Raw genomic sequence first — 57671 nt, 5'->3', positions numbered from 1 at the left:
CGCTTTGAAGGCGGAGTTCCGTTACCTAAGAAAAAATCTTTGAACTGAGCCATACCCGAGTTATTGAACATCAAGGTTGGGTCATTTTTGGCTACTAATGGAGCTGAAGGAACAATTAAGTGACCTTTCGATGCAAAAAAGTCCAAGAACTGTTTTCTAATTTCTCTGGAAGTCATTGGTAATTATATGGTTATGTTTAGGGCAAAAATGACTGACAAATGTCATTCAAAACACTAAATATTTTTTTGTACTAAATAGATTCCTGATTTTTCGATAAAAATTTTATCTTTGCTTAAAATCATTTTTTTGCAAAATTAGTTGTTTTCAGGCTCAAGAACGATAATGTTGAAAAATCATTTTAGCTGATTATTGCATTTTAGTACCCAATGCCATTATTAAAAGCTAATTATCAAACACTTAGCTATCAACTAAAAACTAACACCCTCATAGTTTTGTGATAAAATTTTTACTTTGGATTGGGAGAACACATACTATTTAGAGTATAATGTCCTAGGTTTCTCTCGATTTTTGAATATTATGCAGCAGAATCTTACTAAACGTTACTATTCCATATCGGAAGTTGCAGGCATGTTTAACGTAAATATTTCAAAATTACGTTATTGGCAAGATCACTTTCCTACAATAAATCCCAAGCGAGATCGAGCTGGGGATAGAAAATACACACCAGATGATATAAAGCAAATTCGAGAAATTTTTGTCTTAATCGAAGAAGAAGGCCATACAATTGAAGGAGCAAAAAATGCTCTAGAAAAAAAACGGGCACGCAAAAATGCCAACCAAGAAGTAGTAGATACTTTGGTAGGCTTACGTGATTTTCTTAAAAAAGTAAGAGATTCTCTTGATCAAGGAGATGATAGTTCGTTATAGTTTTATTGAAGTACCACAAACACATCTTAAAATCTACACTTGAAAACTCGGTTCGAGTTATTTAATCTTTTTCTATACCATCATTATGCAATTTACCTCAGAAAAGGTATATCAAGTAGGTTTATCACTTATTCCAAAAATTGGAGACATTTTAATCAAACAGCTGGTGAGTTATTGTGGCTCTGCTGAAAATGTATTCAAAGCCCCCAAAGCCAAACTTCTCAAAATTCCAAACATCGGAGAAATACTTGCTCAAAATATTGTCCAGCAAAAAGTACTCAAACAAGCAGAAACTATTGTGAATCAAGCAGATAAAGAAAAAGTACATATACTTTTCTATTTAGATGCTAATTACCCACAAAGATTAAAATCCTTGTATGATGCTCCCTGTATTTTGTATTATAAAGGTAATTCAGAGGTATTAAACCATCAAAGAAGCATCGCTATCGTGGGTACTCGACAAATGACCGACTATGGGCGTATTGTGACAGAGCAGATTGTTGCACAACTCAAAACTTTCAACTGCGTGTGTATAAGTGGATTGGCGTATGGTGTTGATATCTGCGCACACAAGGCTAGTGTACAACATCAAATCCCAACCATTGGTGTTATGGCCAATGGTATTGATAAGGTGTACCCTCTTCAACACAGACAAACCGCATTACAGATGCAACAGTTAGGCGGTGTTATGTCCGAACACCCTTTTGGAGTTATTCCCGAAGCACCATATTTCCCTCGAAGAAATCGAATCATTGCAGGTATGTCCGATGCTACGATTGTGGTAGAAGCTGCCATCAAAGGTGGAGCACTCATTACTGCGGAGTTTGCTAATAATTATCACCGTGATGTATTTGCTGTGCCAGGACAGCTCGGCAAGAGCCATTCGGAAGGTTGTAATTTGCTTATCAGAAAAAATAAAGCCCAGATTTATACGCAGGTAGAAGACATTGTAGAGTCCTTGAATTGGGATTTGGTGCAAACGAATGCGTCCTTGGCAAAGGCAATTGATTTTTCTGGATTAAGTACCGAGGAAAGTCAAATTTTGGCGTTACTTCACCAAAAAGGGCCATTACAAATTGATGAGATTAGTTGGCAATCTCAAATTGTAATGGCCCGTTTGGCTTCTCTTCTTTTATATTTAGAGTTTCAAGGATTGGTAAAAGCATTACCAGGGAAAAAGTTTTGTTTGGCCTAAGCTGCCTCTTGATTTGGGACAATGGCAAGTTCAAAAACAGCACCGCCATCATTTTCAACTTTGTATTGTCCCGACACTTGCTTGCTCAATGACACAATGAGTTGCTTTCCAAAAGAACGACGACCTTTACTATTCCATTTGTCCATATCGATACCAGCACCATTGTCTTTTACTTTTAAATAGATACCACCTTCTGTTTTAAATTTGATTTCTAAAGTAGGATTGGGAACTTGCTGGTAAGCATACTTGAATGAATTTGTAACTAATTCATTCAAAATCAACCCGATAGGAATAGCCAAATCGACATCAATTTCAGTTTGTTCTATATCTAATAACAGATTGAAATTCTGGCGAGAATATCCATAACTTTCCATAATATTTTCAACCAAATCGATAATGTACTCCTTGATATTCAACGCTGTAGTATGGCTTGTCTGATATAATTTTTGGTGAATCAAAGACATAGCCTCTACTCTTTTTTGACCTGTTTGTACTGCTTTTATAGCATCTTGGTCGGTAAGCCCGTACGTTTGAAGGTTGAGTAGACTTGCCACGATTGACAAATTATTTTTAACACGGTGATGAAGCTCTTTCATCATTAATACTAGTTTGTCTGACTGCTCTTGAATTTTCGCATTTTGGCTTGTCAACAAATCGTTATTTTGATAAATAATTCTATTTTTTCGAATAAGTAAAAAACCTGCAATGACCAATACGGCAATTAAGACAAGCCCGAAAAAAATGATATTCTGTTTATTTTTATTTTGGTAGTTTAGCTCCTTTATCTGTGTTTCTTTTTCGATCGTTTTATTGCGTTCTTCTAGTTCAACCACTTTCGACTTGATTTCTAGATTGGTGATACTATCATTGAGAGCGACATGGTTTTTGTAGGCTAAATAGGCTTTATCCCATTTTTTTTCACCTTCATAAAGTTTTGCCAAAACGTCATAGGCATCTGCTTGAAAGTATTTTCGTTCAGGAATGTTATTGGCATATTCAATCCCCTTCAACGCTGAACTAATACCTTCTTTGTAGGCTTTTTTGCCATTGTAAGCCCATGCAAGATTTATGTAAACGGCAGCTAAACTAAAAACATCTTTTTGAGTTATTTCAAGACTTAAAGCTTCTTCATACATCTGAATTGCTTTATCAAATTGCCCTAAGTTTTTGTAGTGTATGCCAATATTAACTAATCCAGAAAGATAATCATCCGACATCTTGGCAGACTTAATATATTTTAAACCTATGAGACTCAAATCCAAGGCTTTTTGAGATTGACCTCTTTTGTCGTAAATAATACTTAAACTATTGTATGAATAAGCAATGAGTTTGTCATTATGTAAATCCTTTCCAATTTTTTGAGTCAATACATACATTCGTTCTGCCTCATCTAATCTATTTTGACGTTCAAAAACATTACCTAATTGAATATAGGTCGTTGCCACCCAATAGAGATCCTTTTGGACTTGGAATCTATGAAGTGCTGTATTGAAATTCTCTAACGACTTTACATAATCCTCCAGCCCATAATTGATTTGCCCTAGCTTATAGTACAAATGACCCACTAAGGTATCGGCAGAGTTTTCTGGAATGAGATTTATTGCCTCTTGTAATAAGTCACGCTTTACTTGATCTTCGAGATTGCCTTCCTTAGTAAATTGATATATGGCTGAGGCTCTTTTTTCATTTGCAGGTAACTTGTTCCATTTTTCGCGAGCACTTTCTAAATTTTGTGCTATAGCATTGTTCAAAAGGAATGATAGTGATAAGCAAGCAAATAATAATTTTATACGATTCATGGTGAAATGTGTGTCAGCTTTATGATGTTTTTAAATTTTACTCCATGCTAATGCTAACTATGGCATCAACACTGTTTAGGTTCATACGAGACTTATTTGCATAATAGTATTCTTTGGAATGTGGAAACACAATCCGATAATAGATTTCTGATTTTTTGAAACCTATTTATTTTTTCAACGGTGCTTGATGAAGATATATAAATTTAAACTACAGTATTTTTATCTGTAGTGAATTATGGAAGCAATAAAGGTACACAAACTCTTCAATGGCGCAGAAGGTCTATAATACTATAGATAAAATTTGTAAAAGATGGGGAGTGATTGCACTATCAATAATACAATAAAAAGGCCGATTTGTTTACACAACTTATCAGCCTTTTTATTTAAACTGGCTAAAAACTGAACTTAGCTGAATTATATGCTCCAGCTAGCAGGATCATGACGCCACTCTTGAAGCGTAATCATCTGGCTTTCTGTAACATAATTTTTCTTTTTAGCTTCCTCTAACAAGGTTTCGTAGTCGCTTAATGTATAGAATTTCAAACCTTTTTCTGCAAAGTTTTGGCTTGCTATATTAAAACCATAGGTAAAAATAGCAACCATACCCAATACATTGGCACCTGCTTCGCGCAAAGCTTCAGCAGCTTTTAACGAGCTACCACCAGTAGACACTAAATCCTCTACTAGTACTACTTTCTGTCCAGCTTTGATTTCGCCTTCAATTTGATTGCCCATTCCATGTTTTTTAGGTTCAGGACGCACATAACAGAAAGGTAAGTCTAAGAAATCAGCTACCAAAGCACCTTGAGCAATACCTGCTGTAGCTACACCTGCAATAATATCAACATCGGGCCAATATGCTTTTACAGCAGCAGCCAAGCCGTCACGAATCGCAGTACGTACCTTTGCATGAGAAAGGGTAATACGGTTATCACAATAAATGGGAGAATTCCAACCTGAAGCCCATTTGAAAGGCTTATCTGGGCTTAATCTTACGGCTTTTACGTCCAGTAGCATCGAGGCTACAGTTTGTGCAAGTGTTGCTTGTGTCATTGGATTACTGAATTTGTATAGGGCGATGAGATTTCTTTGTCTGTTTTGAGATTGTATTCAAGCAAAGAAGGCAAATTTGGTTGCCGAATTTCAACTTTTATGCAAAAATAGGAAGAGTCGGGCATGTTTTACTAACAAAAATGTAATTTTGCTTTTACAATGCAACAATATAGGTGGCTCAACTTGTGCTACGCAGAACCAAATACTTAAAGATATCTATTCACTAAGATGATCATTTTCATTGACGACAGACCTATCAAAGTGATAAGTCAAAAAAAAGCTAAGTCTCTGACAACCACAGATTTTGAACACTTGATAGACGCAAAACTAGAAAGTATTCGTCCTGAGAAATTGCATGGCCATGTCTTGATATTGAACGTAATTTTACCAACAATCAATAAACTTTTTACGATTTTAAAAGAACACGATTTACCACACTTTCTATCTATCACATTGGTAACAGCCGATAGAGATTTGACAGAAGAGCAAATTAAAGCACAATATAAAGTGATTAAAGCAGCAGGTGGTGTAGTGCGAAATGAAAAAGGAAATTTATTATTGATGTATCGTCTCAAAAAATGGGATTTGCCTAAAGGTAAACTCGACAAAGGCGAAAAATCCAAAAATGGTGCGGTGCGTGAAGTGGAAGAAGAATGTAATGTAAAAGTGCGCTTGGAAGAAAAAATCTGTACAACCTTTCACACTTATACTTACAAAAACGAACACATCCTCAAACAAACAAAATGGTATTCGATGGAGATTGTAGATGCTTCTAAAATGAAACCACAAATTGAAGAAGACATTGAAAAACTAGAATGGATGGACCGTAAGCAAGTTCATACAGCACTCATTAATTCTTATTCATCTATCCGTTATGTCGTAAAAAGATATTTTTACGAAGGCGAAGACAAATGGGAGATATAAAGTGATGAGTTGTGAGTGCTGAGCGATGAATTTAGAGAACAAAACACTTTTTCAAATTCACAACTCAGCACTTATCATTCACAACTCACAACTTAGACAGCCTTCAAAGCTTGCTCAATATCTGCCTTAATATCGTCAATATGTTCAATTCCTACAGACAAACGTAGTGAAGTTGGTTCTACGCCAGCAGTTAATTGTTCAGCCTCTGACAATTGCGAGTGGGTAGTCGAAGCTGGGTGAATAATCAGGGTTTTTGAATCCCCAACATTCGCCAAATGGCTAATCAACTGAAGGCTATTCACAAACTTTTCTGCACGAGCTTTATCACCTTTCAGTTTAAACGACAGCACACCACCAAAGCTACGATTCAAGTATTTTTTCGCTAGCTCGTGATAAGGGCTGCTTTCAAGTCCTAAATAATTCACACCTTCCACCTCTGGATGCGCCAACAACCATTCAGCTAGCTTTTGAGCATTTTCACCAATTCTTTCTACACGCAATGACAAAGTTTCTAAGCCTTGTATTAATAAGAATGAGTTGAATGGACTTTGTGAAGGACCCCAATCGCGCAAGCCTTCTACCCTAGCACGAATGATATATTGAATATTGCCGAATGGTCCACCAATACCGAAAACATCATTGAGCACCAAACCATGATATGAAGGCGAAGGCTCTGTAAATTGAGGAAATTTACCATTACCCCAGTTAAATGTACCGCCATCGACAATTACTCCGCCCATCGACGTTCCGTGTCCACCAATCCACTTTGTTGCTGATTCTACCACCACGTGAGCACCATGTTTGAGCGGTTGGGCAATAGCTCCACCTGCACCAAAAGTATTATCCACGATTAATGGAATTTCGTATTTGTTTGCCAAAGCAGCGAATGCTTCAAAATCAGGTACACTAAAACTTGGATTTCCGATAGTTTCCAAATAAATCAATTTGGTACGATCATCAATCAATTTTTCAAAGCTCGATACATCATCGCCATTAGCAAAACGAGCTTCTACTCCAATATTTTTGAAGGAATTTTTGAACTGATTATACGTCCCACCATACAGGAACGAGGTTGTAACAAAGTTATCTCCTGCCGTTGTGATGTTATTAATCGCTAAGAACTGCGCCGCATGCCCCGAACTAACAGCCAAGGCTGCTACACCACCTTCCAACGCTGCAATTCTTTTTTCGAATACATCGTTGGTTGGGTTCATAATACGTGTGTAAATATTACCAAACTCCTTCAAAGCAAAAAGATTGGCGCCATGTTCGGCACTATTAAAAGAATAAGAAGTAGTTTGATAAATAGGTACTGCTCTTGAGTTAGTTGTTGGGTCTACTTGCTGACCTGCGTGCAGTTGAAGGGTTTCGAATTTCATGTTAAAGAGTTTTTTAAGGGCAAAGCCAATAGGTTTCTGTTTTAGAAGTAATTGGAATCACAATACATCTATTGCGTTGCCAAGGTTTTGTTTCTTTAGTTTAATACGTTTGTTAAAAAAGAATAAACTTAAACAAATATACCTATATATATCTAAAACTACAAAACCTATAGACTAAAATATATTCTACTAAAAATATAACCAATCATTGACATGAATGAGCCAATCAGTAATTATTACCATTAAAACTATATTTCGCACCATATATATTTCTTTTTTAACATCTACCTTTGACATCATCAAACGAAGCCAATATAAAGTATGTCAGATAAAAAAATAAATTTTCCCATTTTAGATATTTGCACGCTATCCGAAACGAGAGATGAAGATTTTTTGGTTAGTAAATTTGGCGCTTATTTGGAACGACACAAAAACCTCCATCATGCGCACCGACATAGTTTTTATCATTTGGTTTTCTTTACGCAAGGAGCTGGCTTTCATACGATAGATTTTAGCAATTTTGATGTAAAACCTTATCAGATTTATTTTATGATACCTGGGCAGGTGCATAGTTGGAGTTTTGAAGGACCAATAGATGGATATGTGGTCAATTTTTCGGAAGAGTTTTTCCAGTCTTTTTTATTGAAAGCAGAGTATTTAGCCAATTTTTCATTTTTCAATAATATTGCGCAAGACAGCGTCATCAATTTGAGTTTTCCGCTCAATCAAAAAGTAAAAGGCTTTTTTGAAGAAATCCTTGAACAGGCACAACAAAAACCACCTTTTGCGCATGACATGATAAAAAGTTTGCTCATACAAATGTTTATTGCCATAGATCAGCAAACCATTACAGAAAAGCCCAAAAATATTCCGCAGTTCAATTACACCTTGCTAAAGAATTTTCAAAAGTTGATTGAAAAGCATCATACTACCTTAAAATTACCTATGGAGTATGCAGAATTATTATATATTACTCCGAATCACTTGAACGCCCTTTGTAAGGAGCATTTGGGTATGCAAGCAGGCGAGGTAATTCGTAATAGAATTGTGTTGGAAGCAAAAAGGTTATTGGTCAACAAAAATACAAGTATCTCAGAAATTGCCTATTATCTCAATTTTGCGGACAATTCATATTTCTCCAAGTTTTTTAAAAAACATGTGGGGTCAAGTCCTGAAGAGTTTAGAAAGAAGTTTTGAGTAGCCTTGCTTTAAGCGGTAGGCCGTAAGCATTAGGCAAAAAAACTTCTACTTTCTCATAATAGTTACTTTGGCTGAAAGCCGAAAGCTAAATAATTTAATTTTGCTCACTTAATTGATATTTTCTGCCTCATGCCTAGGGCATACGGCTTAAAGCACATAATTACAATTTTGTTTCATATAAATATTTTTAGTCATGAACGAATATCAAAATATAAAATTCGATGTCGAAAGAAGTAAAACACGTGCGATGATAGAAATGCGATGTCCGCAGTGTCGCCAAGGAAAAATGTTTAAGTATCCTAACTGGCGCATCGACAAATTTGACGAGATGCACGACAACTGTCCTGTTTGTGGGCTACATTTTGAGGTAGAACCTGGCTTTTGGTACGGTGCCATGTTTGTGAGCTATGGCTTTTCGATAGCGATTTTGGCTATCATGGGTATTGTGATTTATTGGGGCTTCAATGACCCATCGGTTTTGGGATATATTGTTCCTATTCCGATTGTATCATTGATTGCAGTACCATTCAATTTTAGAATGTCAAGAAGCGTATTTTTACATCTATTTGGATTTGTGAAATACAAACCAGAACGAACAGCATAAACATTTCTATTACACTTGTTATCTAAAAATAAATCCTCAAAGCAAAGGCATAAATCTTTCGCTTTGAGGATTTTAAGTTTTAAACTTTTAAAAAAGTGAGTCCAAGACAAAGTCTTGGACTAGAATTTACGTTCGTTTTACTTTATGTCTACGTATCTTAAAGGTAGATTCCAGCCTTCAATAGAAATCTGAGTTGGTTGTGTATCTGCTTTTGCTTCTAAAACTACCTTCTTGGTTGTCTTTGGCGTAATTGAAACGTAGTTATCATCGTAGAAAGTTGGTAAAATACGCTCTTTACTTTGGCTATTTACTAACGATACTCGGTTGAAGAAGGCTATCGTTTTTTCATCTTTATTCGTCAAGCTTACTTCTATTTTATCTCCCGAAAGGCGTTTGGCTACTACCTCTACATTGGCAGTCGGCATGGTTTGTAAACCTGAGTATTTACCTTCGGTATTAGGATACCAATAGAAATTATCACTTACAATTTTTTGGTTTTCGTCTAGCAATTGTAACGAAAGAAATGAACCATCTTTAGCTCCTAACTCATCCAAGATATTTTTAACTGATAAAATCTTCTTAATGGATGTCGCTTCAATATAGGTAAATACTTTGGTTATAAGTTTGGAATTACCTTTAGTGTCATAAGCTGTAGCCACCAGCATCAAATTTCGTTTTGCGGTAAAATCATTATTGACCATCATCAACATACCATCAATTGGATTTGCCATGATATGCACCAATTCACTACCTCTACGCAATCCATACAAACAAGCATTTGGGTCAAGATAATAGTCATACATTTGTCCACGCATGGCAGTCCAAGGGTTTTGGGTTTTCCAAATGATTACCCCTGTGTACCAATCCCACTGATGCGCACTAAAGCCTTCCATTAAACCACGATATTGGTCGTAGTTTACCAACTGTGCCTTCAAACCAAAATCCTTAATATCTTTTGGTTTGCCATAAGGGTCAATAAACTGATTGTATCCCACGCCTGTATAAGTATGGTACGTCCAAACGGTATCTGGCTTTGTTCCAGTATTATGATATGGAACTTTCAAGTTTTCTTCGGGAATAAATCTTTTCAACGATTCATAATCCCCTGTTCCTACCGAACCTACTTCAGAGTTGAATGGGAAAGTACGCTGTTGCCAAAATACCTCCAAAGGTTGTATTCCATAAGGACCATCGCCGTTACCACCAAGAAAGTTGTAAGACATCGCATCTGAATTAGAATAATCTACAAACCAACGAGTTCCGTCTAGTTCAGGTAAAATTTTGTCTCGCAATGGCACCAAAATATCTTCTGGTGGGGTAATTTCGTTTCCTCCACACCACATAGCCAAAGAAGGGAAATTGCGTACCATTTTAATCATATCCGCTGCCGACTCCAAAAACAAAGGATGATTATCTGGATATTTACGACGTGTCCATTGGTCTTCTTTTTTCATAGGGTCAATCCAACGACCATTGCAGTCGCCTGACATCCAGAAATCTTGAAATACCAATAAACCATATTTGTCACAAGCTTCATAAAACTCAGGACGCTCTACTAATGCTCCTCCCCAAATACGAATCAAATTCAGGTTCATATCTCTATGATAGCGAATTTCGGCGTCATATCGTTCTTTTGAAAAGCGCAACATCGCATCAGATATAATCCAGTTGCCTCCTTTGATAAAAATCTTTTGACCATTTACCGCAATCTGACGACTTTGAGTTGTTGTATTCCATGAGGTTTGAATTTCGCGAATACCTACTTGCAATTTCTCAAAATCAGATACTTTTTGACCGTTTGGCGTAAAGCTAAACTCTGCATCATACAAATTTTGAGGGCCATAACCCGCTGGCCACCAAAGTTTAGGATTGTTTACAATAAGGTCTTTGATTTTGTAAGTTTTGCTCGATTTGGCTGGTAACGTGAGTTTTTCAGAAACAATTTGTCCATTAAGTTTAAAACTTAAAACTCCCGAAACAGGGCTATCGCTGGTATTTTCCAGCTCGGCAGTAGTTTTTACTGTCGCTGGCTGCTGTGCACCTTCTGGTGTGCGAACACCCGACACGAGGGTAATTACATGCGGGTCTTTGAGGTTGACCAAGCCAGTTTTTTCAATTTGAACTTTATCCCAAATACCTGTATTTCGGTCACGAATAGGGCGAATCCAGTCCCAACCTGCGGTGTATTGGATAGCTACATTTTTGGCAATAGTTCCATCACCGCCTTGACCACCATTGGGATTGCCTGGGAAGTTAGAAGGATATACAATGACTGCCAAGCGGTTTTTGCCATTGCTTGCCAACAAGTTAGTAATATCGAATGCTTTGCGCAAAAACATCCCTTCGAATGGCTCTTTATTGACTTTCTGACCATTCACAAAGATTTCACAAGAGTAATTGATACCTCTAAATTTCAACCAAACTTTTTCTCCTGATGTTGGCCTTTTCTCTTCGAAATCTTTTACAAACCAATAGGTATAATACTCTTTCCCGACATGATATATATCTGGAATTTTCTCATTATTGAGTCCGTAAAATGGATCAGGAATTTCTTTGTTGGCCAACTGAGTAGTCAAAACCGTTCCCGGAACTACCGCAGGTTTCCAAGCAGAAAGGTCGAATTGGGGACTTGAAATCTGCGTACCCGAGGCCTGAATGGTATTGGCTTTAGTACATTTCCAACCTTGATTTAGCTCATAACTTTGTTGTGCTATTACAGGCAAAATGCCCGTCGATAGCAAACAAGCCGTAAGCGCAAGTTTGATTTTTTGTTTGAACGAATACATAAATTTAGATTTAAGAAAATTGGGAATTATTGAGAGTGAAACCCTTCCTTTTGTTCGATACGCATTTTTCTCAGTATTATTTTAATATTAAATATACCTAAAAACAGCTTAAGCATCGAAGGCAAGGAAGTACTTCAAATATAGGTATTCATGGAAAGTAATTAACCTGAATTATCTGGAAAATCCATTCATTTGGCGATTATTAATGTTAACACATGACACTTTTTATCCGAAAAAATGAAACCTTGTTTTCTTAAAATCACTCAATTCTATAATCATGAAACGTATTATATCACTCATCAGCGCTGGAATTCTTTTGAGCAATATTTCTTTATTGGCTCAAACGCAAAAACTTCGCTGTGAATACTTGGAAAATCCCTTGGGAATAGACCAAACAGCCCCACGATTTACTTGGGAGTTTAGCACCAAGCAAAATCCTATCTCCGTCAAAATTTGTGTAGATACCGACTCACTAGCACTGGTAAAAGGGCGTAATAATACTTGGATATCGAACAATATTGCCTCCTCACAACAATTAGTTTCGTATGCAGGAAAACCCTTACAATCTTTCCAGAAATATTATTGGAAATTAATCGACAAAAACAATCAAACACTGAGTGCGATTGCAAGTTTCGAAATGGGTTTATTAAATTCTTCAGATTGGAAAGGTGCTTGGATAAGTGATAGCCAAGGCAAAGAAGAAAAAAATGCTCCCTATTTTAGAAAAGCCTTCGAAGCAAAAAAAGAAATTGTTTCGGCTCGTGCCTATATTGCGGTGGGTGGCTTGTATGAGTTAAGTATCAACGGACAACGAATAGGCAACCACCGCCTCGACCCCATGTACACTCGTTTCGACAAACGAACCTTGTGTGTAACGTATGATGTTACAAAGCATTTACAACATGGGAAAAATGCCATAGGTGTTTTATTAGGCAATGGCTGGTATAATCACCAATCTACAGCGGTTTGGTTTTTTGACAAAGCTCCATGGCGTAATCGTCCCACTTTTTGTTTGGATGTACGTATTACCTACAAAGATGGCTCAATTGAAACTATTCGTTCAGGAAAAGACTGGAAAACCTCTGAAAGCCCTGTTACATTTAACAGTATCTACACTGCTGAGCATTACGATGCCAGACTAGAAAAAACAGGATGGAATTTGCCCAACTATGATGACAAAACATGGAAAGATGTCATTTATCGCGCCGCTCCTTCTACACGTATTGTTTCACAAGCGCTTCATCCGATTAGACATACGAATGAAATTTTGAGCAAAAATTTAAAGACTTTTTCGAAACAAAACTATGTATTTGATTTGGGCGAAAATATCTCTGGCGTTTCTTCTATAACCGTAAAAGGTAATGCTGGAACTGTCATAAGGCTAAAACATGGGGAACGATTATTGCCAGACGGACACGTTGACCAATCAAACATTGATGTACATTACCGACCAACTGACGATAAAGACCCTTTTCAAACCGATATTTTTATATTGAGTGGAAAAGGAGAAGAAACTTTTACGCCAAAATTTAACTACAAAGGTTTTCAATATATTGAAATCAATAGTTCTGAACCGATTGAGCTTACGCAAAATGGTGTAAAAGGCTATTTTATGCACTCAGATGTACCTGCTATTGGCAAAATTACCAGTTCTAACCCAACCCTCAATAAAATCTGGGCTGCTACTAATCGCTCTTATTTGTCTAACCTTTTTGGCTATCCAACCGATTGCCCACAAAGAGAAAAAAATGGCTGGACAGGCGATGCCCATATTGCCTGCGAAACAGGACTTTATAATTTTGATGGTATAACTATCTATGAAAAATGGCTAGCCGACCATCGCGACGAACAACAGCCCAATGGCGTGCTTCCTTCAATTATTCCGACAGGAGGCTGGGGCTACGAATGGGGTAACGGACCAGACTGGACTAGTACTATAGCCATTATCCCTTGGAATATCTATTTGTTTTATGGAGACAGCAAACTATTAAAAGATTCTTATGAGCCCATCAAACGCTATGTTGACCATATTACAGACATCAGTCCGAACGGGCTATGTACTTGGGGATTGGGTGATTGGGTTCCTGTCAAATCCAAAACACCTGTAGAGTTAACCTCAACGGCGTATTATTTTGTGGACGTAACAATCTTGGCAAAGGCAGCCAAGTTGCTCGGAAACCAAGAAGATTATGTCAAATATTCAGCTTTAGCCGAAAAAATTAAAAAGGCATTTAATCAGAAATATCTCAACGAACAAACTGGCATTTACGGTGCGGGAGTTCAAACCGAACTAAGTGTACCACTTTATTGGGGACTAGTTCCTGAAGGATTGAAACCCAAAGTAGCGAAAAACTTAGCTGATAGAGTTGCCCAAGACAATTATCACTTAGATGTAGGTTTATTGGGAACAAAAGCCATTTTGAACGCTTTGAGCGAAAATGGATATGCTTCTATTGCTTATAAAGTTGCCTCACAAGAAAGTTACCCATCGTGGGGTTGGTGGATAGTAAACGGTGCTACAAGTTTGTACGAAAACTGGCCAATTGACGCCAAATCTGATATTTCGATGAACCACATTATGTTTGGTGAGATTGGCGCTTGGTTATACAAAGGCTTAGCAGGAATTTTTCCAGATGAGCAAGGTGCTGGTTTTAAAAACATTATGTTAAAACCCAATTTTGTTGAAGGTTTAGCAACATTCTCCGCCGATTTTGAGTCACCAAGAGGTTTGATTCATTCGGAGTGGGAACAAAAAGGTAATACTGTAATTTACAAAATTGTAGTACCTCAAAATGCTTCTGCTAAAGTACAGTTACCAGAAGGATACAAGGTGAAAAGCATTAATCAAAAAGCTATCTCGACTCCACAAGTAGGTCTTTTATCTGCTGGTGAATATACCTTACTCATCGAAAAATAGAGGTTTGGAGACAGATAGTAAGGGGGTATTCTGAACACATCTAGCAATGCTTTAGAAAAATGTGCCACGCATTCATCTCAATGGAATTAAAATAATCCCTAATTTTGTTCTATTCGTGCAAGTCTGCTAGGTGTGTTGTTTAGATTACCAATTATTATGAAGTTTCAAAAAGTCCTTTTTAGCACTATATATTTACTATTGATAGGTTCTTGGCTGCCTGCGCAAATCAGATTTGAAGTGCACATTCCAGCCCAGAACCGTTCAAAAAACCTCCCTATTTTCATTGCTTGTAGTTTTAACAATTGGTCACCTGGCGACCCCAATTTTCAATTAGAATCTATTGGAAATGACACATACGCCATTGATCTTCCTGATACACTTTCCTATTTTGAATACAAATTTACCCAAGGTTACTGGACACAAGTAGAAGGCGATTCGCAAGGGCATAGCCGTCCAAATCGGATATATGACCGATTGAAAGAACAAAATCCTCAACATTTGAGTCTTCAAATCGAAGGGTGGGAGGCTCGTCCTACCTATCGTTTTTATATCAAAAGTCTTCCCAAAAACACGCCTCAGGATGCGAGTATTTATATTTCTGGAAATTTCAATAATTGGGATCCGGGCAACGAAAGTTACAAACTTCAAAAGCAGTTTGATGGGACTTATCGGGTAACTGTTTCTACAGAATTAGAGAAGTTAGAGTATAAATTTACAAGGGGAAATTGGGAAACAGTTGAGGGGCAAGAAAACGGTAAAGCTTGCCCAAACCGTATTTTATCTCGTAAAACCGACCTCAAATTAGATGAAATTCCCGTAGATATCAGCGGTTGGGAAGACCTTACGGGTACTTTTAATTTTTACTCGATTTATGATTTGCTAATTCTATTTTCAGCTTTTCAGTGTATTCTGCTGTTGGTGGCAATTCCAACGATGCAAGACTACAATCGTAAGGCTAATCAGTGGTTACTACTCTCCATTGCTTTTACAGCTACTGTCCTGATTATGAAAACATTGACAGGATATAGAGTTGTAGCGGAGCAATATAGTCGCTTACTTTTGATTCCTGATTTTGCCTTATTTTTGTATGCTCCATTATTTTATTTTTATCTACAAAAACTCCTTTTCAAAACACCTCAAATGCCTGTAAAATGGTGGTTGCATTTTATATTACCCATTTTTCAGATATTGATATATATGCCCTTTATGCTATTGGGCTCGAAGGAGTTACTGATAAAATTATTGAACAAAGAGCAAGACCTTCATCTCGTTTCAGTCATTGCAGGAACAATTTCATGGTTTGTCAATATATTTTACTGGTTTATCAACTGGAAATCGGTAGAGGGTTACAACAAACAATACCCAAATCAAGCCTCTAACGAGCAAAATACGGATTACTTACATACGGTTTTGATTCTTCAAGCTATTTGCCTTGTGTTATGGGCTTTTACGGGCTTACTGGTATTAGGTCAGCGATTTTTTGAGTGGGATACCGTTTTGTTGGCAGACAAGAGCATCGATATTATTTGGTTGGCATTTTCAGCAATTCCATACTTCTTGGGATATTTCGCCATTCATCAACCTGAAATTTTCAAAATTGCCAAAACCAGTCTTACGCAGGTCAATATTTTGCCGAATAAGGTATCCACAGAAAGCGCATTGGTGTTACCTAAATCACCAGAAGTTTCACCCGAAATAACACCTCAAACAGACGAAACTCCAGTACAGGATATTGAAAAAGATGCTAATCACGAGCAACTCATAGCCAGTTGGAAGGAAAAAATTGATGAGTTTATGAACTCCGAAAAGCCCTACACCAATGTGGGACTTACTCTAAATGAGTTGGCAGGAATGTTGAAAATAACACCACATTTACTTTCAAAAGTTATCAATGAGGCATATCAAAAAAACTTTTTTGACTTTATTAATTCCTATAGAATTGAAGAATTTAAAATTCGTTTTGAAGACCCTCGCAACCGACAATTCACCATGTTGGCAATTGCTTTTGATGTAGGCTTTAATTCAAAAACGGCCTTCAATCGTGCCTTTAAAAAAATGACATCTCAAAGCCCAAGAGAATATTTCTTTGACTCGCGAGCGGAAGAATAATTCATCGTAAACTTTCTATTTATTCCTCTTTAGAGACGCAAAAATTGCGTCTCTATTTTTATATATCTCTACTATTTTATCGGTAAATTTCCCTCTCTAATTTTTCTCTATCTCTTCAAATTCCATTTGTACAATTTCACCACTTTTATGTTTTAAGTCGATATTAAAAAAAACATCCCGTACCTTTGCAGTCTTTTTTAGCTAAAAATGAGAAAAAATTGTCAAAAATAAGTACCATTTTATAAAGTGGAATATCTAAATAGTTATACAAAAGATTGAAATACAACAAGTTAAATTTTATTTTAAAATAAATCTTTAAAAAGTACAAAATACATAAAGTGGGACGACTTGAGGTAGCAAGGCATAGTACTTTTGTAAGAAAATATTTGAAAATTTCTCACACTAAGAGAAAATACATTTTTATAAACAAAAACTATTTCTCTCTATTTTGAGAGTCATGTACCAATTAATTATATATGAATTTTATATACTTCCTCAACACAATCTCCTCAAAGATACACCAGTCTTTAGGGCGACTACATTCACGAATTACACTTCATCTTTCCATATTTTTTCATTCCCTATCCCGAATGAAAAGCTTTCATTTTATAAGGTAAAATCTCAAAAACTAAATTTCGAAAGGGCTTTTGAGATAGGCCAAATTCAATCCAATTATATTTTTCAGTAATGACGGAGTCGGCAAAAGTGATTTTGCTGATAGCTCCTTGATTACCTTTTTTAAACCAATAATCCATTAACCAATTTCAATTTTATGTTTCAACAGAACTACGGAGAAGAATCAAAAAATTCTCGTTCGGAAGCTAGGTTTTCTTTCAGTAAGAAACTCTGGCTATTGATGATGTTTAGCTGGGTGAGCGTAGCAGCATTTGCCCAAAACAAGGTGACGGGTACTGTAAAAGATGCCAAAGATGGTTCGCCGCTTCCTGGGGTGACTATCCAAGTAAAAGGACAGACAAAAGGTACTCAAACTACAGGTGATGGTAAATACCAAATCAATGTCGCTGATAACACGGTATTGGTATTTAGTTTTATCGGAAAAACAACCAAAGAAGTAACAGTAGGTAGCCAGACAGTAATTGATGTAAGCCTCGAAGATGATATCAAAACATTGGGAGAGGTTGTGGTAATTGGTTATGGTTCGCAAAAGAAAAAGGACTTAACAGGTTCTGTGGCGGCGATTAACTCAGAAGATTTTAACAAAGGTAACATTGCTTCGCCAGACCAATTGGTTGTAGGTAAAGTAGCAGGGGTTCAAATCACCTCAAACGGTGGTGCGCCAGGTGCTGGTAGTACTATTCGTATTCGTGGAGGGGCATCCTTGAATGCCAACAACGACCCACTTATCGTAATCGATGGTGTACCTTTGGACAACTCAGGTATTTCTGGTGCGCCAAGTGCCTTGAGTTTGATTAACCCGAACGACATCGAGTCGATGAACATTTTGAAAGATGCTTCGGCAACGGCGATTTATGGTTCACGTGCTTCAAACGGGGTTATTTTGATTACCACTAAAAAGGGAAGCAAAAACGGTGGTTTGAAAGTAAATTTCAGTTCGCAGGCTTCATTGGCACAAAGCACAGGTTTTACAAAAGTGCTTTCAGCTGACCAATTCCGCACGATGATTAATGAAAAAGGTACTGCTGCTCAAATCGCTGTTTTGGGTCAAGCAAATACCAACTGGCAAGAACAAATTTACCGTAATGCGTTGAGTTCGGATAATAACTTAAGTGTTTCGGGTTCTTTGAAAAGTGTTCCTTTCCGTGTATCAGTAGGTTATACTAATCAAGATGGTATCTTGAAAACTTCAAATATGGGCCGTACTTCTGCCTCTATCGGCATTTCTCCTACCCTTTTGAATAATCACTTGAAAATTGATGTAAACTTAAAAGGCTCGAACGTTGACAATACTTTTGCTAACACAGGCGCTATTGGTGCGGCTATTGCCTTTGACCCAACTCAATCTGTTTATTCAGGCAATAACAACTACGGTGGTTATTGGGAATGGTTAAACTCAGATGGAAAACCTAATACGATTGCACCTCGTAACCCTGTTGGGTTGTTGAACCAAACTAGCGATAAAAGTACGGTTCAACGTAGTATTGGTAATATTCAATTGGATTACAAATTCCATTTCTTACCAGAATTGCGTGCTAATGTAAACGCAGGTTATGATGTAAGTAAAAGTGATGGAACAAGATTTGTTCCTGCAACGGCAGCAGCTAACTATAGCACCGCTGGTGAGAAAACGGTATATACTCAAAATAAGACGAACAAATTGTTTGACTTCTACTTGAACTATGTGAAAGAATTGAAAGAAATCAAAAGTAGAATTGACGTAATGGCTGGTTACGAATACCAAGATTTCTTGACTGAAAGCACTAATATTAGAACAAACGCAGAAGGTTCAACTACTTATACCAACAGTCCATATAAGACACAAAACACTTTGGTATCATTCTTCGGTCGTATGAACTATACTTTTGACGATGCCTATTTATTGACTTTCACAGTTCGTAGAGATGGTTCGTCAAGATTTAATCCAGACAACCGTTGGGGTACGTTCCCATCAGCAGCATTTGCTTGGAAATTGAATGAAATGTCTTTCTTGAAAAACTCGAATACCATTTCTGAATTGAAATTACGTGTGGGTTATGGTATTACTGGTCAGCAGGATATTGGTCAGAACTATGCTTATTTGCCAAGATATACTGCTTCTTTAGACAACGCTCAGTACCAATTAGGCAACACTTTCTATACAACACTACGTGCAGAAGGTTATGATGCTAATATCAAATGGGAACAAACAGCTACGTCTAACGCAGGTATTGACTTTGCTTTCAAAAAAGCAAGACTTTCAGGTAGCATTGATTACTACTACAAAAACACGACTAATTTGTTGAACGTGATCCCAGTTGCTGTTGGTACAAACTTGACCAACCAATTGTTGACAAACGTTGGTTCAATGGAAAACCAAGGGGTTGAATTAGCCTTAAACTACAATCCAATTCATACGGATAAATTTGACTGGAATGTGGCTTTCAACGCAACATACAACGTTAACAAGATTACAAAATTGACCAACAACAACGACCCTTCTTACCAAGGTGTATTAGTTGGCGGTATTGCAGGTGGTGTGGGTAGTACTATTCAAATCCACTCGGTAGGTTATCCTGCTTATTCATATTATGTATTACAACAATCTTATGACGCAAGCGGTAAGCCTATTGAAGGAGTTTATGTTGACAGAAACGGAGATGGTATCATCAACGTCGATGACCAATATCGTTACAAATCTCCAGCACCAAAAGTATTCTTAGGCTTCAACTCACAAATGACTTATGACAACTGGAGCTTCGGTTTTGTATTGAGAGGGAATATCGGCAATTACGTGTATAACAACGTAAAATCTTCGAACGGAGCCTATATCAACTTCCAAGGTTCTAACGGATATATCGCCAACCTTTCACCAAGTGTGTTTGATTCTCAATTTGCGAAAAATCAATTTTTCTCAGATTACTACATGGAAAATGCTTCATTCGTGAGAATGGAAAATATCACTTTGGGTTATACATTCAAGAAATTCTTGGGTAACAAAGTAAATATGCGCTTGAATGCCACAGCACAAAACGTATTTACTATTACTAAATACACAGGCTTGAACCCAGAAGTTTCGGGTGGTATCGACAACAACGTGTACCCAGTACCACGTACTTACTCTTTAGGTTTGAACATTGGTTTTTAATCGATTCATTCCAAGAGCGATAACAACAACTTAAATTTCCTATTCAAGTATTATTAAGAATACAAAGAAATGAAAACAAGATTTTTCAAAAATATAGCATTATTCGGAGGATTAGCAGCCAGTTTATTGGTTAGCTCATGTACGGGTGATCTCGACAGAACTCCATTTATTGAAGTAACCTCAGCAACAGTTTATAACGACCCTGCTGCGTATAAACAAGCTGCTGCCAAACTTTATGCTGGTTTAGCACTAACAGGGCAAGAAGGTCCTGCTGGAAAGCCAGATTTAGGTGGTATCGATGAGGGCTTCTCTAGTTACTTGCGTCAGTACTGGCAATTACAGGAGCTTCCAACAGACGAAGCTGTTATTGCTTGGGGTGATGCTGGTTTGCCAGAAATGAACACCATGCAATGGTCTTCAAACAACCCATTCGTAAGAGGTTTATACAACCGTATTTTCTACCAAATTGCAGCGTGTAATGAATATATTCGTGAAGCAAGCGATGCCAAATTGAGTAGTCGTGGTATTACAGGAACTAACTTGACAGACGTAAAAAACCTTCGTACTGAAGCTCGTTTCTTGCGTGCATTAAGCTATTGGCATGCGTTGGATATGTTTGGAGGAAATGTTCCATTTGTCACTGAAGCCGATGCTATTGGCTCGACATTGCCAAAGCAAACAAATGCTTCTGCTTTGTTTACTTACATCGAAACAGAATTAAAGGCTATCGAACCAGAAATGATGGATGCTCGTAAAAATGAGTACGCTCGTGCCGATAAAGCAGCAGTTTGGATGTTGTTAGCAAAACTTTACTTAAATGCTGAGGCTGCTGGCGTTGGAGCAAAATATGCAGATGCTGCGACTTATGCGAAAAAAGTAATCGATGCTGGTTATACCTTAGAATCGAAATACACCAATCTTTTCAGAACAGACAATAACAATTCTAAAGAGGTGATTTTCCCAGTTGCATTCGACGGAGTTCACACAAAAACTTGGGGTGGTATGACATTTTTAGTGCATGCTCCTGTTGGTGGTTCTATGTCGGCATCATCGTTTGGTATTGATGGCGGTTGGGGTGGTTTGCGCACTACAAAAGCTTTTGTAAGTCTTTTTGCTGATCCTTCTGGCAAAACAGATACTCGTGCCATGTTCTATACAGACGGACAAAAATTGGAGATTGAAGATTTGACTCAATTCTCGAATGGTTATGCGATTTCTAAATGGAAAAATATCTCTTCAACAGGAGCTCAAGGTTCTGATATTGTTCACCCAGACACAGACTTCCCGATGTTCCGTTTGGCTGATGCGTATCTGATTTATGCAGAGGCTGCTGCTCGTGGTGCTGGCGATCGTACGTTGGCTTTGCAATATGTAAATGCACTTCGTACACGTGCCTTCGGAAATACGAATGGAAACATTACGGCTGCCCAATTAACAGCTGACTTTATTTTGGACGAGCGTGCTCGTGAATTGTTCTGGGAGGGTTCTCGTCGTACTGACTTGATTCGTTTTAACAAATACACTTCTGCTACGTATGTTTGGCCTTGGAAAGGTGGCGTAAAAGACGGTAAATCAGTAAGTGATTACTTGAAATTTTACCCAATTCCTTCAACGGACTTAACGGCTAATCCGAACTTGAAACAGAATACAGGATACTAAGGAGTGATGAGTTTTGAGTGTGGAGTTTTGAGTTTTTGGTATTTTCACCGCTCCACACTCAAAAATATCAAAGCTTCAAAATTAAGTAAGAGGAAAGATTAAATGAGTGTCCGGCAACTGATATACTATTAACCAATAACTTCCTTTTACTTGAGCATTAGTGCAAAATAAGATTTGATCAATTCTGAGTGTAAAATATTGACAATATAAAAAATACATTCACAACTCGTAATTCAGCACTAATACTTACCTGATCAAAGTCAACTTTAACATAATTGGACTCAGTAATGAAAAAGATATTTAGTACTTCTTTAATCGTTTTGGCTTCTCTATTTGTTTTCACTTCTTGTGAAAAAGAAGAAGAAAAAGCCATCTTGAATACGAATGCAGTGCCTTCGATTCAACTTTCAGCAAACACTGTGGTATTGACCAAAGATAATGCTGATAAAGATGCCGTAACGCTTTCGTGGCCAAAACCAGACTATGGTTTTTCGGCAGCGGCGTCTTACACTATTTTGATTGATAAAAAAGGCGGTACTTTCGTAGCTCCTGTTTCAATCACCACAAATACAGCACTTACTAAAACCTTCAAAACATCAGAATTAAATGCTATTTTGATTAAGTTGGGCTTAGTTGCTGGCACGGCTGGAGACATCGATATTCGTGTAGTTTCTAATGTAGGTGACAATACCTCAAAAACTTCTTTTACTTCTCCAACGATTTCGTTGAAAGCTACGCCTTACTTGGATAAACTAGATTTAACTACTATTTGGGGAGTTGTAGGTAGCGCCGCAGTAAACGGCTGGAATGGTCCAGATATGCCTTTCTACAAAACTGATAAAACAGATGAAATTGTTGCTTATGTAACTTTGAATGATGGTGAAATCAAATTCCGTAGCAACAATAAATGGGATGTAAACTACGGGGATGATGGCGCTAATGGAACATTAGAAGCTGGTGGTGCAAACATTAAAGTTACAGCTGGTACTTATAAAATTACCTTCAATACAGCCTCATTAACATATACAATCGAGAAATTCTCTTGGGGATTAGTAGGAAGCGCAACACCAAGCGGATGGAATGCACCAGATGTACCATTAACTTACGATCCAACTACCGACACATGGAAAGCAACAGCTTTCTTGAAAGCAGGTGAAATCAAAGTTCGTAAAAACGAAGATTGGGGTGTAAACTACGGTGGTGCAGGTGGTACTTTGGTACTTGGTGGTGATAATATCGCTGTTACTGAAGGAAATTACAATATTACCATCGACTTCAAGAAAATGAAATTTACCGTTGAAGCTACTAAGCCTTGGGGTGTAGTTGGCGATGCAACTCCAAATGGTTGGAATGGTCCAGATGTAAAATTCCGTCCTGATTTTGTTACAGAAAACGTTTTCGTAATTGATAATATAAAATTAGGTACTGGCGAAATCAAGTTCCGTTACAACGACGCATGGGCACTTAACTATGGCGACGATGGCGCTGATGGAACGCTTGAAGCTGGTAGTGCCAATATCAAAGTAACTGCTGGTAACTACCAAATCATACTTGATTTGTCGAATGCGAGCAAGCCTAAATACACATTGACTAAAAAGTAATTTTACCCTTAGTCAATACAACAAAAGAGCAAAGTGGTTTACTAAAAGAATCACTTTGCCCTTTTGTACTAGCATCTTCTCCCCCATATCTTTCATGAAAAAGCTATTTCTATTGGGCATTATTTTGCTCAGTACTTTCAATCTTTTTGCCCAAACAAAAACCCCAGAAGTATGCTATGAGATTTTTGTACGCTCATTTGCAGACTCAAATGGCGATGGAATCGGCGACATCAACGGTATTACCTCGAAGTTAGATTATCTCAAATCGCTTGGAGTAGATGCGCTGTGGTTAACACCAGTGAGCAAATCGCCTTCCTACCATAAATATGACGTGGTGGATTACAAATCAATTGACCCTGAGTTTGGAACACTAGCCGACTATAAAAAATTAATTACAGAAGCACATAAACGTAAAATCAAGATTATTAAAGACTTTGTCATTAATCATACAAGTGATAAACATCCTTGGTTTTTAGAGGCAAAAAAAGGGAAATCAAACCCGTACCGTGACTATTATGTTTGGATGACACCCAAAATGATTGACTCGTTGGGTATTGCTACTCGCGAACAAGCAGGTGGTTCTTGGGAAGTTACGCCTTGGCATTTTGCCCATCAAGGCGATACCGAAAAGTACTATGCTTTGTTTTGGGGTGGTATGCCCGATTTGAATTACGACAATCCTAAAGTGCGTAAAGAAATATATGAGGCAGCTAAATTTTGGTTAAAAGAAGTTGGTGTAGATGGTTTCCGTTTGGATGCTGCTAAGCATATTTATCCAGATTGGGAGGCAGAAAAATGCCATGCTTTCTGGCAAGAATTCCGCAAGGAAATGACTGCAACAAAACCTGACGTATATATTGTAGGTGAAGTTTGGACTTCGGCAGACAAAGTAGCGCCATACTTCAAAGGCTTACCAGCAAACTTTCATATCGATGAAGGATTTGCGATTCAAAAAGTAGTTAAAGAAGGAAAGGACGATAATTTGATTCAAAAAATTCTATCTGATTACAAAGCATTTGGCTCACAAAATCCTGATTTTGTAGACGCTACTATCATCGACAATCATGACCAAGATCGTATTGGGACAGTGATGAACGACGACATCAACAAAATGAAAGTAGCCGCACAGTTATTGTTAACCCTGCCAGGGCAACCTTATATCTATTATGGAGAAGAGTTAGGTATGTTAGGCAAAAAACCTGATGAAAACATTCGTGAACCTTTTCTTTGGGAAAAAGAATCCAGCGACAAGGCTCGTACAAAATGGATGAAACCTGTATTTACAACTGAAAAAACAGTTCGTCCACTTTCTGAGCAAATCAAAGACCCTAATTCTGTTTTTAGTACCTATAAAAATCTCATCGCTTTCCGCAAAAGTCAACCAGCGATGCGTCAAGTAATTCGTCCGAATTTACAAGAAAGTGCTATCAAACAAGAAGGTATTTTGGCTTTTGTAAGAAATCATACATCAGGCAATTTGTTGGTGATTCATAACCTAACAGGCAAAGCTCAGGATATTCAATTACCATCATCAGAACAAAAATACAAAGCTATTGTATTTACGACTTCAGGCAAAAAAGGAGCACTAAATTCCACAAAAGTTGCAGTTCCAGCGTTTGGAATGGTGGTTTTGAAATAGTCTTTTGCCCACAAAAACATAAAATATAATTGGTACAAAAGGAATAGTTCGCACCTTATAAAAAGCCATCCAATCGGATGGCTTTTTGCATTTTTCCAATAAAGCAGTAAATCACATTTCAAATATCATTTTGGTGTACTATTAACATAACTCCTCCCCTATTTCACATACATTGCCAAACCGAAAACGTTTACAAAAAAAAATCCTAAAAAATCTCAAAGTAAAGTTTGTTAGTTCTCCATAATTGTCCCAACTTCCCTTAAGAACCTCTCAAAACCGTCATTAAGACTATAAAAATTGAGATTTAGTTTCGAAAAACATTTTCAAGAAAATATAACTTTTTTAAGAACCATGAGTATCCTCCAAATGTTTGATTTAACAGGAAAAGTAGCCCTAGTTACAGGCTGTAAAAAAGGTATTGGTAAAGCTATGGCTTTGGCTTTGGCAGAAGCTGGCGCTGATATTATTGGCGTTTCGGCATCTTTAGAATTAAGCGGTAGCCAAGTAGAGCAAGAAGTAGTAGCCTTGGGACGTAAATTCAAAGCCTACCAAGCTGATTTTGGCAAACGTGATTCTTTGTACAGCTTTATTAGTCAAGTAAAAGCCGATTTTCCTGTAATTGATATTTTGGTGAACAATGCTGGTTCTATTTTGCGTAAACCTGCCGCAGAGCACCCAGACGAATATTGGGATGAAATCATCGAAATCAATCTTAATTCCCAATTTGTTATCACACGTGAAATCGGTAAATCAATGGTTGAGCGTGGTAGTGGAAAAGTCATTTTCACTGCATCACTATTGACTTTCCAAGGTGGTATCAACGTGCCAGGATATGCTGCAAGTAAAGGTGCTATTGGTAGTTTGACCAAAGCATTTGCCAACGAGTGGGCAAGCAAAGGCGTGAATGTAAATGCAATTGTTCCAGGCTATATTGCCACAGACAATACTGAGGCGCTTCGCAACGACCCAGAACGTTCGGCATCTATTTTGAGTCGTATTCCTGCCAACCGTTGGGGTACACCAGAAGACTTTAAAGGTGCAACTTTATTCTTAGCTTCTCAAGCTTCTTCTTACGTACACGGAAGCACGCTTATCGTAGATGGCGGCTGGATGGGAAGATAAATGAGTGATGAATTTTGAGTGCTGAGTTTTGAAAATATTAAGTGTTGGAAATCTTACTTAGTAGAGACGTAATGCTTTGCGTCTAAAGAGGTGTAATTTTGAAATATAGTATCAAAAAAGGCGTTCGAAATTAGTTTTTCGAACGCCTTTTTTGATAAATAGTTGGAAAATAACCTAAATGTTAAAATTCGGGATAACTCATGTTTGAGAGCGAAATGCTGTTATGATTATAAGTATTCCATACTCAAAACTCAACATTCAGGATTACAACTCCTCCTCACCTACCAAGCTCCATATCATGGCATAACAGAAAGCGACAAAAAGTCCATATTCCACCACAAACATCCAAGTAATTCGGTAGGTCATCGACCGCAAAACATACTCCACGAGCGAGAAAGGTTGGGCGATGATATCCCATGAATTCCAACGTTCAATTCTTCCCAAATAAATACCATAGCCACTCAAAGCAATCGAAATGATAAGGGCAATCCAGCTAATTTTTTGGGAAGTATGCTTTGCCCACAACTGTTTGATCCAATACATAGAAATCATTCCTGCAAATAAAGCAGACATCGCATATCCAAAGAAAGTTAACTGTTCATGCCAGTATAACCCAGAATCATATTGTGGAAATAAGTGTACAAAATCTGTAATGATATAAGGCGAATTGGGGAAAAAAGCTAGCCAAACAAGACTAGATATGACCAATTTGGTCATAGTAACTTTCCCTTCGTCGGACTGTCGTTGTAACCAAATCACACAAAAAAGCGGTACCCAAGCCAGAAATAAATTCCAATTGATTCCCCACATATATAAGTCCGAATATACCACTACTCTAGCAGCAAAAAGCAATACAGCAAAGCCAGACATTAACATCAAGGAGAGAATAACTCTCTCCTTGCGTTTTGAAATGAATAATTTTCCAGACATAAATTAAAAGTACTTTGAATTACAAAGTTTATAAATAAAAAAATAGAAAGTGTAAAAAACTAGATACTAGGCTTGCTCAGTCCTTGAAAAAAAGGAGTAAATCGGGCAAAAATCAAGTGTCTATTCATGAGAACTAATTGGTTTAATCGTAATTAATTGGTTGCCAATACGGCGATAGGGTTCAAACTATTAATTTATACATTCAAAGTAGGTGTTGCTTACCAAAATAAGTAGAATATGAAAAGGGTGTGTTAGTTTCCTGCAAAGGGAGTACCGAAAATACCTACTGCCAATTCTGCCCAAATCAAGAAAAAGATGATAAGTAGAACAGCTCCAGCAATAAACCTTGATTTGAAGGTTTTGAATTTTCTCAATAAAAGCTCAAGCGTAGCGCCAGTACCAGTTAGCAGAATACCTGCCACAATAAAGTCAAATACGGACCATTGAACTTCGTTCGTCAACTGCATCGCAATCAGAGGAATCAGTAAAATCGATAAAGCTCCTCCCAAAATTAGGGCTAATCTCCTATCTGGAGTCAGCTCAAAGAAATGATTTTTTTCCATAAGTAATTGATTTAAAAAATATTAATCTAAGATTTTGTAAGTAAAAGAAAGTTATTAGTTAATAGTATGTCAGTTATTGGAATAAGTTCATAATCAGAAGGATATATTCAATGTGTACCGTAGCTATATTATTAATTTATTCTTTCTTGTTACTTAAATAGTTCAAAATTAAGATATCTCCGTGTTGTATTGTGGAGGAACCCTCTGATTATGAGTAAAATCCAATAACTGATTCCCTATTAACGAATAACTTTTTTACATACTTCAGCATTCTTCACTCAAAACTCAGCACTTATTTCATTCCTTTCACCAATTCCTCCAAAGCCGTCAAATGACTCTGAAACGCCCCTCTGCCTTCTGGTGTTACCTGAAAAGCCGTATTTGGTTTTTTTCCGATAAAACTCTTACGCACAGCGATAAACTGCTCCTTTTCTAAAGCAGCAATATGCGAAGCCAAATTTCCGTCTGTCAACGCTAAGGTTTCTTTGAGTTCGCCAAAATCCACCCAATCATTTACCATCAAAATTGACATTATTCCCAGGCGAATCCGACTCTCAAAAGCTTTATTTAACTGTGTTATTACGTTTTTCATTCTAAGCTTCTATCCTAATTTTCGTATTTACGATAGAGTAAAATTCCATACAAAATATGTAAAACCCCAAATCCAAATGCCCAAAAGAATAATCCTACGTAATAATCGTTCATAAATCCTGAAACTATCCCCAACACAACTTCAGCAACTCCCAAATATCGAATATCGTTGTAAGTATATTTGGAAGCATTGATAAGTGCCAAACCATAAAACAATAAGGTTGAAGAATCTATCAAATGTGGCGCATGTTTGAGCAAAACCACGCAATACAAACCTCCTGCCACCAATGGCAACATCAGATTGATTAATAATCTTTTAGAAGCTGTACTCCAGAGTGTTTGGTTAGTCTTTTTGACCCTGCGATAAGTCAAAACAAAGGCAACAATCAACGTCAAAATTAAAGTAGAGACGCCAATTTTTACCAAATCCATCAGTAAGGCTTGATTCTCTAGCAATCTACTATAATTAGCAGTTGTATCTTGAGCAATACGGAAATAGGCTAATCCAGAGGCTATTAAGCCAAATGTTCCTGCAAAAACTCCACTCAAACCACTCAAGGAAAGAAAACGAGTGGAACGCTCCATAAGCGCTCGAATTTCGGTAATGTCGTCTAAATGTTGATTCATATTTTGAATTTCAAAAAGTACTTTGCATTACAAAGTTTATAATTAAAAAATATTTTCCAAAATTTTAATTCAATATTTTTTAATTATGGGGTGATTTTTGTTAATCGAGTCTAAAATTAATACTTTCGAGCTATCAAATCCTGTATTTGTTTGCCCAAACCCTTACCTATATCATGACGATAAAGCAAATTTTCATTCTTACAATTTTGCTCATTGCAAGCAATACCATTTTGGCACAAACGCCTAAAAGTAAAAAAGTGATTACCCAATTTTTTGTTAAAGCAATAGACGAACAAACAAAAGAAGAATTACCTGTAGAACTTGACATAAAGCTCTATAAAGCCAAAAAAACCTATCAGGCTAAGAATGAGCCATTTTTGAGTCCATTTATGTTTTTACTTTACGAATCTGACACTGTTGAAGTAAAAAGCAAAGTTGATGGTTATTATTCATACACAGAGCTTTTGGTAGCATCTTGCGATACTTGCCCCATTTATCAGCATACGGTGACTATGGAAAAAAGAAAACCACTTTTTGAAAATGTCAAGGTAAATGACGTTGTAAAATTAGACAAAATCTATTTCGACCAAAGTAGCTTCATTCTAAGAAGCGATTCTTATCCTCAGCTCGAAGAACTCTATAAAGCACTAGAGACTAACCCAAAGCTTCGTATCGAAATATCGGGACATACCGACAATGTTGGCAATGCCAAGCTCAATCAACTATTATCCGAAAATCGAGCTAGAGTAATACATAATTATTTGGTAGGCAAAGGGATTGATTCAAAAAGATTAAAATTTGCAGGTTATGGACAGACCAAACCTGTATCGCCCAATGATACAGAAGAAAATAAATCCAAAAACAGACGTGTGGAATGTTTGGTATTGGCGAATTAGTGTTTAAAATTTCAGACCTAATCATAAATAATTTCGCACAAATCCTGTTTTTTCTACCTCTATTACAATATCATAAAGGATAATTAAAAATTAAAATAATCCTATTATATTGCAAAACACTATCAACAGATATTTTTCCGTATTTATTGTTATTTATGAAAACTCTTAAAAATCTTATTTCTTTCTTTTGCTGTTATTTTGTGATAAGTCATGTATTTGTATTTTCTCAAAACAAAGATTTGTCAACTCTCGAAAACAAATTTGTAAAGCAATTCGCTACGCTCAGTAATGGTGCGGGTGATTCCGAAAAATTTGAAAAAGATTTCAGAACCTTCCTTTCTACTAACCCCAGCACTATCGAATACTCTTTTAATAAGTTGAAAAACAACTCATTTTATGTAACTACTTCTGGAGATGGTAATATCAGACATTACGGTTGGGATACAGGACAAGGGGGCTCGATGCACGTTTTCAATGAAATATATCAGTGGAGAGTCGGAGATAAAGTATATACAAAACAAGTGAAAGCCTCGGACGAAGGTGACAATGGTGAATTTTCTTCCAAAATATACACTATCAATATTCAAAACAAAGATTACTATTTAGTAATCACAAATACTATTTTCTCCAATCGAGACGCTCGCCAATCAGTTGTATCATTTGTGATTAATAATACAAAGCTTACCCAAGCCCCTATATTCAAAACAAAAACGAAGTTGCTAAGCAGAATTGATGTAGATTTTGATTTTTTCTCGGTCGTTGATAGACCCGAACGTCCTTTCGAACTAATTACTTTCAATACCAAACAAGATACGCTCTATATTCCTGTCGTAGATAAAGAGGGTAAAGTAACCTCTCGTAATATTTTATACGTGTTTAATGGCAAGGTCTTAGAATTTAAAGGTATCAAATAATTAGACTATTGACATCGACCTAGCCCCAAAAACTATATATTTTAACAAAGAAAATATTAGATTATTTTTATCTTGCAATAATTGTCTCTCAATATCAAACCTTTCCAACCAAACACATAACCACTATGGGTAATAACCTAAGTAGTAACGGCGGTTACCGTTATTTGGCAGCAAATCCTAATGCCGAAGAGTTTAAACCGTCAAAACGTTCGAAAAAAGCACTTCCTTCTAAAGTTGACCTTCGTCGATATTTGACTAAAGTTGAAAATCAAAAATCATTGAGTAGTTGTACTGCCAACGCTACTGCGGGTGCATACGAATATCTTGCTAAACGTCACCTGAAAAATCGTCAGTTTGAAGTAAGTCGTTTATTTGTTTACTACAATGCCAGACTTCGTGCAAGTAACGTAATCAAAGACGAAGGTAGTCATATACAATATGCTGTCGAAAGTTTACATAAACTTGGTGCTTGTACAGAAGAAGTATGGCCTTATGAATTAAAAAAGGTAAATAATAAGCCTCATTCAGCAAGTTACGACGAAGCAAGTTACTTTAAAGTTCAGCAATCCAAACATGTACCAACCAACCTTAAAGCATGGAAACAAGCCTTGGCAGAAGGGTATCCTATCATTTTTGGAATTACTCTTTTTGAAGGATTTGACAATTGTCAAAAGTACGGAGGAGTCGTACCAATGCCATCGCCAGACGAAGCTTCTCGTGCTGCTCACGGGCTTCACGCAATGCTTTGCGTAGGTTATTCAGAAGCTGATGAGATGTTTATTGTTCGTAACTCTTGGGGTGAAGAATGGGGAGATAAAGGCTATTGTTATATGCCTTATCAGTATGTTATCAATGAAAAATTCAACTTGGGAGATAGCTGGGTTATCAAACGTACCGATCCAATTCCAGATTTTGAAGATACTTGGGTAAACGATAAAAAGTCAATCATTGCAAAAAGTGGAGCGGCGAATGCAGCAAGTTTGCCTGTTTATTCGGCTGATGACTACGAAGACTTTGATGTTTGGAGCATTTTCGAAGACGAGCTAGTTGATGAATATGATGAGGCAGGTTGCGACGAGTATGAAGAGCTCGAATATATAGAAAGCGAACTCGACGAGGAAGGAGAAGAAGAGTCGGAAGAGGAATACGACGAGGATGAAGAGGAAGAAGAATACGACGAAGAAGAGGAAGAGGAAGAAGATGAGGAAGAGGAGGGAGATGAGGAAGAATCTGACGAAGAAGAGGAAGAGGAAGAGTCGGAAGAGGAGGAAGAATACGACGAAGAAGAGGATGAGGAGGAGTCGGAAGAGGAGGAAGAATACGACGAAGAAGAGGAGGAGGAGGAGTCGGAGGAGGAGGAAGAATACGACGAAGAAGAGGATGAGGAGGAGTCGGAAGAGGAGGAAGAATACGACGAAGAAGAGGAAGAGGAGGAGTCGGAAGATGAAGAAGAATACGACGAAGAAGAGGAGGAAGAGTCGGAGGAAGAAGAAGAATCTGACGAAGAAGAGGAATCTGGCGAAGAAGAAGAGGAGGAAGAATAGTTTTTTAAAAACTCCTATTTGTATTTGTAGTGATTCACATAGTAAATCTTTTTCCAAACAGGGTGCGACTGAAGTCGCATCCTATTTGGAAAATTGAACATTAATCCTGAATTAGGTATATCTTCAAAACATGAGTCATCCCTAATTTAGTGATTTAGCGATTGAATGAATGAGTGATTAATTTAAAATTTGTATTCTGGCAGCTTAAGATGCAATGATTGCGTCTTAAGCCAAGTTATATCTAGCATAGTAGCATCAAAAAAGCGGTCGGAAAATACTTTCCGACCGCTTTTTTGATGAAAACTTTGAGAATAAACCCAATCTTAAAATTCGGAATGACTCATGTTTTCAGAATGATATATACTTTAGACGCAAAGCATTTCATCGCTACTAGTAAAACTACGATACTTCTTATTCGTCTTCATCTTTTCGAGTATCTACTCTTGAGAGGAGACTCTCTTTCAAGCTATTAAAATCTGATAAAATAAAAAGTACCGTTAAAAATGAGATAGTTAACTCTAACATCGATAATATTTTGGCGAGTATTGAACTTGGTAATAAATTGCCATACCCAAAAAACGTAAATTGTTGTAAACTAAAGAACAAAAACTCAAACAACAACCTTGGATTAGAATAATGAGCAGGCATTCCCTCATAATTGTTGGGATTTATGAGATATAATCCAAAAAAGTCAAATGTAAACGAAAGAATAAAAACTAAAATATTCATACTTGCAAAGATGATAAACTTATGAAAAGGTGCATCTTTTACAGTAACATCTATGATTTTTTGATACCCTACCCAAACAAAATAAATCGTTTTTGAAAAACACAAAAGGACCAATACCAATGTCGACATTATTGGGCTAACACCTTCTATTTCATCAATATAAAAAAGCCAAATCGCCGATACTAATACAATCATGCACCTCGCAAATATTCCTAATACACTTTGGTTATTGGGGTTAAGTAATTTTATTCCATTCATTTTACTGCTAAACTTATATTTATTGATACGTTCGCAAATGTAAATTAATTCATAAGATTATTCAATTTGAAGTAATCGATGCTTAAATTATTTCATAAAAGATTCTCAATAACCGCACAGACAGATAAAAACAATATTTTATTGTTGTACTTTCCATCGTTAATATCAGTGTTACATTGGGTAATTTTCTGTAGAATTACACTTTATTAATCTGTATAATTACAATATTCTAAACTACTTTATTAAAACTGGTAAATTTCACTCAAGAAGCTTACTTATATTATATTTATCTTAGGCACAACATGAAAGCTAATAATTTATCTGTAGATATTCTGAGGGCAACTATCAATAGCGTTGCAGAGAACTTTGTGCTCATTTCTCCCGACCACAAGGTATTGATATGTAATACAGCAATGGTAAAAACGTTGGAGATATTTTTTGGCAAAGAAATTCAAATAGGTGATGACTATCGAGATTTTGTCGTTGAGCCATTAATGGAAATCTATTTTTCGGCATTTGAAAGTGCTATCAAAGGCGAATCCACTACGGTACAAAAAGAAACTTCGGGTGGCGAGGTACATCTCTGGTTTGAATACAAAGCTAATCCTGTATATGACGATGCTCGAAACTTAATTGGAGTGGCTATTTACGCCAAAAATATAGATGAACAAAAAAAAGCAGAGCTAGCTCTAGAGTACCTTAAAACTACTTACGAATCACTTATTAATAACATCTCCGATAGTATATGCTTGCTCGATACTAATTTCAAATTAATTCAATTCAACACCCATTTTAAAAAGAGTATTGTCTTCAACATCGGAAAAGAAATCAGCATAGGAGACGATTTCAGGGAATATCTATTTCCTCAAGAAACAGATGCTTTTTACACGCAATTTAATAGCGCTATTTCAGGAAAAACAGTAGAAGATGAAATTTGTGTTCACAATATTCATGGTGATACCATCTGGATTTTGAGTAAAATGTACCCTGTTTATGACAAAAATCAAAGTATCATAGGCGTCTGTTTGGTAGCTATTAATATCAGCGCTAAAAAGAAAATGGAATTGTCACTACTTGAAAACGAACAGCGTTTTCGCAAGATTATCGAAACAGCTCCAGTACCGATAGTTATTGTAGATAAAAAAATGAAAATACAGTTGGTAAACCCCGAAACAGAGAAAATTTTTAATTATGAGTCAAAAGAACTACTAGGCCAAGATATTAATATTCTTATTCCAAAGCGATTCCATGCAAATCATGCCCAATACCAACAGCAATATATTCAAGCCCCCAAAATGTACCGCATGGGCATTGGGAGGTTTACCCCTGCAATTACCAAAGATGGCATTGAAAAAATTGTAGAAGTAAGCCTAAACTCATTTAGAGTAAATGATGAAACATTTATTTTAGCAATTATTCAAGACGTTACAAAGCGAATCGAGCACGAAACCCGGCTCGAAAATCAAGTTGAAACCCTCGAAAAAATTGCTTGGCAACAGTCGCACGAAATGCGAAAACCAGTTGCCAATATTCTTGGATTAGTCCAGCTTATTGAATACGATAAAGCATACAATCCTTTGTTAATTAATCAACTTCATCAAACTACCAAAGAGTTAGATGATGTTATTCATAAAATTGTAAATCTTACCCATAGCAATAGGTAAAATCAACTAGTGTTGTGAATTTCTTTTTATGATTCACACAGAAATTTGGTATCTTCATTTCAAATTATGTTGATACTAACCCTACGCTTTCTATCGTGTTTGAAAAATACTATATATTTGCCATTTTGGCATTATTTGCAGAAATCATCGGAACCGTTTCTGGCTTTGGATCTTCTATCCTATTTGTACCCGTGGCTTCCCTATTCTTTGATTTTAAGACCGTACTTGGCATTACAGCGGTCTTTCATGTTTTTAGTAACATCTCCAAAATCACGCTATTTCGAAAAGGAATTAATAAAGAAATAGCCTTAAAATTAGGTATTCCAGCAGTCATATTTGTGATGATTGGCGCTTGGATGACCACCTTTTTACCCACAAAATCCATGGAATTAGCCATGAATATTATGCTAGTGGGCTTGTCATTATATCTACTTTATAATTTTAACAAAACCCTCAAACAAACCGATGGCAACTTATATCTTGGTGGTATCATGTCGGGGTTATTGGCAGGCTTAGTCGGAACAGGCGGAGCTATTAGAGGTATTACTTTAGCTGCATTTCAACTTCCTAAAGATGTATTTATCGCTACATCTGCTTTAATCGACTTGGGGGTAGATACCAGTCGAGCGGTGGTTTATGTGAGTAACGGATATTTTGATAGACAATATATTGTATTGATTCCATTTCTGATTGCAATCAGCATTTTGGGAAGTTATATAGGAAAAGTAATCTTACAATATACTTCCGAAACGGTATTTAGGTATATCGTTTTATCTATTGTTATCCTCACTTCTATCTTCCAAACTATCAAGTATTTTATGAATTAATTAATCGTCATCCAACTATGAAAACACCTCCCATTGCCATTATTGGTGCAGGACCTTCTGGATTATCTATCGCAAGAGCCTTAGCAAAAGCTCAACTTTCATTTGTTATTTATGAAAAACACAGTAATACAGGCGGTTTATGGGACATCAAAAATGAGGGGTCGCCTATGTATGAATCAGCTCATTTTATCTCTTCAAAAACATTATCAGGCTTTCCTGATTTCCCTATGCCTGATGATTATCCAGACTATCCTACTCGTAAACAGTTGTGTGCTTACATACAGGCATTTGCCAAACATTTTGATTTAGAAAAAAATATTATTTTTAATACAAAAATCGAAAAAGTAGAAAAACGTGAGAATGGTTGGAAAATAATAACAGCACAAGGCGACAGTTATTTTCATCAGGAACTTATCTGTGCCAATGGTACACTTTGGCAACCCAATATTGCCCAATATCGTGGTACATTTTCAGGAATAATTCGTCATTCAAATACCTTTAAAAAGTCTACAGAGTTTCTTAATAAAAAAATCTTAGTCGTTGGAGGTGGCAACTCTGGAGTAGATATTGCTTGTGAAGCTGCTAGCTTTGCAAACGAAGCCTATTTGAGTATGCGACGTGGTTATTACTTTATTCCGAAACACGTTTTTGGTGTGCCCTCAGATGTATTTTCTCATGGTGGTCCTAAACTCCCCTTGAAAGTCAATCAATGGATTTTTAAAAAACTCCTCAAAATTGTGGTAGGCGACCAAACTAAATTTGGACTTCCCAAGCCAGACCATGAATTGTTTGAATCACATCCTCTGATGAATTCGCAAATCATGCACCACACTTCTCATGGTAATTTGTGTATCAAATCCGACATTGATTATTTTGAAGGGAACAACATATTTTTCAAAGATGGGAGTTCTATCGAAGTAGATGAAATAATTTTGGCAACGGGCTATAAATATGCAATTCCTTTTGCTGAGGAGTTTTTTGACTGGAAAGACCATCGTCCACAATTATATATGAATCTATTTAACCCTAAACACGACAATATCTATGTGATGGGTTTTGTAGAAACTAATTCGGCAGCGTATGATATATTCACTCAATTAGCGACCTTACTAGCTAACCACCTGAAAGACAAGAAAGAATCACCAGAAAAAGCAAAGATTTTCAGAAATAAAGTTACCTCCGAAACGCTCGATTTAACAGGTGGCATCAAACTAGTAGCCTCCGAACGCCACACTGGATATGTAGATAGTGATACAATTAAGGCGAAACTTAAACAAATGAAGAAGCAAATGGGTTGGAGTAATCTATAAAACTTGCGTTTGTAAATACATATTTTTACTTTTTAACACACAACTCCCTATCCACCAAGGTCGATAGGGAGTTGTGTTTATTTGCTCAGTAAGAAGTTTTCAAACTATTGCAGATTTCTCATGCTTATTTACCAACGCTAGCACGAATAATATTCAATGCACCACCTGCTTTGAACCATTCAATTTGTTGGTCGTTATATGAGTGATTTGCTACGATAGTTTCTGAACTTCCATCTTCATGGTTCAATACAATTTCCAGTGATTTGCCTGGTGCAAAATCTGCCAATCCGTTGATGTCGATAGAATCATTTTCTTGAATTTTGTCGTAGTCAGCTTCATTAGCAAATGTCAAAGCCAACATACCTTGTTTCTTCAAGTTGGTTTCGTGAATACGAGCAAATGATTTAACCAATACCGCACGAACTCCCAAGTGACGTGGCTCCATAGCTGCATGCTCACGAGATGAACCTTCACCATAGTTTTGGTCGCCTACAACGATTGAACCTATACCAACCGCTTTGTAAGCACGTTGGGTTGCAGGAACTGGACCATATTCGCCAGTCAATTGGTTTTTAACTTTATCAGTTTTCTCGTTAAAGTAATTCAACGCACCAATCAACATATTGTTAGAAATGTTATCTAAGTGACCACGATATTTCAACCAAGGTCCAGCCATAGAGATATGGTCGGTAGTACATTTTCCTTTAGCTTTAATCAACAATTTTAAGCCTTTCAAATCTGTACCTTCCCAAGGTGCAAATGGTTCTAACAACTGCAAACGGTCAGAAGTTGGAGATACTTTTACCACTACTGAAGAACCATCTTCCGCAGGTGCTTGATATCCAGCGTCTTCTACAGCAAAACCTTTTGTTGGCAATTCGTCTCCTTTTGGTGGATCCAATTTCACTTGCTCACCTGCTTCATTTGTCAAATAGTCCGTTAATGGGTTAAATGTCAAATCACCAGCAATAGCCAACGCCGTTACTAATTCTGGAGAGGCCACAAAGGCATACGTATTTGGATTACCATCTGCACGCTTTGCAAAGTTACGGTTGAAAGAGTGAACGATGGTGTTTTTCTCACCTTTCTCAGCACCAGCACGAGCCCATTGACCAATACAAGGACCACAAGCATTTGAGAATACTTTACCACCTATGCTCTCAAAAGTATCAATAAAACCATCACGTTCAATGGTATAACGTACTTGTTCCGAGCCTGGAGTAATGGTATATTCTGCCTTCGTTTTTAAGCCTTTTGCGGCTACTTGTTTTGCTAAAGATGCTGCACGTGAAATATCTTCATAAGAAGAGTTGGTACATGAACCAATCAAACCAACTTCCACTTTGGTTGGCCAGCCATTTTTCTCCGCCAATTCCTTCATTTTAGAAATAGGCGTCGCCAAATCTGGGGTGAATGGCCCGTTTAAGTGTGGCTCTAAGGTATCCAAATCAATTTCGATAACTTGGTCAAAATAAGTAGCTGGATCAGCATAAACTTCTGGGTCAGCCGTCAAATAGTCTTTTATACCATTTGCCAATTCTGCTACATCTGCACGACCAGTGGCTGCCAAATAACGAGCCATTGATTCGTCATAACCAAAGGTAGATGTCGTAGCTCCGATTTCAGCTCCCATGTTAGCAATTGTACCTTTACCTGTTGCTGACATAGAAGTAACGCCTTCTCCAAAATATTCAACCACTGCACCTGTACCGCCTTTTACTGTAAGGATACCCGCCACCTTCAAGATGACGTCTTTTGCAGAAGTCCAACCGTTAAGTTTACCTGTCAATTTTACACCGATAAGTTTCGGGAACTTCAACTCCCATGCCAAACCTGCCATTACATCACAAGCGTCGGCACCACCTACACCAATCGCAATCATACCCAAACCGCCTGCATTTACTGTATGGGAGTCGGTACCAATCATCATACCACCCGGGAATGCGTAATTTTCAATTACCACTTGGTGAATGATACCTGCTCCAGCTTTCCAGAATCCGATGCCATATTTGTCAGAAACAGAAGAAAGGAAATCATAAACTTCTTTATTTTTATCAACCGCTACGGCTAAGTCTGTTGCAGAAGAAACCTTTGCTTCAATCAAGTGGTCGCAGTGTACTGTTGAGGGTACTGCAACTTTTGGACGACCAGCCTGCATAAACTGTAAAAGAGCCATTTGTGCTGTAGCATCTTGCATAGCAACACGATCTGGAGCAAAATCGACATACGACTTACCTCTTTCAAATGTTTGAGTTGGAGTGCCTTCCCACAAGTGAGAATAAAGAATTTTTTCAGTTAACGTCAACGGTCTTCCTACAAGCTTACGTGCTGACTCCACGCGTGCAGGCATTCTCTCGTAAACCGCCTTAATCATTTCGATGTCAAAAGCCATAGTATTATATTAAGTTATTAGTTTTTGAAAATTTGGATATAAAAAACACTTTTAGGTTTATTAATCTCACAAGCTATTTATCCATTGATCTCATATTTATAACACGTTACTTTCAGTTTAGGTTCTACAAGATATTTGATGGCTTTGGATATATAGCTGATTAATCAAATAGGTCTATTTCTGCATTAACATCATTTTTGAGGGACTCATCCTATACTATATATTGTAGGAAGTACTTAGTAAAAATACGATAGAGATGTGGATTATCCCACTTTTACAAAGGATTTAAAGCTAAATTTAACATATATATTTTAGCCATAATTATAGAATTGCAAGTACCTAACTCTGTGTATAATATTTCTTTATCAGCATCTTATCTAACGATTCTTTTTATTCTATATCCTATTATTCAATTGTCAGTGGGTAATATTCATCAATCATTATGTTTATTTCATTTCACAAAAACATTATTTCTTTTTCAGCTTATTTTCTATAGCTTAAAGTCCTACTATAAGCAAAATAAAAGTCCCATAAAATCCACAAGAAGATTTTCTTAAAAAAATCTATACGTATTCTTTAGGAAAAACTTTAGACATACAATGTGACTCAACGATTAGGGTGTTTTTAAAAATTAGTTCTTTTAAAAAAAGCAATGAAAATTCAATTTACAATCTACATAACACATTGATTATAAGAACTCTAATTAGTTATCAAATAACAAACCTTACAACATTTTTACGAAAATATGTTATCATCTATTTTTCATGATTAGAAATTAAATACTAATCTCAAGAATCATGAAGCATATCTAAAAAATACTATTATTCCTCCAAAACAAACCATTGAAAATTATATGAATAATTAATAAAACAGGATTTAGGATAAAACTAATGTTAACCGTTATAATTATCGAATAAAGTAAATAAAAATTAAACAAAACCAAGAAAATATATACCAAAACCGTCTATTCTGTAAAAAATTTTTAATTCGAAGTTGCTTTTTATAAATTTGCTAAGACAAATCTTCACAGAAAAACGCTATTTTAATTCTGAGAAGAAGTTGATTGATGTAAAAATATTCAAGGAAAAATACTACGATAACTGTAAATAATTAAATATGAACTTTTATAGCGATTACCTTAAAGAAATCGAAGAAAGAAAGACACAAGGACTTCATCCTAAGCCAATTGACAGTGCTGAATTGGTAAGTGAAATCATTGAACAAATCAAAGATTTGAACAATGAAAACCGTACAGATTCTCTTCAATTTTTCATCTACAACACTTTGCCAGGAACTACTCCAGCGGCTGGTGCGAAGGCTAAGTTTTTAAAAGAGATTATACTTGGTCAGTCTGTTGTACAAGAAATCACGCCTGATTTTGCTTTCGAATTATTGTCACACATGAAAGGCGGTCCTTCAATTGAAGTACTCTTGGATTTAGCTTTAGGTGCAGACGCGGACATTGCAAAAAAAGCTGGTGATGTATTGAAAACACAAGTTTACTTGTACGATGCTGATTTGAAACGCTTGAAAGATGCGTTTGAAAGTGGTAACGCAACAGCAAAAGATATCATCGAAAGTTATGCTAAAGCAGAGTTCTTTACAAAACTTCCTGATGTACCTGAAGAAATCAAAGTTGTAACTTTCATTGCAGGTGAAGGAGACATTTCAACAGATTTACTTTCTCCAGGAAACCAAGCTCACTCTCGTTCTGACCGTGAATTGCATGGAAAATGTATGATTTCTCCTGCTGCACAAGCTGAAATCGAAGCATTGAAAGCACAACACCCAGACAAATCTGTAATGTTGATTGCAGAAAAAGGAACAATGGGAGTTGGTTCTTCAAGAATGTCAGGTGTAAACAACGTAGCACTTTGGACAGGTAAACAAGCTAGTCCTTATGTTCCATTTGTAAATTTTGCTCCAATTGTTGGTGGTACAAACGGTATCTCTCCTATCTTCTTGACTACAGTTGACGTAACAGGTGGTATCGGTATCGACCTTAAAAACTGGGTGAAGAAAGTTGATGCAGATGGTAAAGTTATTCGTGATGAAAACAACGAGCCAATCCTTGAGCAAGCTTATTCAGTAGCAACAGGTACTGTGCTTACGATTAATACAAAAACAAAAAAATTATATAATGGCGACCAAGAGTTGATTGATATTTCAAGATCATTCACTCCGCAAAAAATGGAATTTATCAAAGCAGGTGGTTCTTACGCTATTGTTTTTGGTAAAAAAATCCAAACGTTCGCTTCTCAACTGTTAGGTGTTGCTATCGCACCAGTATTTGCTCCATCCAAAGAAGTTTCTCATGAAGGACAAGGACTTACAGCAGTTGAAAAAATCTTCAACAGAAATGCAGTAGGTGCTACTCCTGGTAAAACTTTACACGCAGGTTCTGATGTTCGTGTTATCGTAAACATTGTAGGTTCTCAAGACACTACAGGTTTGATGACCGCTCAAGAATTAGAGTCAATGGCAGCAACCACGATTTCTACTTCAGTTGATGGTGCTTATCAATCAGGTTGTCACACGGCTTCAGTTTGGGATAAAAAAGCACAAGCTAACATTCCAAAGTTGATGAAGTTCATGAACGAATTTGGATTGATTACAGCTCGTGACCCTAAAGGTGTTTATCACTCAATGACTGACGTAATTCACAAAGTATTGAATGATATTACTGTAGACGACTGGGCAATCATCATCGGTGGTGACTCTCACACACGTATGTCAAAAGGTGTTGCATTCGGTGCTGACTCAGGTACTGTTGCTTTAGCATTGGCTACGGGTGAGGCTTCTATGCCAATTCCTGATTCTGTAAAAGTTACTTTCAAAGGTGACATGAAGGAATACATGGACTTCCGTGATGTTGTACACGCTACTCAATCACAAATGCTTCAACAATTTGGTGGTGAAAACGTATTCCAAGGTAGAGTAATTGAAGTTCACATTGGAACATTAACAGCTGACCAAGCATTTACATTTACAGACTGGACTGCCGAAATGAAAGCGAAAGCTTCTATCTGTATATCTGAAGATGCTACCTTGATTGAATCATTGGAAATTGCGAAAAGCAGAATCCAAATTATGATTGATAAAGGCATGGACAATAAAAACCAAGTGCTTCAAGGACTAATTGATAAGGCTAATAAGAGAATTGCTGAAATTCAATCAGGTGAAAAACCAGCTCTTAGACCTGACGCTAATGCAAAATATTATGCAGAGGTAGTTGTTGATTTAGATCTAATTGCAGAGCCAATGATTGCCGATCCAGACGTAAACAACGCTGATGTTTCAAAAAGATATACGCACGATACAATCAGACCATTATCTTACTATGGTGGCGATAAAAAAGTTGATCTCGGCTTTATCGGTTCTTGTATGGTTCACAAAGGCGATATGAAGATTTTGGCTCAAATGTTGAAAAACATTGAAGCTCAAAACGGTAAAGTTGAATTCAAAGCACCTCTTGTAGTTGCTCCTCCAACTTACAACATCGTTGATGAATTAAAAGCAGAAGGCGACTGGGAAGTATTGCAGAAATACTCAGGTTTTGAGTTTGATGACAATGCCCCTAAAGGAGCAGCTCGTACATCTTACGAAAAAATGTTATACCTAGAACGCCCTGGTTGTAACCTTTGTATGGGTAACCAAGAAAAAGCGGCTAAAGGTGATACCGTAATGGCAACATCTACTCGCTTGTTCCAAGGACGTGTTGTTGAAGATACAGATGCTAAAAAAGGAGAATCGTTGCTTTCGTCTACTCCAGTAGTAGTGCTTTCAACAGTTCTTGGTAGAACTCCAACTATCGAAGAATATGTGAAAGCTGTAGAAGGTATCAATTTGACTAAATTCTCTCCATCACACATCAAGTTGGTGAAATAATAGCCAAACATATATATAAAAGCCTGAGCATACACTCAGGCTTTTTTTATGGTTAATAAAAGCGAAGCTATGAGCGTTTATCAAATGTTTATTTGAACAAATGTTCAAATTTGAGTTATTTATAGATGATTTTCTTTTAAAAGAAAGAATAGAATTACGCAATTTTATGACTGTTATCAAAAAAATGGACTACATTTTGAAATGAAGTTTATATATTTGGCAAAATATAAAAGGTAGTGGCCTTTTATCAACCAAGAGGGTGCTAGAATCAATAGATTTGTGCTTTAATGAATAAAATTTGTAAATGGTTTCGATTGTTTACTCCACCAATCAAAATAATTAATGTCAAAAAACTTAGTAATAGTAGAGTCTCCTGCCAAAGCAAAAACCATTGAAGGTTACTTAGGAAAAGATTTCACCGTGAGATCTTCCTTTGGTCATGTGCGTGATTTGCCAGATAAAGGAATGGCTATTGATATTGAAAATGGGTTCAAACCTACTTATGAAGTATCTCCAGATAAAGTCAAGGTTGTCAACGAATTAAAAAGCTTAGCAAAATCATCTGAAGAGGTGTGGCTAGCAACCGATGATGACCGTGAGGGAGAATCTATTTCATGGCACTTGAAAGAAGCCCTAGGATTGGCAGATAACACAAAACGTATTGTTTTTCGTGAAATCACTAAAAAGGCCATTCAAAATGCGATCCAAAATCCACGTACTATTGACATGGACTTGGTAAACGCCCAACAAGCACGTCGATTACTCGACCGTTTGATTGGTTTTGAACTTTCGCCAGTGCTTTGGTCTAAAGTCAAGAAAGGTCTATCGGCTGGTCGTGTTCAATCCGTTGCAGTAAGAATTATTGTAGAACGTGAACGTGAAATTGAAAATTTCAAAACTAAGTCTTCTTTCAAAATCGTAGCACAATTCTTATTAGAAGGAAATAAAATTTTACAGGCCGAACTTCCTAAGAATTTTGAAACAGCAGAAACTGCTAAAGAATTCTTGGAAAAATGTTTAGGTGCTACTTTTAAAATCAAGTCGCTCGAAACTAAACCTGCCAAAAAATCTCCTTCGCCACCTTTTACGACGTCAACACTTCAGCAGGAAGCTTCTCGTAAGTTGGGCTACTCAGTAGCATCAACCATGATGTATGCGCAAAAATTATACGAAGCAGGTAAAATTTCGTATATGCGTACCGATTCGACTAGCCTTTCGGAAGAAGCAATAGAAAAAGCTAAAAATGCAATTACAGATCAGTTTGGTGCACAATATGTCCAAACTCGCCAATATAAAACCAAAAATGAATCGGCTCAAGAAGCTCACGAAGCTATTCGTCCTACGGATTTTTCGGTAACATCTGCTGGTTTGGATATTCGTGAAAAACGTTTGTATGAACTAATCTGGAAACGTTCTATTGCATCTCAAATGGCTGATGCTCAGTTAGAACGTACCACTGCAACAATCGGTATTTCAAGTGCTTCAGAGGAATTAATCGCACAAGGCGAAGTTATCAAGTTTGATGGTTTCTTGGCAGTATATCTTGAAAGTAGCGACGAAGAAGAGGATGAAGAAAATTCAAAAATGCTTCCTCCATTGAATATTGGTCAGATATTGAATTTGGACAATATGAAAGCTACCGAAAAATTCACTCGACCTTCAGCAAGATATACCGAAGCTAGTTTAGTAAAAGCCCTTGAAGAAAGAGGTATCGGTCGTCCTTCTACCTACGCTCCTACCATCTCTACGATTATCAAACGTGAATACGTAGTAAAAGAAGATCGCCCTGGTAAGGAACGTACTTTCAAAGAAATGGTTTTGAAGAATGAAACTATTTCTGAAAAGGAAGGAAAAGAAACGTACGGAACCGAAAAAGGAAAATTATTCCCTACTTCAGTTGGTATGGTTGTGAATGATTTCTTAGTCAATAATTTCAGCGAAGTAGTAGACTTTAAGTTTACTGCCGAAATGGAAAATGAGTTTGACGAAATTGCTCATGGCAAAATGGGATGGTCTGATATGATTGATAATTTTTATCAAGGATTCCATAAAACCATTGAAGAAAGTAAAAGTGCAGAAAGAAGCTCTTCGGGTTCAACTCGTGAGCTAGGTATTGACCCAAATTCTGGTAAAACTATCTCTGTTAGATTAGGGAAGTATGGCCCTTATGTACAGCTAGGAGATACTAAAGATGAAGAAAAACCAATTTTTGTCAATTTACCAAAAGACAAATTGATTTCATCTATCACCTTAGAGGAAGCTTTAGAATTGTTTGAAAAACCACGACTTCCTCGTGAAATTGGTTTCTTTGAAGATAAACCTGTTATCATTGGCGCAGGCAAATTAGGTCCTTATGTAAAACACGATGATAAATACGTAAGTCTTGAAGCTACCGATGACCCATTCACGATTGAAGAAGCACGTGCTATTGAGTTGATTCAAGCCAAACGTTTGGCTGATGCTGGTGATGCTTTGGGTGAATTTGAAGGAAGTGCTATAACGACAGGCAAAGGAAGATTTGGTCCTTATGTAAAACATGATGGTAAATATTTTTCACTTGCCAAAACGGATTCTCTTACTTCTATTACCTTAGAAAGAGCTATCGAAATCATTCAGGCAAAACGTAATCAGGAAGCCAATAAATACATCAAAGAATTCCCTGAAAACGAAACCATTAAGGTTGTCAATGGAGTATATGGTCCATATATTCAAATTGGAAAACGCAACGTGAAGATTCCTAAAGATATGGTTGCAGCAGATTTAACACTCGAAGATTGTATCCGTCTAGGTGAAGAAGCGCCAGCTCCGAAAGGAAAGAAAAAATAGATAGAGATTTTCAAATTCAATCTCAACAACAGCACAAAGTTTAACCTAACTTTGTGCTGTTTTGTTTATTCTTAAAAATATATAATCAAGCAAAATGGCTAGAAAAAAGAAACTCGTTGTGCTTACAGGCGCAGGTATTTCTGCTGAAAGTGGCATTTCTACTTTCAGAGATTCGAACGGCTTGTGGGAAAACCATTCTATTGACGAGGTAGCAACGCCTCAAGGCTGGCAAAAAAATCCTGGACTTGTTTTAGAGTTTTATAACCAGCGTCGAGCACAATTAGCGGAGGTTGTCCCAAATCAAGGTCATACGATTCTTAAGGATTTTGAAAAGTATTTTGATGTTACGATTATTACCCAAAATGTTGATAATCTTCACGAAAGAGCTGGATCAAACGATATTATCCATTTACACGGAGAATTGACCAAAGCTAGAAGTTCAGTATCGACGTCTATGGTATATGAAATTGGTACTAAACCTATCAAATTGGGTGATAAATGCAAAAAAGGCTCACAACTTCGCCCACATATTGTGTGGTTTGGTGAGTCAGTACCAATGATTGAAATTGCCACTGAAATGACAGCCATGGCAGATATTATTATCGTAGTTGGTACATCAATGCAAGTATATCCAGCAGCAGGGTTAATTGACTGCGTTGGCAAAAATGTTCCTATCTATATTATCGATCCTAACAAGCCAAACGTAATGCTTCGTCCCAACATGACCTTTATTGAAGAGATAGGAAGTATTGGCTTAAAACAACTTTTTGAGAAGCTTACAAAAAAATAAAATTTGTCCAGAGACAAACAATCCGTATTTTTGCGCTTTCAAATTTTACTCGAAAACATCCCCCACAAGTCTTATCATGCAAATCATAGACGGTAAAGCCGTAGCAGACGAAATAAAAAAAGAAATTGGAGCAGAGGTTGAAGCTATCATAGCAGCAGGAGGTAAAATTCCTCACCTTGTTGCAATTTTAGTTGGAAATAATGGTGCTTCTGAAACTTATGTGGCAAATAAGGTTAAATCTTGCGAAGAATTAGGCTTTAAATCTACTTTGTTGCGTTTTGACCCAACAATTTCAGAAGAAGAGCTTTTGGACGAGGTTCGCAAAATCAACCAAAATGATGATATGGACGGTTTGATTGTTCAGCTTCCTCTTCCTGATCATATCAATCCAGATAAAGTAATGGAAACAATCGACCCTAGAAAAGATGTAGATGGTTTCCACCCAATCAATATTGGTAGAATGGCTAAAGGTTTGCCTGCGTATATTTCGGCTACTCCTCAAGGTGTTCTTGATTTATTAGAGCGTTATAACATCGAAACAGCAGGGAAACACTGTGTTGTAGTAGGTCGTAGTCAAATTGTTGGCTTACCAATGACTATTTTGATGCAACGCAATACCAAAATTGGTAACTGTACAGTAACAATTACACACTCAAGAACTAAAAATTTGGCTGAAGTATGTGCTTCGGCAGATATCTTGATTGCTGCACTAGGGCGTCCTGAATTTATCACAGCTGACTACGTAAAAGAAGGTGCTGTAATCATCGACGTAGGTTTGACTCGCGTAGAAGATAGCTCAAAGAAAAGCGGTTTTGCTCTGAAAGGTGACGTTAAATTTGATGAAGTAGCACCAAAATGTTCATTCATCACTCCAGTGCCAAAAGGAGTAGGCCCAATGACAATCGTTTCGCTTATGAAAAACACGTTACTTTCTGCTAAAAAAGTAATTTATCAATAATATTTCAAACTCATTTAGTGAATTGAGATTGAGTGAATGAGTGATTATTTCAAAAATTGTATTCTAGCTGTAGAGACGCAATGCTTCGCTTCTTAAGCGGATTCAGATATAGTATAGTAGTACCCAAAAGCGGTCGAAAAACAATTTTCGACCGCTTTTTTGATGAAAATTTGAGAATAATCTCAATGCTAAATACGGGATGACTCCTATTTCTTTTCTTCTACGACCCTTCTTTTTTAACACCTTCCTTTTATAAGACCTTTTGCAAATTCTTTTCAGAAAAGGTCATTTTAGTAAAATTTCAAAAAATCTGGTGAGATGGCACTGCTTTTGTAGCATTTTCTATAATTTCATGTCTTTGGGAGTTATACTTCCCTATCCTAAGTATTTTATAAATGAGACATATATACTTTTATGCACTCCTATTTATCTACCTATTTGCCAACCCATCGGGAATGGCTCAGATAAAAATTCGCTATCCTGAAAGCAGATTTGTATTTCAAAGAAACAATAACAATCAAGCTGATATACCTGTAGTTTTACAATTTGACAAACCTGTCCAGAAAATTGAAATTCAAGCAATCGCTCGTCTTATGACCTCCCCACAAGGTACTTCAACCGACTGGATTACAGTTCCAAAATCTTCCCAATCAAACACTTGCTATACTAAAATCACACTTGCTGGTGGTTGGTACGACTTGGTAGTTAGGGCGTTCGACGGACTTACCTTTGTGGGTATCGATACACTCAAAAGAGTGGGTGTCGGCGAAGTCTTTATCGTAGCAGGGCAGTCGAATGCTACAGGCGATAATGAACTCAGAAATCAGAACATATTTGGTCCCAGTGCTACAGATGATAGAGTCGAAACCATCAACTATTTTAATGGCGAAACCACTACTTATGGAGCTACTAAATATCCTTATCCTGTCATATCTCAAATAGATTCGACTTTTCGTTTGGCTCCTTTTGGCAACAGTGCTTGGTGTTGGGGGGTATTGGGTGACTCTTTGGCAAAAAAACTGAATGTTCCTATTCTTTTTTTTAATGCAGGATGGTCTGGGTCGGGTATAAGCTCATGGGTGTCTTCTGCCGAAGATAGTACCGCCACGCCAAGCGAGTTTATCACTTATCCAAGAGGCTTACCTTACGGAAACTTAAGAGGTTCGTTAAGGTTTTACACAGCTCAATTTGGACTAAGAGCTATTTTATGGCATCAGGGTGAAACGGATAATTTATATCAAACCGATCGAGATACCTACGGGAAAAAGTTAAAAAAACTTATCGAAAAATCAAGAGAGCATAGTAATGCTCCCAACCTTGCATGGGTAGTGGCAAGAGCTACTAGATTTAGAGGATTAAATATTCAGTATTCGAGAGTTTGGCAACCTGTGATTGATGCCCAAAATGATGTGCTTGGTATCAATGGACAAGCGCAAGCAAACTATCTCTCTAATACTTTTATTGGACCTGCTACTGATTCGCTGATTGGGCCTTCGATTCGGACAATTGATTCAGTACATTTCCAGGGAAAAGGAATTGTAAAATTGGCTCAAGCTTGGAATATGTATCTCGATAGTCATTTTTTCACTGCATCAACGCCTATTCTTAACACTGTATTACCTATGATTAGTAGTACTTGTGCCAGTATTTCGAGCCTAAAATATACACTCACTAATCCTGAATTATATTCGATGTCTGAATGGAGTAATGACCCTTTTGCCAAACAAGTTTTTAGTAAAAGTACCAGCGTAAATTTATCTCAAAATCAGTTTGCAAGAGTCCGAGTAAAGGATAAGCAGGATAGAGAATTGTTTAGTCCATTGCTATTTACTCCCAACAATTTTGCAGGTTTATATCCTTTAGAATCCACTCAATCAGGCTATTGGCACGACACAGGCATTTGGAGTTGCGGCAGAATCCCTACTACATTGGACGAAGTAACCATTTTGCAGAATCATGAAGTCGTTGTAGGAACAGGCTTGTCAGCGCAGTTTAAGAAGCTCAACTTACATGGCAATTTATTTCTTTTTGGCGATACCCACTTGTTTACTAATAAGGTAATCCCAAAATCTGCGAAAGAGTAGAGAAACCTAAAAATTGAGTGAATGTCGATTGAGTGATTTAGTGATTATTTTAAAATCTATATGTTAGCAGTAAATACGCAATGCTTTGCATATAATGATATGTCATCCTGTATTATAACATCAAAAGGCGGTCGAAAATTGTTTTTCGACCGCCTTTTTGATAAATAGTTTGAAGAAATGGGTTAAAAAATCACTCCATTTCAATTCACTAAATGAGAGATAACACCTCTTTACGAATAATGAATCACAACTTGCGAGACTACTTTGTCATCTTCTTGCAATAGTTGCAATTCTGCTTTTTCTTGAAAATTGATAGAAAGTCGACGCTGTAGGTTTTTCATCCCTACTCCTATTCGTTTGTTCTCCAAACTTAACGTGCCAGCGTTGGTAACCCTAATCATCAAAACTTTCTCTGACATTCTGGCTTGAATCATAATATCACCGCCATTTTTCGTTTTCCCAACACCATGTTTGATAGCATTTTCGACTAACAATTGTAACGACATTGGTGGGACTTTACAACCCATAGTGGCTCTTTCTATCATAAACTGATATCTCAACCTTTCTTCATATCTTAATTTTTCTAGAAAAAGATAGTCTTTTACCAATTTTAATTCCTCCTCAAAGCTTACTAATTGATGATTACCCATTGACAGTGACGTACGCAACAAATCCGACAATTCGGTCAGTGCATGGCGTGCCAAAGCGGGGTCTGTCAAGGTGAGCGCCTTGATACTATTGATTGCATTAAAAAGGAAATGCGGGTTAAGCTGGTTTTTAAGGTTTTCTAATTCCGCAATTTTGAGAAGTGTTTCGGCCTTGCTTAGCTGAATTTCTTTTTGATGAGAAACTCTTTCCATTATAATTAAATGAAAAAACAAAAACCAGATAATAACATAACGGATAGACTCTACGTAAAACTGAAGATAATCATAGAGTTCAAGTGGCAATCCCATGCTTGGTTTTCGATATCGTTGAAAACCAAAGGCGAAGTCTTGTAAATAAAAAGCACCTCCCACTACCACGATTCCTAAAAGGGCGTAAGGGATTACATTTCTTTTATTAGCAAGCTTTTTATTGAATATCTCTTTATAAATATGTGTTAGAACTAATCCAATAAAAAAACTAATTACTAAATAAATAGGCAAATTATAGCCCTTCTCAAAATACTTTGAGTTAGGTTGTCGGAGTACAAAAGTGGTAAATATCCACCAGCTAAACTGTCCTATCCAGTAAACTCGTGAGTCTAGTAACTTCATTTTTTCTTTTTTAAGGATGTAAATAATTTGCGGTACACCCCTGTTTGGCTATTTGGTTAAGGAAGAATTTTATTAGAATCCTATATCTAAAACTACAGGCTGTATCAAAAATTGGTTCAAGTGTTGCAAATATACGAATCTTATACCGGCCTCAAAAGATTGAGAAAATCTCATCCAATGAAAATCTCCAGAAATATCAAATCCATAAGATTTAAAATTACCAATATCACTGCCTTTGTAGTTCAAAATTTTTGTTCCTTGACGAACTGTAAAATCATAATTAGTTTCGCCATGCGAGAAATCTGCGAAGAAATTGGTCTTGAGTCGCTTCAAATATACCCATCTTCCAATATTCCAATCAGGGGTAGCTAATGGCATTTTGTAATCTACACTTAGCGTATTCAAGTATTCATAATTACGATAGGAATATCCTCTGGCATAAGCAATAGGGCTTCCATACGCATATAATTTGTCATTTGGCGAACCATCCTGATTTTTGAAACCAAACTGTTGTTGAAAGCTGCCTCTCAGCCTCAAACTATGATGAGCCGCCAAACCTGGAGTATAAATACTCGCCTGCAAAGCTGCCAAACCTCCATCAATCACACTTGCAAAAGCATTTCTATAGTAAAAGTTTACGCTTTGTGCCCATTTGGGTGCTATATCTCTAGCCGACTGCTTTAATTGCCTTACATACGAGAATGTATAAATCATTGACTGATTGAGCCCATTATAGGATTCTGTCAAATATCTTTTACCCAAATCATACCCATTTACTTGCATCATTGCCCAGTTGGCTGAGAAAGATAAAGATTGAATATATTTTGATTTCGTGAAATTTAATGGCACTCTCAAACCTACCAACAATTCTTGCTGATTCCATCGGTCTGAGGCTAGGCTATCCAAAGGTTGTGCATTGTCCAAATAAATCGAAGTCTTTCGTTGGGTATTTCGCAACGAAACATCAAGCATTGGGTAAAATGTTTGAAAACTCAAATTGGCGTATGTTCCACTGGTTTGCTCATTCATATTGTAGGAATAACCACCAGAAATAGCGGTAGTTCCCAACAAATCTTGGGACGACAATCCAGCATAAAGCGTATTGCCCGAAGAAGTGGTCATAGCCCCCCAAGAGTAAATATTGAAGATATTGAACTTGCTGTACTTACTTACCTCATACGACTGATTCGGGACTTGTTTCAACAGATTTTGATGAGCTTCTTTTATCATCATTTCTCCAAAATACCTTGTTGTCGCACTAGGGTTTACTTCTTTCAAATCTGAATCATGCAAAGGCATATAGGCTATCCGATAGCCATTTTTAGTAAAATCATTGAAAATCAACTCTTTGCCATCTTGTGAAATGGCAGGATTGAATCCTCCTAATTTACGACTCGTAACCTGATATCGAGTTTGCTTGTCCAAGCGAAACAAATATACATTATCAATCCCAGTAACACCAGAATTAAAAAACAGGCTATCTCCGCTCAATACGGGGTGTGCTAAATTTTCTTGACTACTCGTAAATAGTGCAACCTCTTTGCCCGACAAGTCTGTTTTTGTAATGGTTTTCTTCCCATCTTTTAGTTTTACAAAAACAATTTCATCCTGTTTTGTCCATCTTGGATGAAGCAAAAAAGCATTTGAGGGATTTGGTATTTTTTGTAAAACCTGCCCAGACTGTGCATCCAAAATCACCAAACTATATTTTTGTTCAGGTGTACTTTCGACACAAACAATTTTTGTTGCCTCAGCATTTAAACTTGGTGCTGCATATTTAGTTTTATGGGTAAGTGTTTTGATTTTCCCTTCATTAAAATCATACGCTTTAATCACTGAATAATCTTTACGTGCCCAACGAGCATCGTAAGCAATTTCTGCCCAAACTACTTTTGTTCCTTGTAGTGAAAGCATTCCTGCATCGTTCCAAATACCTAATTCTGCTATTTTTTCTTCTTCACCGTTTTTATCAACAGCTACTAATTGTGAAATAATATCTAAACCAGTTTTGACAACCAAAACTCTACCGTCAGGCAAATATTGCGGATATAGATAATTAGAGAAGTATTTGTCCTTACTCGAAATCTGGGTAGCGGGGCTTTCAGTAATCTTGCTTTGTTCTTCAATCCATTCTTTTTGAATAGATAAAAACGCATTTTTATACAAATCTTCAACCCTAAGTCCTGTGACTTTTTTGATATTGTTGGAAAAAGAAAAAGGATAAAATGGAAATTGATAGGTTCCTGTCAAGATTTTATCCCAAGCATCGTTTCCATATTTCTTTTTTAAATAAGTCGTTAAAAAGTAGCCACTTACATAGTGATTAGGAATATAATTTTTATAGGATTCTGTAACAGCTTTGGCATAAGGATATATCTTTCCCGAAGTGAGCTGCGCTCGCAAAGCCATATCAAAATTAGGAATTCGTCCTCTACCCGATTGTGTCATGGCAGTTTCTACTCCTACAGCATCACCCTCCTTAAACCAATTAGGGGCTGTCAAACTGCTTATTACTCCCAAGCCATTATTCCCAAATAAATAATAAGCCAACTTTGAAATACCTGTCAGGGCTTTGTCATTTTGTACTACATGACGAAACTCGTGTACTGCCAATAAATCAAGCCAATTATTAGTCCCCAATAAATTAGGGTCTTGCGGTGGGGTCACAAAAAATTCACTTCGACGGGGTAACAGGGTCACAAAACCATTAGACACAGTCGTTTGATTTTGTAATAGCACCGAAATTTTACGAGGATTTTTTCCTAGCGAAGAAGATACAGGCTCATAAACTGTTTCTAAAACATTAGCCAAACGTTGCCCTTCTTCGATATTAGTAGTAGGAAAAATAAGTCTGAAATGCGGAGTGTTGATTTTTGACCAGCGAACAGAAGGTGGATTTTGTTGTAAGCTATTTGTAGAAACCTGAGCCAAATCCAATAAAGGACTCAATAGACCAAACACAAGCAAAAGACTTTTTTTCATAGAGATAGTAGGAATTGCGAGAATGAATGTGTTTGCAGCACTTGTTGATGTGGAATCAACAAGTGCTGAAGGATATTTTTAGTCAACCCAAGGGTCAAATATTTTTTCAAGCTCTGTCAAATAGCCTTTGTTACCATTTGGACGCTTTAGGCTTTTGCTAAACTCGTACCAATAGCCATCGCCTACAGAGATATATTTTCCTGTATGTTTGGGTTCGTTTTTCAAAGCCGAATCAGGGATAAATTCTCCAATAAAAACTTGCTGAATTATTGCATTTGCCTGCTCCCAACTAATTGATTTTGAGTCATTTTTAATACTATTAAGGCCCTCTGCTTGGCGTTTAGCGTAGTAAAGATTTAACTCAAAATTTTTGACATTTTTATCTTTATCAATTCTACGGTATTCCAAATGGAATGGGGCTTCTTTTTGGGAAGTTTCATAAATCGCCTGAATCAATTCTTGCAATAGATATTCCCAATCTGTCTGGTTTAGAGGATTACCAGAAGATTGCTCATTTATTTCTATTTCGAAGAAATTCATTTCTTCTTCCAATGCCTTATGATTAAACTTATTAGGCGTTTTTTTCAAAATATCTTTAATTGGCAAAGCCCATGCGTTGTCAATCTGACCTTTCCAGCTATAATCATCATTGAGTGAGAATCCCTCTTCCAAGATTTCTTCTTCACTCAAATCTTCTCTGTCAATATAGGCAATTTGGAAATCTACACCGATGCCCTGTTCAGCAAATTGCAATTTGAGCAAAATCTGATGTGAAAATGGAGCACCGACCATATCGGCTGTCTCAAATTTTATTACTAACGATGATAATTGATTGATTTCCATTGAATACTGTGTTGTTGTAAAATTGTGTTTTGTCACACTAAAGTTATTACTCATGCTCAAAGCTTTGTTTGATGACAATCTGCAATGCGACAAAGGTACAAAGGCTAATTTTGAAGGCAATGACTTGGCTCAAAATTTATGCGTCTGGATATAATAGTAAGCTTTGTGCAATTGACCTTTTATCAATTTTACCCGAAGGTGTTTCAATAAAGGTATGTACTAAAAAAATAGCTTTAGGGATTTTAAACTTAGGTAATTTTTCAGCACATTTTGCTAAAATATTCTTCTGATATATTGCTGAGATTTCATTTGTTTCCCAAATTAACACAAGTTTTTGTCCTAATTTATCGTCGGGTATGCCCCACGCAAAAAATCTTTTGTTGGTCAATTCCGTAAAATGTGCTTTACATAGCTCTAAGACTATTTTCTCAACTTCCTCTAATTGTATCTTGACTCCTCCACTATTAATAATGTTGTCATAGCGACCTAAAATTTTGAATTTCTTATCCCCTATCAACTCCACAACGTCGTTGGTAAATATCCACTCATGATTCGATGCTGGAGCTTTTATTGCCAAACAAGAGCGCTCATCTAACTTAATTTCAACTCCATCGAGTACCTCAAACTCATCAGAACGACTTTCCTTATTCAGTCTTTTGATAGCAATATGCGAAACAGTCTCTGTCATACCATAGGTACTAAACACAGGCACAGAAAGTTGTTGAATCAGTGATTGTAAAGAAGCATTTACGGCGGCGCCACCTATAATAATGGCTTTCATTTGATTGATTTTTTGTAAGCCTATACCCTCATTTTCGATAATCTGCTGAATTTGTAGGGGAACAAGCGCTACAAAATCAAAATCATATTTTGCTAGGATTGGGTATTTTTCGAAAGGATTTGAAACGGGTGGGACTACAACCAATTTTAGACCCAAAGTCATACCCCTTACTAGCATCATTACCCCTGCAATATACTCGATGTTGACACATACCAAAGCTGTATCTCCTTTAGCAAGTCCAAACGTTTTTCCAGTCAATTCGGCACTTGCAATCATCTGAGCACGAGTCAACTCAATAGGCTTTGGTGTGCCAGTCGAGCCTGAAGTATGTAGCAAAAAAGTTTCTGCACCAGACAACCATTTTTTACAAAATTCCAATGCTTGTTGCTCGTAAGCGTCGTCGGAATTGGGTAAATTTTCGTAAGAATCAATATATAGCATACGCAAAAATACAAATCGACTGTGGCATTGTCTACCACAGTCGATTTTTTATGATGAATATTAGAGCCCAACCTTCTAGGATGGATTCTATTTGATTGCAACTTTATTCGATGCTGAGTCGAATGTAGCAGTGTATTGCTTCAATGGACTGCTTGCAGGAGCAGAAAGAACAGCACCAGTAGTCGAAAATTCAGAACCATGATTTGGGCATCTAAATTTGTTGTCATCTGCTACGAAGTTAATCGTAGTTCCTTCATGGGTACAAGCTTTGGCCAATGCAATAAAATTTCCAGCTTTAGTACGAGCTACAATTACATCTCCTACAACCAATGCTGAGCCATTGGTTTTTAGTGTTGCATAATCTGAAGTTGAAATATCTATGGTAAAATCAATTGTTCCTTTCGAACTAGCAGCGTTGCCAGTAAACCCAGTACTAGTAGGATTGGTAGTGGTACCTCCAGTACCACCTGATGGAGTAGGGTCTGACTTGCTACTACATCCTGATAAACAATTTTGCAAAATTACAGCACCTACACTGATGCCCACGAGAGACATAAATTCTTTACGTTCCATGATAGATTGAAGAAGATGTTTAAATAAGACAAATATTACGAGAGTAGAGAATTTACATTCTCTTGTACAATTGATTTAGCATTACTTTCTTTAGAAAGCAATACAATATGTTTAAAATGAAGAAATTATAAATTGCAACGTAAGCGAATACTACTGAGCTAAAAAGAGAATAAACGGATATATGTAAGTAAATTAAATGTATTTACAGATAAAAGTAAAGTAAAGCCTGTAAATTATTTATTATCATTAAACTTTATCACGGTTTATTATTTATTGTTCTGAAAGTAACTCTAAGATTATGTAATCCAACAGCAATATCCATGATTCGATCTAGGATTTGACTGGTTCTTAGGCGTATTTTCT

General features: G+C 36.9%; 39 protein-coding genes (1 of these 39 running past the window's edge). 23 read left to right on the top strand and 16 right to left on the bottom strand.

Annotated elements, in window-relative coordinates:
• Positions 1–176, bottom strand: partial view of an alanine--tRNA ligase gene (gene alaS, locus QM491_RS12410; RefSeq protein ID WP_283327810.1) — the 5' end (the start) only. It extends 2461 nt beyond the left edge of the window; the window shows 176 of its 2637 coding nt (coding positions 1–176); it begins with the start codon at positions 174–176; its stop codon lies off the left edge, out of view.
• A 361-nt stretch (positions 177–537) separates the two neighbouring features.
• Between alaS and QM491_RS12405 the strand changes: the two genes are divergently transcribed.
• The gene (locus QM491_RS12405) at positions 538–888 is read left to right on the top strand and encodes a MerR family transcriptional regulator (protein ID WP_283327809.1); all 351 of its coding nucleotides are present in this window, start codon (positions 538–540) and stop codon (positions 886–888) included.
• Positions 889–973: 85 nt separating this feature from the next.
• Positions 974–2083: a DNA-processing protein DprA gene (dprA, locus tag QM491_RS12400; protein WP_283327808.1), complete on the top strand. Its 1110-nt coding sequence runs from the start codon at positions 974–976 to the stop codon at positions 2081–2083.
• Here dprA and QM491_RS12395 read toward each other — a convergent pair.
• On the bottom strand, positions 2080–3882 hold the full coding sequence (locus tag QM491_RS12395; RefSeq protein WP_283327807.1) for a histidine kinase dimerization/phosphoacceptor domain -containing protein: 1803 nt from the start codon (positions 3880–3882) through the stop codon (positions 2080–2082). The two genes, dprA and QM491_RS12395, sit on opposite strands and share 4 nt — an antisense overlap.
• A gap of 414 nt (positions 3883–4296) precedes the next feature.
• On the bottom strand, positions 4297–4935 hold the full coding sequence (gene pyrE / locus QM491_RS12390) for an orotate phosphoribosyltransferase (RefSeq protein WP_283327806.1): 639 nt from the start codon (positions 4933–4935) through the stop codon (positions 4297–4299).
• A gap of 228 nt (positions 4936–5163) precedes the next feature.
• Here pyrE and QM491_RS12385 point away from each other — a divergent pair, with 228 nt between their 5' ends.
• Positions 5164–5859, top strand: a complete 696-nt coding sequence (locus tag QM491_RS12385) for an NUDIX hydrolase (RefSeq protein ID WP_283327805.1) — start codon at positions 5164–5166, stop codon at positions 5857–5859.
• 92 nt (positions 5860–5951) lie between these two features.
• On the opposite strand, the gene QM491_RS12380 is transcribed toward QM491_RS12385, so the two are convergent.
• Entirely contained in the window at positions 5952–7238 is a 1287-nt protein-coding gene (locus tag QM491_RS12380; protein WP_283327804.1) for an O-acetylhomoserine aminocarboxypropyltransferase/cysteine synthase family protein, read from the bottom strand.
• Positions 7239–7559: 321 nt separating this feature from the next.
• Between QM491_RS12380 and QM491_RS12375 the strand changes: the two genes are divergently transcribed.
• Both QM491_RS12375 and QM491_RS12370 read left to right on the top strand, forming a co-directional pair.
• Entirely contained in the window at positions 7560–8435 is an 876-nt protein-coding gene (locus QM491_RS12375) for a helix-turn-helix domain-containing protein (RefSeq protein ID WP_283327803.1), read from the top strand.
• A 196-nt stretch (positions 8436–8631) separates the two neighbouring features.
• Positions 8632–9042 carry a DUF983 domain-containing protein gene (locus QM491_RS12370; RefSeq protein WP_283327802.1) on the top strand — a complete coding sequence of 137 codons (411 nt, stop codon included), beginning with the start codon at positions 8632–8634 and terminating at the stop codon, positions 9040–9042.
• 137 nt (positions 9043–9179) lie between these two features.
• On the opposite strand, the gene QM491_RS12365 is transcribed toward QM491_RS12370, so the two are convergent.
• Positions 9180–11828 (bottom strand): glycoside hydrolase family 2 protein, encoded by a 2649-nt coding sequence (locus QM491_RS12365; RefSeq protein WP_283327801.1) that lies wholly within the window; start codon positions 11826–11828, stop codon positions 9180–9182.
• A 277-nt stretch (positions 11829–12105) separates the two neighbouring features.
• On the opposite strand from QM491_RS12365, the gene QM491_RS12360 reads away from it, so the two are divergent.
• The 7 genes from QM491_RS12360 (at position 12106) to QM491_RS12330 (ending at position 26638) form a co-directional block, all read left to right on the top strand.
• Positions 12106–14745 carry an alpha-L-rhamnosidase gene (locus tag QM491_RS12360; protein WP_283327800.1) on the top strand — a complete coding sequence of 880 codons (2640 nt, stop codon included), beginning with the start codon at positions 12106–12108 and terminating at the stop codon, positions 14743–14745.
• 237 nt (positions 14746–14982) lie between these two features.
• Positions 14983–16854, top strand: a complete 1872-nt coding sequence (locus tag QM491_RS12355) for a helix-turn-helix domain-containing protein (RefSeq protein ID WP_283327799.1) — start codon at positions 14983–14985, stop codon at positions 16852–16854.
• 772 nt (positions 16855–17626) lie between these two features.
• The gene (locus QM491_RS12350) at positions 17627–20617 is read left to right on the top strand and encodes a SusC/RagA family TonB-linked outer membrane protein (RefSeq protein ID WP_283327798.1); all 2991 of its coding nucleotides are present in this window, start codon (positions 17627–17629) and stop codon (positions 20615–20617) included.
• A gap of 69 nt (positions 20618–20686) precedes the next feature.
• Positions 20687–22276: a RagB/SusD family nutrient uptake outer membrane protein gene (locus tag QM491_RS12345; protein ID WP_283327797.1), complete on the top strand. Its 1590-nt coding sequence runs from the start codon at positions 20687–20689 to the stop codon at positions 22274–22276.
• Between the two features lie 287 nt (positions 22277–22563).
• Positions 22564–23877, top strand: a complete 1314-nt coding sequence (locus QM491_RS12340; protein ID WP_283327796.1) for a SusE domain-containing protein — start codon at positions 22564–22566, stop codon at positions 23875–23877.
• 94 nt (positions 23878–23971) lie between these two features.
• Positions 23972–25516 carry an alpha-amylase family glycosyl hydrolase gene (locus QM491_RS12335; protein WP_283327795.1) on the top strand — a complete coding sequence of 515 codons (1545 nt, stop codon included), beginning with the start codon at positions 23972–23974 and terminating at the stop codon, positions 25514–25516.
• 357 nt (positions 25517–25873) lie between these two features.
• Positions 25874–26638: an SDR family oxidoreductase gene (locus QM491_RS12330; RefSeq protein ID WP_283327912.1), complete on the top strand. Its 765-nt coding sequence runs from the start codon at positions 25874–25876 to the stop codon at positions 26636–26638.
• A 264-nt stretch (positions 26639–26902) separates the two neighbouring features.
• On the opposite strand, the gene QM491_RS12325 is transcribed toward QM491_RS12330, so the two are convergent.
• The 4 genes from QM491_RS12325 to QM491_RS12310 form a co-directional block, all read right to left on the bottom strand.
• On the bottom strand, positions 26903–27568 hold the full coding sequence (locus QM491_RS12325; protein WP_283327794.1) for a DUF1361 domain-containing protein: 666 nt from the start codon (positions 27566–27568) through the stop codon (positions 26903–26905).
• Positions 27569–27819: 251 nt separating this feature from the next.
• Positions 27820–28131: a hypothetical protein gene (locus tag QM491_RS12320; protein WP_283327793.1), complete on the bottom strand. Its 312-nt coding sequence runs from the start codon at positions 28129–28131 to the stop codon at positions 27820–27822.
• A gap of 292 nt (positions 28132–28423) precedes the next feature.
• Positions 28424–28723, bottom strand: coding sequence for a winged helix-turn-helix domain-containing protein (locus QM491_RS12315; RefSeq protein WP_283327792.1), 300 nt, complete (start codon positions 28721–28723; stop codon positions 28424–28426).
• Between the two features lie 14 nt (positions 28724–28737).
• Positions 28738–29349 (bottom strand): hypothetical protein, encoded by a 612-nt coding sequence (locus tag QM491_RS12310; RefSeq protein WP_283327791.1) that lies wholly within the window; start codon positions 29347–29349, stop codon positions 28738–28740.
• Between the two features lie 173 nt (positions 29350–29522).
• On the opposite strand from QM491_RS12310, the gene QM491_RS12305 reads away from it, so the two are divergent.
• The 3 genes from QM491_RS12305 to QM491_RS12295 all read left to right on the top strand — a co-directional run bounded on the left by QM491_RS12305 (position 29523) and on the right by QM491_RS12295 (position 32703).
• On the top strand, positions 29523–30245 hold the full coding sequence (locus QM491_RS12305; RefSeq protein ID WP_283327790.1) for an OmpA family protein: 723 nt from the start codon (positions 29523–29525) through the stop codon (positions 30243–30245).
• Between the two features lie 155 nt (positions 30246–30400).
• Positions 30401–31159 (top strand): hypothetical protein, encoded by a 759-nt coding sequence (locus tag QM491_RS12300; protein WP_283327789.1) that lies wholly within the window; start codon positions 30401–30403, stop codon positions 31157–31159.
• 125 nt (positions 31160–31284) lie between these two features.
• Entirely contained in the window at positions 31285–32703 is a 1419-nt protein-coding gene (locus tag QM491_RS12295; protein ID WP_283327788.1) for a C1 family peptidase, read from the top strand.
• Between the two features lie 411 nt (positions 32704–33114).
• Here the strand turns inward: QM491_RS12295 and QM491_RS12290 are convergent, their stop codons facing one another.
• Positions 33115–33690, bottom strand: coding sequence for a hypothetical protein (locus QM491_RS12290; protein ID WP_283327787.1), 576 nt, complete (start codon positions 33688–33690; stop codon positions 33115–33117).
• Between the two features lie 302 nt (positions 33691–33992).
• Between QM491_RS12290 and QM491_RS12285 the strand changes: the two genes are divergently transcribed.
• The 3 genes from QM491_RS12285 (at position 33993) to QM491_RS12275 (ending at position 37491) form a co-directional block, all read left to right on the top strand.
• Entirely contained in the window at positions 33993–35354 is a 1362-nt protein-coding gene (locus tag QM491_RS12285; RefSeq protein WP_283327786.1) for a PAS domain-containing protein, read from the top strand.
• 95 nt (positions 35355–35449) lie between these two features.
• Complete coding sequence (locus QM491_RS12280) at positions 35450–36181, top strand: sulfite exporter TauE/SafE family protein (RefSeq protein WP_283327785.1); 732 nt, start codon at positions 35450–35452, stop codon at positions 36179–36181.
• A gap of 17 nt (positions 36182–36198) precedes the next feature.
• Entirely contained in the window at positions 36199–37491 is a 1293-nt protein-coding gene (locus QM491_RS12275) for a flavin-containing monooxygenase (RefSeq protein ID WP_283327784.1), read from the top strand.
• Positions 37492–37615: 124 nt separating this feature from the next.
• Here QM491_RS12275 and QM491_RS12270 read toward each other — a convergent pair whose 3' ends face one another.
• A complete protein-coding gene (locus tag QM491_RS12270; protein ID WP_283327783.1) occupies positions 37616–39883 on the bottom strand; it encodes an aconitate hydratase in 2268 nt (755 codons plus the stop codon).
• Positions 39884–40999: 1116 nt separating this feature from the next.
• On the opposite strand from QM491_RS12270, the gene QM491_RS12265 reads away from it, so the two are divergent.
• The 5 genes from QM491_RS12265 (at position 41000) to QM491_RS12245 (ending at position 50429) form a co-directional block, all read left to right on the top strand.
• Positions 41000–43771: a bifunctional aconitate hydratase 2/2-methylisocitrate dehydratase gene (locus QM491_RS12265; RefSeq protein ID WP_283327782.1), complete on the top strand. Its 2772-nt coding sequence runs from the start codon at positions 41000–41002 to the stop codon at positions 43769–43771.
• A gap of 342 nt (positions 43772–44113) precedes the next feature.
• Positions 44114–46597 (top strand): type I DNA topoisomerase, encoded by a 2484-nt coding sequence (gene topA, locus QM491_RS12260; protein ID WP_283327781.1) that lies wholly within the window; start codon positions 44114–44116, stop codon positions 46595–46597.
• A 94-nt stretch (positions 46598–46691) separates the two neighbouring features.
• Positions 46692–47387 (top strand): SIR2 family NAD-dependent protein deacylase, encoded by a 696-nt coding sequence (locus QM491_RS12255; protein WP_283327780.1) that lies wholly within the window; start codon positions 46692–46694, stop codon positions 47385–47387.
• 76 nt (positions 47388–47463) lie between these two features.
• The gene (locus QM491_RS12250; protein WP_283327779.1) at positions 47464–48345 is read left to right on the top strand and encodes a bifunctional 5,10-methylenetetrahydrofolate dehydrogenase/5,10-methenyltetrahydrofolate cyclohydrolase; all 882 of its coding nucleotides are present in this window, start codon (positions 47464–47466) and stop codon (positions 48343–48345) included.
• Positions 48346–48740: 395 nt separating this feature from the next.
• Positions 48741–50429 (top strand): sialate O-acetylesterase, encoded by a 1689-nt coding sequence (locus tag QM491_RS12245; RefSeq protein ID WP_283327778.1) that lies wholly within the window; start codon positions 48741–48743, stop codon positions 50427–50429.
• Positions 50430–50659: 230 nt separating this feature from the next.
• Here QM491_RS12245 and QM491_RS12240 read toward each other — a convergent pair whose 3' ends face one another.
• From QM491_RS12240 to QM491_RS12220, 5 genes are all read right to left on the bottom strand, one after another.
• Entirely contained in the window at positions 50660–51688 is a 1029-nt protein-coding gene (locus QM491_RS12240; RefSeq protein ID WP_283327777.1) for a sensor histidine kinase, read from the bottom strand.
• A 72-nt stretch (positions 51689–51760) separates the two neighbouring features.
• Positions 51761–54670, bottom strand: coding sequence for a TolB family protein (locus QM491_RS12235; RefSeq protein WP_283327776.1), 2910 nt, complete (start codon positions 54668–54670; stop codon positions 51761–51763).
• A gap of 78 nt (positions 54671–54748) precedes the next feature.
• On the bottom strand, positions 54749–55567 hold the full coding sequence (locus QM491_RS12230) for a hypothetical protein (protein ID WP_283327775.1): 819 nt from the start codon (positions 55565–55567) through the stop codon (positions 54749–54751).
• Between the two features lie 82 nt (positions 55568–55649).
• On the bottom strand, positions 55650–56735 hold the full coding sequence (locus tag QM491_RS12225) for an AMP-binding protein (protein WP_283327774.1): 1086 nt from the start codon (positions 56733–56735) through the stop codon (positions 55650–55652).
• Positions 56736–56822: 87 nt separating this feature from the next.
• Positions 56823–57308, bottom strand: a complete 486-nt coding sequence (locus QM491_RS12220) for a QcrA and Rieske domain-containing protein (RefSeq protein ID WP_283327773.1) — start codon at positions 57306–57308, stop codon at positions 56823–56825.
• Positions 57309–57671: the final 363 nt, after the last annotated feature.

This window comes from Flectobacillus longus, from assembly GCF_030056705.1.
GTDB classification, from domain to species: domain Bacteria; phylum Bacteroidota; class Bacteroidia; order Cytophagales; family Spirosomataceae; genus Flectobacillus; species Flectobacillus longus.
Note: the sequence above shows the minus strand (reverse complement) of the source record. Positions and strands in the feature narration are given on the sequence as shown.

Bases quoted from the DNA above. Each gene is read 5' to 3' on its own strand.
- QM491_RS12395 (WP_283327807.1), bottom strand. From the start codon at position 3,882: ATGAATCGTATAAAATTATTATTTGCTTGCTTATCACTATCATTCCTT.
- QM491_RS12385 (WP_283327805.1), top strand. From the start codon at position 5,164: ATGATCATTTTCATTGACGACAGACCTATCAAAGTGATAAGTCAAAAA.
- QM491_RS12350 (WP_283327798.1), top strand. From the start codon at position 17,627: ATGTTTCAACAGAACTACGGAGAAGAATCAAAAAATTCTCGTTCGGAA.
- QM491_RS12315 (WP_283327792.1), bottom strand. From the start codon at position 28,723: ATGAAAAACGTAATAACACAGTTAAATAAAGCTTTTGAGAGTCGGATT.
- QM491_RS12380 (WP_283327804.1), bottom strand. From the start codon at position 7,238: ATGAAATTCGAAACCCTTCAACTGCACGCAGGTCAGCAAGTAGACCCA.
- QM491_RS12275 (WP_283327784.1), top strand. From the start codon at position 36,199: ATGAAAACACCTCCCATTGCCATTATTGGTGCAGGACCTTCTGGATTA.
- QM491_RS12265 (WP_283327782.1), top strand. From the start codon at position 41,000: ATGAACTTTTATAGCGATTACCTTAAAGAAATCGAAGAAAGAAAGACA.
- QM491_RS12220 (WP_283327773.1), bottom strand. From the start codon at position 57,308: ATGGAACGTAAAGAATTTATGTCTCTCGTGGGCATCAGTGTAGGTGCT.
- topA (WP_283327781.1), top strand. From the start codon at position 44,114: ATGTCAAAAAACTTAGTAATAGTAGAGTCTCCTGCCAAAGCAAAAACC.
- QM491_RS12230 (WP_283327775.1), bottom strand. From the start codon at position 55,567: ATGAGTAATAACTTTAGTGTGACAAAACACAATTTTACAACAACACAG.
- QM491_RS12250 (WP_283327779.1), top strand. From the start codon at position 47,464: ATGCAAATCATAGACGGTAAAGCCGTAGCAGACGAAATAAAAAAAGAA.
- QM491_RS12235 (WP_283327776.1), bottom strand. From the start codon at position 54,670: ATGAAAAAAAGTCTTTTGCTTGTGTTTGGTCTATTGAGTCCTTTATTG.
- QM491_RS12270 (WP_283327783.1), bottom strand. From the start codon at position 39,883: ATGGCTTTTGACATCGAAATGATTAAGGCGGTTTACGAGAGAATGCCT.
- QM491_RS12300 (WP_283327789.1), top strand. From the start codon at position 30,401: ATGAAAACTCTTAAAAATCTTATTTCTTTCTTTTGCTGTTATTTTGTG.
- QM491_RS12240 (WP_283327777.1), bottom strand. From the start codon at position 51,688: ATGAAGTTACTAGACTCACGAGTTTACTGGATAGGACAGTTTAGCTGG.
- QM491_RS12340 (WP_283327796.1), top strand. From the start codon at position 22,564: ATGAAAAAGATATTTAGTACTTCTTTAATCGTTTTGGCTTCTCTATTT.
- QM491_RS12290 (WP_283327787.1), bottom strand. From the start codon at position 33,690: ATGAATGGAATAAAATTACTTAACCCCAATAACCAAAGTGTATTAGGA.
- QM491_RS12335 (WP_283327795.1), top strand. From the start codon at position 23,972: ATGAAAAAGCTATTTCTATTGGGCATTATTTTGCTCAGTACTTTCAAT.
- QM491_RS12320 (WP_283327793.1), bottom strand. From the start codon at position 28,131: ATGGAAAAAAATCATTTCTTTGAGCTGACTCCAGATAGGAGATTAGCC.
- dprA (WP_283327808.1), top strand. From the start codon at position 974: ATGCAATTTACCTCAGAAAAGGTATATCAAGTAGGTTTATCACTTATT.
- QM491_RS12295 (WP_283327788.1), top strand. From the start codon at position 31,285: ATGGGTAATAACCTAAGTAGTAACGGCGGTTACCGTTATTTGGCAGCA.
- QM491_RS12255 (WP_283327780.1), top strand. From the start codon at position 46,692: ATGGCTAGAAAAAAGAAACTCGTTGTGCTTACAGGCGCAGGTATTTCT.
- QM491_RS12245 (WP_283327778.1), top strand. From the start codon at position 48,741: ATGAGACATATATACTTTTATGCACTCCTATTTATCTACCTATTTGCC.
- QM491_RS12285 (WP_283327786.1), top strand. From the start codon at position 33,993: ATGAAAGCTAATAATTTATCTGTAGATATTCTGAGGGCAACTATCAAT.
- pyrE (WP_283327806.1), bottom strand. From the start codon at position 4,935: ATGACACAAGCAACACTTGCACAAACTGTAGCCTCGATGCTACTGGAC.
- QM491_RS12360 (WP_283327800.1), top strand. From the start codon at position 12,106: ATGAAACGTATTATATCACTCATCAGCGCTGGAATTCTTTTGAGCAAT.
- QM491_RS12405 (WP_283327809.1), top strand. From the start codon at position 538: ATGCAGCAGAATCTTACTAAACGTTACTATTCCATATCGGAAGTTGCA.
- QM491_RS12370 (WP_283327802.1), top strand. From the start codon at position 8,632: ATGAACGAATATCAAAATATAAAATTCGATGTCGAAAGAAGTAAAACA.
- QM491_RS12225 (WP_283327774.1), bottom strand. From the start codon at position 56,735: ATGCTATATATTGATTCTTACGAAAATTTACCCAATTCCGACGACGCT.
- QM491_RS12325 (WP_283327794.1), bottom strand. From the start codon at position 27,568: ATGTCTGGAAAATTATTCATTTCAAAACGCAAGGAGAGAGTTATTCTC.
- QM491_RS12305 (WP_283327790.1), top strand. From the start codon at position 29,523: ATGACGATAAAGCAAATTTTCATTCTTACAATTTTGCTCATTGCAAGC.
- QM491_RS12310 (WP_283327791.1), bottom strand. From the start codon at position 29,349: ATGAATCAACATTTAGACGACATTACCGAAATTCGAGCGCTTATGGAG.
- QM491_RS12375 (WP_283327803.1), top strand. From the start codon at position 7,560: ATGTCAGATAAAAAAATAAATTTTCCCATTTTAGATATTTGCACGCTA.
- QM491_RS12345 (WP_283327797.1), top strand. From the start codon at position 20,687: ATGAAAACAAGATTTTTCAAAAATATAGCATTATTCGGAGGATTAGCA.
- QM491_RS12365 (WP_283327801.1), bottom strand. From the start codon at position 11,828: ATGTATTCGTTCAAACAAAAAATCAAACTTGCGCTTACGGCTTGTTTG.